Consider the following 56,372-nt stretch of genomic DNA (forward strand, 5'->3'; position numbering starts at 1 on the left):
ACGTTGAGATCGTCCCCAAACCCGGTGAGTTACGGGTCCATATCAGGAACACCGGAGCCGCGATCCCCCCCAAGGAACTCCCCTACCTGTTTGACCGCTTTTATCGCTGTGATCAGTCTCGTTGCCATAGCAACCACGAAGGTACAGGGCTGGGCCTGTCGATCACCCAAGCGATCGTCAAGGCCCACAGCGGGCGTATCGACGTTCACTCAGATGCTGACGCGACCTGTTTTACCTTGAGTTTTCCCGTGTAGCGACGAACCAACCCTGATACCCTTTCCCAGATGCTACCAACGGCTGTATGGGAGGGTGACCAGGCTGTGAAGCTGCTGATCGTTGAAGATGAGATCAAAACCGGCGACTACCTGCAGAAAGGACTTGCGGAAGCCGGGTTTAGCACCGACTTGGTGCGAAGTGGTATTGAGGGCCTGATGCGGGCGACAAGCCAGGTGTACGACCTGATCCTGCTCGATGTAATGCTGCCGGAACTGGACGGGTGGCAGATACTGAAAACGCTGCGAGATCAGGGCAACCAGGTACCGGTGCTGTTCCTCACCGCCCGTGACGATGTGGAGGATCGAGTTAAAGGCCTGGAATTAGGCGCCGATGACTATCTCATCAAGCCTTTCGCGTTCTCTGAACTTCTGGCCAGGGTACGCACCTTGCTACGCCGTGGGCGAGTCTCACTGGAGCCGACACTACTGCAGGTGGCAAATCTTGAACTGGACCTGGTAAAGCGCCGTGCCATTCGGGCCGGACAGCGTATCGACCTGACCGCCAAGGAGTTCCTGCTGCTTGAGTTGCTGATGCGGCGCCAGGGAGAGGTACTGCCGCGTTCATTGATTGCGTCCCAGGTCTGGGATATGAATTTCGACAGCGACACAAACGTAATCGAAGTCGCTGTACGTCGCCTGCGCAGCAAAATAGACGACCGGTTCACGCCTGCGCTGATCCACACCGTACGCGGCATGGGCTATGTGCTGGAGCCGCGGGCGTGATCCTGCACTCCGATACTGCTTATTTTCCGGCCAGGATATCCTGCTTCATGGCAAGATAGGTCTCCCGATCGATCTCGCCACGGGCGTACCGCTCATGCAGGACATCAAGTGCATCCTGCCGCCGATTGGAGCCCTTCTCCTCTGCACCCCAAAGCCACTTCACCAGTGCGGCGATCCCTAGAATGATCAGCAGCCAGAACAGCAGCATGTGCAACCCGCCGAACAGCATCCAGCCCCAACCGTATTGTCCCCATTCACCCCACATCATCTGTAGCTCCCGTATCAGAACCCTATACCTAGCATAGAAAAAATAGGGCCGGCTGTTATGCCGGCCCCCGTTCAATCGATGTTAAGACTGCTCTGGATCAATGCTGCATGAACTGGAAGGAACCGTTCATACGGTGGCCGTCCTCGCCCATAGCGGTCCAGTGCACAGTATAGTTATCCGGCTTCAGCGTCGGTACGGGCACGTTGAAGCTTTTGGTATGCTCCTCCATCGGTTTGAAACCGATACTCATGGGCTTGTTGCTGGAGTCGATCACCTTAACGTTAACCAGGCGTACGTTCATGCCGAAGGTCAATTCCAGGTTTTGCGTTGGCTCCATTACCATAGCGCCGTCCATCGGATGTGAGCTCATCATGCCCATCATGTCAGACTGTGCAAATGAGGGTGCAGAGAGAGCAATCAGGCCTGCGGCAATCAGAGATTTCAGCTGTTTCATCGTGTTGTTTCCTCGTTTTGAGTAGTGTCACCAAGAAGTGTTTCCAGTGTCATGCGTTTGATTGTGCGCTGACGCCAGAGGTAATAGACGGCGGGCAATACCAGCAGCGTCAGTACCACTGCACTGACCATCCCACCCACCATCGGCGCCGCTATTCGGCTCATCACTTCCGAGCCGGTACCGGTGCCGTATAAAATCGGAAGTAGACCGATGATGATCGCCGCCGCCGTCATCATCACCGGACGTACACGCAAGCCGGCACCGTGCAGCACCGCGTGGCGCAGGGTCTCCTCGCGCGGCAGTGTCTGGTGGCTGGCACAGCGCACCAACATCTCCCGCCAGGCCTGGTTCAGATACACCAGCATGATCACGCCGATCTCCACCGCCACCCCGGCCAGCGCAATGAAGCCGACGCCGACAGCGATGGAGAAGTTGAAGCCCTGCCAATACATCAACCAGACACTGCCCACCGTCGCCAGAGGCAGCGTGCCCATGATGATCGCAACCTCGGTCAGGTTGCGGAAATTGATGAACAGCAGCACGACGATGATCGCCAGCGTCAGCGGGATCACGTAGGTCAGTTTCTCCTTGGCGCGCTGCATGTACTCGTACTGGCCTGACCAGGCGATGGAGTACCCAGCCGGTAACGCAATCTGATCGGCGACGATGGTCTGTGCGTTGGCCACATAGGAGCCCAGATCCACGCCATCGATATCGATAAAGGTCCATCCGTTCAGACGCGCGTTCTCGCTCTTGATCCCCGGCGGTCCCTCCTCGACGTACACATCCGCAACGTCAGCGAGCGCTATTCGCTGTCCCGACGGCGTCACGATCGGCAGCAGCGCCAGTTGCTCGGGCGAGTTGCGGTACTCCTGCGGATAGCGCACGTTGATCGGGTAACGTTCAAGCCCCTCGACAGTCTGCGACACGTTCATGCCACCAATGGCACTGGCCACGATCTGCTGGACATCGGCAATATTTAGGCCGTAGCGTGCCGCACTGTCACGCTGTATATCCACCTTGATGTAACGCCCGCCCGCCACACGCTCTGAGTAGACCGATGCGGTTCCGGGCACATCCTTGAGGATCGCTTCAAGCTGTTGACCGATCTGCTGGATCTGTTCAAGCTCGGGACCTGCAATCTTGATCCCCACTGGGGTCTTGATGCCGGTGGCCAGCATGTCGATGCGGGTCTTGATCGGCATCACCCAGGCGTTGGTGACGCCGGGCAACTTGACCAAGGCATCAAGCTCCTGCTTCAGACTGTCGGTGGTCACACCCTCACGCCACTCTTCACGCGGTTTGAGCTGAATAAAGGTCTCGATCATCGTCAGTGGCGCAGGATCTGTAGCGGAATCAGCCCGGCCCACCTTACCGAATACGCTTTCCACCTCAGGTATGGTGCGGATCAGCTTGTCGGTCTGTTGCAGCACCTGGCGAGCCTGCCCCACCGAGATACCGGGATAGGTGGTCGGCATGTACATCAGGTCGCCCTCATCCAGAGTCGGAATGAACTCGCTGCCGATCTTGTCCAGCGGCCAGAACCCGGCCGCCAGCACCAGCAGGGCGCCAAACAGCGTGACTTTCGGGAACCTGAGCACCCCTTTCAGCGTGGGCATATAGAGCGCGGTTAGCAGCCGGTTGAGCGGGTTCTTATGCTCTGGCAGCACCTTGCCACGGATGAAATAGCCCATCAGCACCGGCACCAGGGTGATCGCCAGCGCTGCGGCCGCCGCCATGGCATAGGTTTTGGTGAAGGCCAGCGGCGCAAACATCCGCCCTTCCTGGGACTCCAATGTAAATACAGGTACAAAGCTAACGGTGATGATCAGCAAGCTAAAAAACAGCGCTGGCCCCACCTCGCTGGCAGACTCGGTTACCACCCTCCACCGGTTTTCCGGTGTCAGCGGCGTGCGCTCCATATGCTTGTGCATGTTCTCTATCATGACGATAGCGCCGTCGATCATCGCACCGATGGCGATGGCGATACCGCCCAATGACATGATATTGGCGTTTATCCCCTGCAGATGCATGACGCCGAACGCCGCCAGTATCCCCACCGGCAGGCTGATAATCGCCACCAGCGATGAGCGGATATGGAACAGGAACAGCATGCAGACAAGCGCGACGACAATAAACTCCTCCAGCAGCTTGTGCCAAAGGTTCTCCACTGCACGCCCGATCAGGCCCGATCGGTCATAAACGGTGACCACTTCGACCCCTTCCGGAAGACCGGCCTTTAGCGTCTCCAGCTTGGCCTTGACCCCATCGATGGTCTTCTGCGCATTTTCACCGAAACGCATTACCACCACGCCGCCGACCACCTCGCCCTCGCCATTCAGTTCGGCGATACCGCGGCGCATCTGGGGGCCGGTGCCGATATCGGCCACATCCTTGAGCAACAGCGGCGTACCGTTGGGGTTAACGCCGAGCGGAATGTTCTCCAGATCCGTCACACCCTTGATGTAGCCTGTGGCACGTACCATGTACTCGGCTTCGGCCATTTCCACCACCGACGCGCCCACCTCCTGGTTGCCGCGGCGAATCGCATTCTGGACATGCGACAGCGGCATATCCAGCGCACGCAGCTTGTCCGGATTCACCCGCACCTGGTACTGCTTGACCATACCGCCGATCGCCGCGACTTCCGAAACTCCGGGAACGGTCTGCAGCTCGTACTTGAGGAACCAGTCCTGCAGTGAGCGCAACTGACTGATGTCGTGCCGGCCGGTCTTGTCCTGCAGGGCGTAGAGGTAGACCCAACCTACTCCGGTAGCATCCGGTCCCAGTTGAGGACGGGCGTTCTCCGGCAGCGATGGCGCTACCTGCGACAGGTACTCCAGCACGCGGCTGCGGGCCCAGTAGATATCGGTGCTCTCGTCGAAGATCACGTAGACGTAGGAATCACCGAAGAACGAGTAGCCGCGCACGGTAACCGCGCCCGGCACCGACAGCATTGCCGTGGTCAACGGATAGGTGACCTGATCCTCCACCACCTGCGGCGCCTGCCCGGGGTAGCTGGTCTTGATGATCACCTGCACGTCGGACAGGTCGGGTATTGCGTCCACTGGGGTATTTTTCAGCGAAAACACCCCCCAACCCAACAGAATCAGCGTTGCCAGCAGCACAAAGAAACGGTTGCCGACCGACCAGCGGATTATCGATTCGATCATGATGTCTCCTTACTGCTGACCATCGGGCTGTGCAGGTGGCATCGACATCTGGGAGTGATCCATCGTCGAGTGGTCCATGCCTTCCATCCCCGAGCTCGGTTCGACATCGGTGGGCACCTTGCCGGTAACATACACGTCGTTGATCTGGAAGCCGCCGCCCTCTAAACGGCTGATCTCGATCTGTGCCTGTGAGCCGGGCGCCAGCTGGCTCAGATCCACCCACTCGGCGAGCGGGAAATCCATCCGCATATCGGGCCAGCCCCACTCCGGAATCGAGGCATGATCGACGTTGATTTTCATCTCATCGGCCATCACCGCGTTGATAGTGGCTTCAACCCAGATACTGGTCGGATTATCCACCTCGGTTTCACCCGCTGTGTCAGCGGTCGCCAGGTGCATCCGTTTGAAATCGGATGTCTTGCTCGATTCGGAATCAAGCAGGAATTGGGCCGAGGTAACAACCCTCTCGCCTTCTGCAAGCCCGTTTAGGATTTCGATCTGCTCGTTATCCGCCCTTCCGGTCACCACGGCTACTGACTTGTAGCGGCCCTCACCCAACGCGAGCACCACCCGGTCACCGCGACCGCCGCGGATCACCGCCTCGCGAGGCACACTCAGCAGATGCTCATCACTCACCTTATGGATGCTGATTGCAGCGAACATGTTGGGTTTTAGCGCATGGTCCGGATTGGCAAAGCGCAGTCGCACGCGCAGCGTGCGGGTCTTCGGATCCAGTGTCGGGTAAACGTAATCGACCTGTCCCCGCCACTCTTGTCCTGGCAGGTAATCCAAGGTCATGGTCACCGGCAGCCCCTGCTCTATAAGGCTGGCCTGGCGCTCAAACACCTCGGCCTCTACCCAAACCTCATCCAGGTCACCGATCGACATCAGCGTCATGCCAGGCTGGACATAGAACCCGGCACGTACGGCAAAGTCGTCGACCACGCCGTCAGCCGGCGCGTAGAAGGTCACCGTCTGCAGTGCGCGCCGTTCGCGCTTTATCCGCTCGATGGTCCCGTTGGACACGTTGAGCGAGCGCAGACGAGTTTCTGCGGCTGCCGTCAGGCGCGAATCGCCACGAGTCAGCCCGAACAGCAACTCCTCCTGCGCGTTGACCAGTTCCGGCGAGTAGAGATCGTAGAGCGGTGCACCACGAGTTACTCTCTCTCCAGACGTCTTTACATGTAACCGTTCGATCCAACCGGCCACTCGGGGATGGATATGAACGACATTGTCCTGGTTGTACTGAATGTAGCCGACGGTACCGACCTCAAAGTTCAACGGTTGCTGCCGCGCCGCAGCCGTGCGCACACCCAGATTGTTCACCACCTCGGGGGAGATAGTGATGGTACCGGCGCCTTCATCGGGTCCTCCGGCGTCACTCTCTTCGTAAACCGGGATCAGATCCATCCCCATCGGCGACTTGCCAGGCTTGTCACGACGGTAGTTGGGATCCATCGGTGCCACCCAGTACAACGGCTGCGGTTCAGCGCTGGCAGTCGGGCCGTCTTCGGGGCTGCCCAGAGTCAGGTAGACAGCCCCGCCGCCTAATGCAATGCCGGCCAATAACAGTGCGGCGGGCTTAAACACTCCATTTGTCATTTACTGTTCCTCACTACTGATGCGGGTAAGCAGATAGTTGATCTGCGCTACCTGCTTCTGCTGTTCCGCGTTCAACTCGATCACCGCCAGTTGTGCATTGAGTTCGACTATGCGCGCCCGCACCACCTCGGCGAAGTCGCCGTTATCGCTGGTGTAGGCGTTGAGTGCCGCCTCTGCAGCTTCGTGGCTCTGCGGAAGCAGTTGTTGGTTATACAAGGCCAGACGCTGTCCGATGCGCCGGTGTGCTGCACTGGCGTTGTCGTAGCTGGCCAACATCTCGCGTAGCTTGAGTAGACGCTCGGTGCGGATCGCCTCCACCCGGGAACCGGCGGCCCTGACCTCACTGTCCTGCCTGTGAGTGGAAAACAGGGGCATATCGATGCTCACGCCCAGCGTCATCAGGTCGGCACGGTCCGCTCCCATCGCGTCCTCGCCGCGGTAGCCGTAGCTCGCATTCAGCCCCCACTCAGGCTTGTATTTCTGTTCGGCCAGATCCACATCGGTCCGTGCCAAATCGATCTGACGGTCGATCAGCCGGATGCTGGGATGGTTGATAAATACGCCGGCTCCGCTCATCTCGTCGGCCGCCGGTTTCCGATACTGTTCAATCTCGGGAATCGCAGCAGACAGCGGCAACGCCGGGGCTGCGGAGACCCCATCGGTGTCGGTCGTCATCAGCCACTCAGAGAGCCGCGCCAGCGCAGTGTCGCGCTGTTGCCCCAGCCGGGTAAGACGATCGTCTAGCTGGGTCAGCTCCAGCTGCGCCCTGACCAGATCCTGCTGGCGGGTACGACCGAGTGCCGACACATAGCTGGAGGTGGCCACATCCACCAGTTGTTCGAACAGGTTCCGGTTGTTGTCGATCAATGCCAGGCTTTGCTGCGCGCTCCAGGCATCCAGCCAGAGTTGGCTGACCTGCAGCCGCACGCGCGCGCGACGCTCCTCCCGCAGTAGCGGCTGCATATCGGCCTGCTGCTCAAAACGTGACGCATTCAGCGCCAGCGTATCGCCACGGGGGATCATCTGGGATACGCCCATCACCAGTTGGGTCATCGGTTCCTGGTTGAAGTCGAACGTATCGGTCGCCAGATTGGCCAGCGCGACATTGAACTTTGGGTCAGGCAGGCGCCCCGCCGCATCGCCCATCGCGCGTTGGGCGGTTTCGTTATGCTCACTGGATCTCATCCAGGCATCGGCCTGTAGGGCGCGTGCGACCGCCTGCTCCAGTGTCAGCTCCTGGGCCTGAACCATGGAGGTCAAGATCAGGCCGCTGGCCGCTAACACGCGCGCCCCTTTTATCGTTGCGGTAGAAAGGTAAGACATGGTTACTCCATAGCAACACGCCAAGACCGCCCCAGGGCGGGCCTTGCCGAATTACGAAAACATTGCGTCGCTTAAAGCTAAAAGAGTTCCCGCTACTCCAGGGTTAAGAGTTTCGGGTTGAGGTCAGTCTGATCAGACCACTTTTGGAGGAGGTCCCAGAGGTGGCGCCGAAATCTCGCGGGGGTTGGGAACGAGTCCCGGCCAGAGTGAAGCCGCACTGATAGGCGAAGGTTGATGCACGGCCTTGGTCAGCGCGTAGGCGCTACTGCAGTGTTCCAGAAGACAGCCGCTGTCTTGCACACAATCGGCGGTAACGTATTGCGCGGTTGAGCCAGGATCACCTTTCACGGATAGGCAACCCTGGGCACCCGAATCGGCATACACTACTCCCAACACGTCCACGGCAGTACTCCCCTGATCCGCCGACCCGTGCTGCATGGCATGTACTGCAGGGCCTGGGCCGAGGGTTTGAGCGTTGGTGACCGTCACCGCCAGCAGTTGGACTATCATAGCGATAATCAACAGCAGGGCGGATTGGGATTGAAAACTGTGCATTGAGAGCATTAACCATCCATTGAGTCGTCTCGCTAATCTAATGCCTTTCAGTGGCCGCCGCTAGCGGAATCGGCTCACCTTACAAAAATGTAATTCAGCCGTCAGAATCGTCTTTTTCACCAGCCCGCGGGCCCCCGCATCGGGCCGGGGCTGGTGTTCACACTCGGTTGAGTGAAATCGGTTACATCCATAACCTCAAGCCAGAACCCGGATCCAGCTGACCATCCCCGCCGCCTGATGTTCGATCATATGGCAATGGAGCAACCAGCTGCCTGGCTTGTCCGCACGGAAACGAATACGCGTTCCCTCACCTGCCGCCATCACCAGGGTGTCGTGCCAGATCCCCTTGGCGTAACGCGCCAGGTCGGCCTGGAAATGGTGCCCATGCAGATGCATGCTGTGCGGCCAGCGGGTGTTGTTGAGCAACTCTATCTCGATCAATTCACCGCTACGCGCTTCCAAAAGCGGCTGATCGGGCAAGTTGGCGACGCCATTAAAGGCCCAAATCTGCTTCCTCTGCACCAGTTCACGCACACCAAGCGTCTCCCCCTGGTATACCGCCTGACGCAGGGAACCCATAGCGCCACCGGTCATATCCAGTTGCACCCGGTGGGCCGGCTTTTCCGCACCAATAACCGGCAGATGGTTGGCGGGCAGAGCGTTTGGCACGCCGCTAAAGCGCCGTTCGGCCCTGTCGTCCACGCGCAAATAGGCGAGATCGACAGGGGCCTGATCGCTTTCCAGCTGAATCGGCAGCACTCCTGTTGCCTCATCCGGAATATCGAGCACCAGGTCATAGCGCTCTGCCGGAGCCAGTATTAACGAAGTTGTCAGCACTTCTGGCACAGCCAACGGTTGACCATCCTTAGCCCAGATCCAGCAAGGCAGATTGGGAAGGTTGACCAGCATGATGCGGGCATTGGCGGCATTAAGTAGACGCAGCCTGACTCTCTCCCCCGCTCTGACCTGCAGCTGAGGCTTGAGTTGCCGGTTAGCCGTCAGCAGGTTGCCGGTACGGCCACCATGGGCCCAGTCGTGCATGTCGCCAAGACTGTGAGTGTCAAGCTGCCGTGCCTCATTTAACCGCCAGTCGTCGAGCGCAAGCGTCAGTTCCCTGTCCACATCGGCGGGCTGCTGCTCCTCTACGATCAGCGGCATATACAAGCCACGCGCCAGCTGCTCATAGGTCTGGTGATGGGAGTGCGCCCAGAAGGTACCGGCGTCCTGAGGCGTAAACCGGTAGAGGAAACGCCCGCCAGGGGGGATCGGATCCTGGGTCAGCCCACTGACTCCGTCCATGGCATTGTCGATCCTAAGACCGTGCCAGTGCACGCTGGACGGGTTCGGTAGGCGGTTTTCAACCTCGATCTCCACCGCCTCGCCCTGGCGCAGTCGCAATACATCGCGATCAAAGCTCCAAAGGGCGACCGGCTCGCCCAATGGGGCGAACCAATGGCGCTGTTCCGGCTGTAGAACCAGGTTCAGACGGCGGGCATCCGGTTTGATCGATCCGTTGGCCAGCGTCGGTGCGGCCACCAGTCCTGCAGCCGTCAACCATAAGAAATCGCGACGGCTCAAAGTCATTGGAGTGCATCCTTCATTTTCTGCAGCATCCCCTCAAGGCGAATCAAGGGTTGTGCACCGCCTATCGGCAGCGCCTCGCCGCTGGCGTTATGACGCAGGAAGTTACCCGGTGTACCACTAACGCCTGACTCCAACCCGTTTTGGGTCTGGGCAAGCACCTTATCCTTGAAGCGCTCCTCCTCCATACAGGTATCGAATGCCTGACGGTCAAGACCGATCTCCTCAGCCAGCGGGCCCAGATTCGCTATGGGGAACCCCTTACCGTTGGAACGTGTACGCTCGAAAATCAGATCGGTATAGCGCCAGAAAGCATCACTCCCACCCAAAGATCCGGCGCACTCGGCGGCTTCCGCCTCTTTCTGCGCGCCGGGGTTATGGAAGTTCAGCGGGAAGTGGCGGTACACCCAGTTCACATCCGGATGCTTCTCCACGAATTCTTTAGCGGTAAGGTGGAAGCGTTTGCAGTAGGGGCATTCGTAATCTGAGTATTCGATCAATGTAAATGCCGCATCAGGATTGCCGCGGATATAGTCGGTTTCCGGGCTGACCGGAGCCACGTTCGCTACCTTCGCCTGTCGCGACTTCCGTTCCTGCTCCGCCCGTGCCTGGTTCTGCTCCTCGATGAATCGAATGATTGACTGTTCGACACGCTTATCAAACGCCTCGCTATTGATATAGGCCTCGATTTTGCTGTCGATCAGCTTATCGAGTGCTTCGTCGTTCTCCTGAGCCTGTCCGCTCAAGCTCCATAGTGACGTCAACAGGGTGAGCATCAGTAGAGGGATGGATGCTGTTTTCATGGGACTCTCCACGCAATATCAAGCCTCCGGTCGAAACCGGCTGTGTTTCCTTTCAATGATTTTGAAACGGAACGCTCAGGCGCGCGGAGGTGGCGTAGGCAGGGTGGTAAAACCGGGCTGAGTGGCCGGAACAGCATATCCGGCCGGTATCAGGAACCGCAATCGCCACCCTGTCTGCTGCTCAGACGCCAGGATGGGCAACTGGGCGGCACAGGTACGGGAGCACTTGGTCACCTGCTGACTACAGCATGCGTGGGTATTCGTCATTGCCGCATCTGCATGCGCGCCTGTCCCGCTATGTGGCAGAACGGGGGCCCCTGCCGATACAGATATCAGCAGGAGCAGTACAGTCAGGGTGGCAAGTAGCGTTTTCATTGCCTGAAGTGTGAATCAATGGTTCCGGTTTGGCCAGCCAATTCAGCGTTCTGAAAGCAGGTATGTGGCAATGGCACGACGATCTTCATCACTCAGGAATGCCGTTCCCTGCTGGATGACCTCGCCCATCGAGGCTCCCAGCACATCCCCATCCGGTGTAATCCCGGATCGCAGGGCATAAGCCAGATCCTGTACGTTCCAGCCACGTTGCTTGAGTGCATCGGCGTGAATCGCAGGCGAGGCCCCTCCGCCCGGCAGCCCATCGGCACCGGTCCACTGCTGATCTTCGTCCAACGCGCCAAGCAAGTTACGCGGCGTGTGGCAGGCAGCGCAATGGCCGGCCGCCTCGACCAGGAAGGCCCCTCGGTTGTAGAGTTCTCCCCTGTCCTGCTCAGGCTTAAACCGTTGGGGCTCAAAATAGAGCCCTTGCCACAGATGAAGAGCCGCGCGGAAGTTGAACGGGAAGCTTAACTCCTGCTCTTTCGACGGTTGCTCTACGGCAGGAACGGTGCGGAACGCGGCCCAGAGATCGGCAATTTCCTGATCGCTGAAGCGGGTATAGAAGCGATAGGGAAACGCCGGGTAGTATGGGTCCCCATTGGGCGACTCCCCTTCCCTGACGGCCCGGGCAAAGTCCTCTATCGACCAGGCACCGATGCCATGATTTTCGTCGGCGGTCAGGTTGGGCGCGTAAAAGGTGCCATACCGGGTCTCCAGTGGAGCCCCGCCCGCCAGTGGATTACCGCCGGCTTCCATGTTGGTATGACAGGCGATACAGCCGGAGGCGCGAGCCAGATATGCTCCGCGCGCCACATTACCCTCCAACTTGGCCAACCCGGGTGATGTCGGTCCAGTGTTGGTCATTGCGACACCACCCCAGCCAATCGCCACCACGCCAAGCAGAATGAAGAGCCTAAGCATCATTCGTCGCATGGCCTCACTCCTCGACACGGTACCGGGTATGACAGGCGGAGCAGGTGTCGGTCACCATCTGGAACACCATGTCGGCGGGCATTTCGGCCAGATGCTCTTCAGAGGGGCCCTGATCGCCCATCATATTGCCCATTGTCCCGGTTCCCATCATGGTGCTGTGGCCCATCATAGCGCCGCTCCCCATCATCGTGCTCGCGGCGCTACCGGAGGATGCCATACCGTTATCGGCGGCTTTCTCCAGTGCGCTGGTGTAGCGCTTCAGTTGATCCGCCAGTGACTGGAAGCGATCCCACTCCTGCCAGATCTCCGGTTTCGCCTCGCTCGGCCCGTGCGCGCTGCCCTCCGGGAACAGTTTCGTCATTGCGTCCCCTGAATAATGCTCGATGACCTGTGCCGCCTCTTTGACCGCCGATGCATCGTATTCCGCCTTGCCGCTGAACATGGCTGACATCGTCTTCATTGATGACTTCATCTCTTTCATCAGTTCCATGCGCTCCTTGACGATACCGGACGCACCACCATGTGCCATGACGACGCCTGAAGCCATAGAGATTGAGAGCGTCAGAGCTGCACCCATAACCAGTGTTGTTTTCATGTAAAACCCCTTAAATTCGATTAGCAATCCAGCGGGAAAAAAACCCGCGATGTTCCATAGCGGTCGGGATCAGACGATAGGGGGCGGTGTATCGAGCCCCAAGTGCGGAGCGTCGTGGCTTTGTGGAATATGGAAAGGTTGTCTTGATGGGGGCTTAACGCTGTCCGTCAGGGGCAACGTAAATACCAGACCGCTTGTGCCGGTATGGCTGATATCCGCGTGAAGATCGTTTTCGAAACGCTTGTGATCGTCGGCCTGGTCAATGGCATCGGATGGCGCGTGAAAATGTGCACCATGCTCGGTATGAAACTGCCAATGCTTCCAGGTCGCATCGTCGGCGGAGAGTGATCCACCTATCGCCGACAGAGACTGTACGCCGAACAGCAGTACCAGCAGAAAAGCCTGCAATGTGCGAGTCAGTCGAGTCATGGGCACCCAGTATGCGTAGAGTTGCTCCGATTGTAGGGAGGCACTGCAAGCATTTCAACAGAAGGAGCTTGCTGAATTCGTCTATTTATTGGTCGACGATAGGTCCAACCCAAAAGTATCGGACACCCGATCCAGGCGTTTCACCAGCTCACTAACCAGCTCCCTCACCCTGAATTTTTCTGGGCGCTCGTCATCTTCGCTGCGCGACCAGAGTGCAATATCCCGGCGAGGTCCGGGTTTGCCCTCTACTTCGATTAACTGCTCAGGTGCTATCTCACCGGTCAACAGCGCCAGTCGCGCCGGCAAGCGCACCAGCAAGCTGGATGTATTGAGCAGATGAAGTACGGAGCGGATACTGCCGGTGAAGGCCATACGGGCGGCCTGTGGACCGGCTAGTTCACCCTGGCCATCCAGAAAACCAGCGCTGGCACCGGCGATCATCCAGTTCTGTTGAGCGAGCACCTCGAGCGATACCGGCTGCTTTGAACCAACCAGCGCCGAATTTCGGCCGACAAATACGCCTGAGCGGTCCCGAAACAGCAACTCTCGCTGCAGTGAGCTCTGGGAAACGGTCAAGTGGGCCGGTGCCAACAGAAAGTCCAGTTTCCCCTCTTGCAACAGTTGAATCTGTAGCGCTGCAGACCCGGTGCGCAGATGGAAGACGTGATGCTTCTCGCGCAGCAGGTGTTCGGTCATTTCCCGGAAGGTGGCGAATTCCCAAAGCGGGTCGATGCCGAGCGTAAACTCGCTCTGGTAGCCGCTATGCCACTGTCGGATCACCTCCTCACCGTGTTCCGACTCGGCCAATATGCGTTCGCCGATCTGAGCCAGGCGCGCCCCTATAGCGGTGGGCGCGACGCCGTAACGCGTGCGGGTCAGCACCGGTGCGCCGACCTTGGCTTCGATCTGCTGGATCGCACGCGTCAGCGTGGGTTGAGTAATAAACAGCTGCTCGCAGGCTCGGCTTAATGAGCCCTGTTTTACGACGATGGCCAATTGCTTCAACGAGTTGGGATTCATATATGCATATTCTTTTAGTCTTAAAGCAAAAACCAATTATTACCCATATCAGGAATTTAGCTAGAGTTGGTACTACAAGAACATTACTAGAGAGCAGAGGGCCCCCAACATGCAGTTTCATCTCAATGGCTTTCATCCTGGCGACCCCCGTTTCAGCGATCCGCAGGACGCTGTCGTACCGCCTCCGGTGAAACGGCCTCTTCCTAAAGAGGTCGATGTACTAATCGTTGGCTGCGGGCCTGCAGGCCTCAATATGGCAGCCCAGCTTTCCCAGTTCGGCACTATCTCTGTAGCGATTGTGGACCAGAAGGATGACCGTCTTCTGGTGGGTCAGGCTGACGGTATCGCCTGCCGCACCATTGAGATGTTCCAGGCATACGGCTTTGCCGACCAGATCATTCAGGAAGCCTATCAGGTAAACGAAGCCTCTTTCTGGAAGCCGGACACCGAGAAGCCAAACCAGATCGCCCGTTCCAGTAAGGTTCCGGACGTGGCGGACGACCTTTCCGAGATGCCCCACCTGATCATCAACCAGGCGCGCGTGCACGACGAGTTCCTCAAGGTCATGAAGCAGTCCCCAATCAAGCTGGAGCCGCACTATCAGCGCAAGCTGCTGGGGCTGGAAGTGGATCCCAGCTGCGGCTCTTCAAATGAGTACCCTGTTACCGTAAAGCTGGAGCGCATGGTGAACTTCTCCCAGTACACCCAGGAGATTGAAACCGTCAAAGCCAAATACGTGATCGGCTGTGACGGCGCCCGCTCAAGCGTTCGTGCCGCCATCGGCAAGGAGCTGGTGGGTGAACCCCTGAACCAGGCCTGGGGCGTAATGGATGTCCTGCTGAACACAGACTTCCCGGACATCCGGCTGAAATGTCTGATCCACTCCAACAACGAAGGCAACATGCTGATCATCCCGCGTGAGGGCGGTTACATGGTGCGTCTGTACATCGAACTGGACAAGCTGAAGGAAAACGAGCGTGTTGCGCGCGATCAGATGACGCCGGACATCCTGATCGCTGCCGCCAACCGTATCATGCAGCCCTACAGCGTTGACGTAAAAGAGGTCGCCTGGTGGAGCGTGTATGAGATCGGTCAGCGCATCACTACCGCGTTCGACGATTCTACCGAAGAGCGTGCGGCCCGCGTATTTCTCGCCGGTGACGCCTGCCACACCCACAGTCCAAAAGCTGGACAGGGCTTGAACACCTCGGTAATGGATACCTGGAACCTGGGTTGGAAACTGGCACATGTTCTGATCGGCCGCGCGGATGAGAAGATCCTGAAAACCTATTCCGACGAACGTCGTGAATACGGCCAGGCGCTGATCGACTTCGACCGTGAGTTCTCCCGCATGTTCAGCGCCAAGCCAAAGTCTGCGGAGAATCCGGACGGCGTCGATCCGGCCGAGTTCCAGCGCTATTTTCAGCTGTTCGGCGAGTACACCGCCGGCGTATCGATCCAGTATCGCCCGTCGCTCATGGTCGGCAAGGGTCAGAACCAGGATCTGGCGACAGGCCTGACCGTAGGCAAACGTTTCCACTCAGCACCGGTGGTCCGCCATGGTGATGCCAAACCGGTTCAGTTGGGCCACTGCCACACCGCGGATGGCGCATATCGCGTGTACGCTTTCGCCGGCAACCAGGAGCCGATGTCTGCGCGGTGCGGCGTGAAGGCGTTATGCGAGTTCCTCGCCAATGACGCCAACTCCCCGCTGAAACAGTTCACGCCCGACGATGCCGATCCCGATTCTGTCATCGATCTCCGTGCAGTATTTCAGCAGCATCACCAGTCAATCGAGCGCGCCTCGCTGCACCCGACGCTGACGCCAGAGAAAGGCAGGTATGGCCTGCGTGACTATGAGAAGGTGTTCTGCGTCGACAACCGCCCGGAATCTTCGGGGGGCGGCAAAAACATCTACGACATGCGCGGCATCAACAAGGAACAGGGTTGTATCGTCATTGTTCGTCCCGATCAGTACGTCGCCGAAGTTCTGCCACTAAATGACCATGCCGGCCTCTCAGCTTTCTTCAATCAGGTGCTGGTAGCGGTATAAACCCATCGAAGCCCCCGCCCGATACTCAGGTCACTGTCTCCTGAGTGTTGGGCAGGTCTGGCCCCCTTCCCTCAATATTCCCAACTCCACTCCAACATCTCTCAGACTCCTTGGCGTTGATATATAGATGTTCAGCTGCCAATTGTTCAGAACTCCCCATAAAAGCCGACGACAACCAAGTAATTTGATACAAATCCTGTTCCGATAAATACCGCAATAAAATCAAAAGCCTATAATTGATATAAACCAGACGCCATGGGAAGCTTTCAGCCGGTCTCGTGACCGGCACAGTGCAGGCTGCTGGGAAAAGTTCGATGTGCCGATATCTGCACTATGCTTACTGCGAGGAAATAGCCTCCACATATGGATGAACAACCGATTAAAGGGAGCTTTCGGCTATGCCTTCCATTCATACCCTTCGTCGTTTCTGCCATTTGCTGCTCGGGGCTGCGGCTCTTGCCGCTGTGACCATACCCCAGGCGTATGCGACACCGGATTACATACGCCTCGACAGCTTCCTGGAACAGAATCCGGATCAAATGCGGACCGCCAGTCAATTTGCGGATCTGGTTCGCAAATCCGCTCAGCCAGTCGAAGATAGTGGTTTATCAACGATCAAGATTGCACTGGTCTACCCCGGCATTCAGGCGTCGGACTACTGGCGTCGAAGCCAGACCTCATTGGAGCGACGTCTGCGCAGCCTCAACATTCCGTTCGAATTGAGGTCCTTTTTCTCCCACCCCTCTGTGGATACGGCGCTGCAAAGTCAGCAGCTGGCGAGAGCACTGGAGTGGCAGCCGGACTATCTGGCGTTCACTCTTGATGTTGCCCCACAAGGCAGGATGGTCGAGCGATTGCTGGCTCAGGGTAAACCGAAACTGATTCTCCAGAACATCACAACCCCTCTGGCTAGGTGGCAGTCTCATCAGCCGTTTCTGTATGTGGGTTTCGATCATGCTCAGGGCACCCAGCTGATGGCGGAATGGATGCTTAATAAGATCGACTATCGCGGCAAATACCTGCTGCTCTACTTTTCACCCGGTTATGTCAGCCAGATGCGAGGCGATACTTTTGCCTCTGAGGCGGCCAAGTACGCGGATGTCCAGCAGGTCGGCGCCTATTACACCGACGGCAACCTGGAGCGCGCCTATCGAGCAACACTCAAAACGCTCGAACAACACCCTGATCTCAAGATGATATTTGCCTGCTCCACCGACGTGGCCCTGGGCGCCCTTCGCGCCCTTCGTGAAAAGAACCGCCTCGATGTGCTGCTTAACGGCTGGGGTGGAGGCGCCGCAGAACTGCAAGCCCTGCAGCAAAGCGAGCTGGATGTCACTGTTATGCGGATTAACGATGACAACGGAATCGCCATGGCAGAGGCGATCAAGCTTGACCTTCTGCAGCAACCCAATCGGGTTCCGCAGATTTTTGCCGGCGAGATCAAACTGTTGCCGGCAGATATACCGGAGGACCAACTCGAACAGCTGATCCAGCGGGCATTTCGCCTAAGCGGTGTCGAGGTAATGGCGCAATGACCTTCAACATGCGCTTTTCCACCTCAATACTGTCGCTCGTATTGCTGCTTTTAGCCGCAGCGGCCGCCACGTTAGTCGCGCCGGCCTACCTGGGCTCCGAGCGCGCACTGCAACATGAGATCCGGTTGGGTTATGAACGCGATCAACGGGCACTTAACGGCTTGCTGCAGTCCCAGTTCAGTTACATCGAACAGATTATCGGCGAGCTAAGCAGAATAACCAGCTTGAAGACAGCATTGCAGCGAGATGATTTCGAACAGGTGTCCCATATTATCGATCGGTTCTTGGCCAGCAATGGTGGGCAACAGGTCGATGCACTCGTGGTTGAGAACAGTGCCGGGGACAAGTATGTAGGCTCAAGCGCCAGCTTGCTGAGCCTGTCACTCCCGCTCGAACAACTCAGCGAACGCTATGTGGCACCCGGCGTCTGGAGCAGCTTGGACGCAAGAGTTGACGCCACAGATTACGCCCTTCTGCGCCTGAGCCTGCCTGTTACCAGCGAGGAGGATGGTGAAGTGGTTGGCCTGTTGCACTGCTTCGTTCTGCTCAATGACAACTTCTGGATAATCAATCGGCTGCAGCAGTTATTTGGGTCTGAAGCGATCTATCTCTCAGAGGGGGCAACCATCCTCGACAAGCTGGTTTACAACTCGGACATGAAGATGGACGAGAAAAGCCATGCGCCTTTGAGCGATGGGCTGAATATGAGAGGCGACAGCATAGTCAGAGAGCACCGCTTCCAGATTGACCAAAGCAAGAATTACAACGTTCGCTCTGTGCTGCCCAACAACGCATACCGGGATCTCCAGCAAGCCTATGTCTCGCACCTTTCATACGCACTGTTGCTGGTCGCAATATTGGGGGTTCTGACCATGCTTGCAATCCGCAAGTTGACGCGTGGCGCCCTTTCTCACCTGACCCTGTATGCGGAACAGGTGCCGGAAACCGGCACTCCACGGCCTTTTACCGGCGCTCAGTTCCAAGAGTTCGCCCGTGTGGGCAGTGCAGTCGAACGGATGCTTTTACGCATCCGGGAGCGGGACAAGCTGCTGTCGAGCATCGTAGATAACGCACCGGACGTGATCTTCATAAAAGGGCTGGATCGACGTTATCAGTTGGTCAGCAAGCAGTTCGCAGACACTCTGGCCGTGCCGGCCACTAAGGTTCTAGGCGCCCTGGATGAAGATCTGCTGGCTGGCGAAGTACTGCGGCGTGCTCAGGAAACCGATATGCAAGTACTCGAAAGTGGCCAGCCTCTGCAGTTTGAATCGATTTTCGGCGAAGGATCCGAGTCAAAAACCTTCCTGGTTAGCAAATTCCCGATCTTCGATGACTACGGCGAAGCTACTTCGATCGGTTGCATCGCCGCCGACATAACAGCCATGAAGAGGGTTCAACAGGAGCTGGACCTTGCACACCAGGTTGTCGCCGCAACCAAGGAAGCGATCATTGTGCTGGATGAGCGGAAAGGAGTGTTAACAGCCAACCGAGCCTTCCAAGCGATGTGTGGATCGGACGAGCAAGGCAGCCAGGCGGTATTGGACAGATTCATGTTCGCCCATCCACAAGTCAGGGACCATCTGTATGGCCGTGACGCCTGGCAGGGAGAGTGCGCACTGAGCCGGGCCGATGGTGAGTCGCTTCCCGTGCTGGTTTCGATTAGTCACCTGCCAAACACCGATGGCGTAAAGCGCTCTGCCATTCTGTTTAGTGACATCAGCAATTTGAAAATGGCGGAGCGCAAACTGGAGCAGCTTGCGCTCTATGACGCACTAACCGGACTGCCCAACCGCAGTCAGTTCTATCAACGTCTCGACAAACAGTTAGCGCACTCGCCCAACCATACAGCCATATTGTTTATCGATATCGACAACTTCAAGGTAATCAACGATACCCATGGCCATTCGCAGGGGGATGCGCTACTGCGTCAGGTAGCGGATCGGCTTCGCACCTGTGTCCAGGCCAAGGACACCGTGGCACGCCTTGGTGGCGACGAGTTTACGGTTATCCTTGCCGAGGTCGGTGATCGCGCCCAGGCCGAAAGAATTGCGAAACGTATTTTGCACGTATTGCACGAGCCCTATGAACTGGACAGTACCCACTGCTTCAGTTCGGCAAGTATCGGTATTGCGCTGGGCGTCGAAAGCGGCAAGAACTCGGAGACCTTGCTCAACAATGCAGATCTCGCCATGTACGAAGCTAAAATGAACGGCCGAAACGCTGTCTACTTCTTCGACCCCGACATCAATGCCCGTCACCAGCGGCGCCACCTGCTGGAAGAGGGGCTGCGGGAGGCGATAGCCGGCGCTCAGCTCTTTCTCCAATACCAGCCGCGGTTCGACATTTGCGCCAAACAGGTGCTTGCTGCGGAAGCGCTGGTGCGTTGGAACCATCCCAAGCAGGGCGTGATATCACCCGGCGAGTTTATTCCCATCGCCGAGGAGAGCGAGCTGATCGTCGAAATCGGCCGTTTCGTGCTGAATGAAGCCTGCTGCGAGGCAGCCGCGCTGTATAGGGATGGCTATGAAATTCTTATTTCAGTCAATCTCTCTCCACGTCAGTTGCGGGACCGTGACCTGCTCAGGGATATCCACGATGCCCTGAGCCGGTATGACCTCCCTCCCCGGCTTCTGGAGTTTGAAATCACCGAAACCTACGTGATGGAGAATATCGAGCAGTTCATCCCCATCCTGACCCAGATTCGCGAGCTGGGCGTTCGCCTCGCTGTCGACGACTTTGGAACGGGCTACTCCTCATTGATGTATCTGAAAAAGCTTCCGGTCAATACCGTCAAGATCGATCACTCGTTTATCCATGATGTGCCGGGCGATGTGGATGACGAAAACCTGGTAAGGGCGATCATCAGCATGTCTCACAACCTGCGTTTGCGGGTCGTGGCAGAGGGCGTGGAGACTGCCGAACAGTTACAGTTCCTGCGTGAGCTCCACTGCGATGAGATTCAGGGATTCCTGCTGGGCCGTCCAGGAAGCACCGATCAGCTGCGCAGACTATCAAGACCGTCGCTTATTGCGCCCTAGGCAGGTCAAGCGTGATGAGGCGGTGTGGAGGCTTTCTGATAGTCCAGTACAAATCCGGCAAACACCTCGACCACTTCGTCGGTCAGGTCAGACTGGACGTATAGGCTGTAGTGGCCGTTGCTACCGTCTGATTTTCCGATGACCTCGTAGTACCGGTTTGACCTTAACTGGGGACTGCCCTCATCCGACAACAGGTTCGCTTCGACCTGCACCAGATCACCAAGCTCAAGCAACTGCCATAGCGCCAGCGAGTCGTTGAGCTGCTGATCCTGCGAAGGCGGCACCGGAGTATTTGGCATAATATCTCCCGCTTCAACACTGGCTTGTATAATTAGACGTTAGCACGTCCTGGATCAGGTCTGCAGAATTCCAGCGCGCATGGCGATATGGATGATATCCGAGTTGGAGCTTATTCCGAGCTTGCGCATCAAATTGGCACGATGGGCATGGATAGTCTTAGGACTTAAGTGCATCACTTCAGCCACATGGTTTACCGAATGGCCTTCGGCGATCATCGAGAAAATCTCAAGCTCCCGGCTTGTCAACTGTGACAGCTGATTGTCTTCATAAAGTTCTTCTTTACTATCAACAAGGTGGGCAATAGATTTCGAGTAATAGCTTTTGCCTCGCGCGATATTCTCGACCGCCTGCTTAAGCTCTGAAGAAGCATTACGCTTGGTAACGTAACCCAGTACACCGGCCTGAACCGCTCGCTGGGGATAGGGATTGCTGTCGAGACCGGAAACCACAAGTATGCGCGCGCTGTTGTCGTAGCTGCGAATGCGGCGAATCGCCTCCAGCCCGCCTGCCGTCGACTGCACCTCCTCCGACTCGCTGTCCATCGGCATGGACAGGTCGAGAATAACCACGTCCGGAGTCAGCTTCCGATAGCAGCTTAGTGCCTCGGCACAGTTCTCCGCCTCTGCGACCACTTCGATAGCCGGATTTTGTGACAGAAGCTGCTGGTATCCATACCGAACAATCGAGTGATCATCTACCAGCAATACGCGAATCGAGCTATCCATATGCAAAGCCTCACAGCCTAAAGGCGGTTCCTAGCCAATTTTCGAATCAGCTTGAATTCTATTTATGGCAGGATGGATGAATCAATACCTTCCGCTCCTCGATAGCAGGCCGAAGAATCCACCTCCACAGCATAGGCCGATGCCAGATCACTGAGCGCAACATTAGCGGGTAAAGCAACCAGCTCGTCACTGTAGCCGATAAGGGCGATACCCTCTTTTTTACAGTGGGCGAGCACTTTTTCAAGCGCCTTGATCACCACGAGTTGCCTGTCGGTGAGCCTGGGACCATTAACCTGCGCCCTTTTTTTACTGGAGGTTTGGCGTATGACGTAGTCATCCTGGTCCAGCAAGCAGATCGTGATCCCCGCAAGCTTTGCCTCTACCAGCACGCTTTTGCAGATTTCGAACTGAGACTCGCGTTTACAGCAGATGGTATCACCACTGACCGCACTATTGATAAGCTTGACGATCTCATCACGCTCGCTGTTTATATCGATCTGATATTCCATATTAATCAATCCGATACATATAATAGCTCGAGAAATTGGTTAATTAGCCAGCCTGCTTTTGAAGCTGCTGGCGCAACATGGCATTTTCGCGATTCAGCTCATCGTTACGTGATCGCAGGCGCATCAGCTCCTCCTCCTGTATGCTGAGCCGTACCCTGGCCTCGATAAGCGCCTCACCTCCGCCCTGACTGCCGGTGGCGATCAGCTCCTGCTGGCGCAACTTGCGATTCAGTTCGTCGATATCGGTCTTGAGCCTGAACTGCTGCTCATCAGCCTTAAGCAATTTCTGCTCCAGCTCGTACTTCTCATCGGCCAGTTTTTCGCAGCGTGCCAGCAAGCGGCCGTTTTGGCTCTGCAGCTCCTGCATCGCCTGGTGACCGCCCTGCTCACTAAGAGCAACCTGATTGCGCAGTTCCATTTCGCTGCGCTTAAGCTGCTGGCGCTGCTCCTCAAACCGGTTTTCGGCGTAGGCCAGAGCCCTGTCCCACAACTGGTTGGCAATATTCAGCACAGGCTCAGGCAGCTCAGGGTGCTGCTGTTGCCGGGTAATGCGCTCACCCAGCGTTCGCCACCAGTCATTGAGCGCCTTGTTGATGGTGGTAAGGCTGCCGCTGCCGATCTGTTCGCGAACAGCCTGCTGAGTAGGGCGAATACCCTGCTCGAGCAGCAGGTCAGCGGCTTCGAATACGCGCACCCTGGTACTGCTGTTCTGTGTCATAAATACACCATATGTACTGTTTGATATGTATCGAACATCGATATTAGCATGTTTGCGGTCCCCAACCAGCCTTGAGTCGCGCATTTATTGATCTTCAGCTAGAATCGCGCGTCCTGAACACAAGATCTCCCCGGGTGGTAAATATGAGTACTCCTAAAGTCGGTTTCGTCAGCCTAGGCTGTCCAAAAAACACCGTCGATTCCGAACGCATCCTGACGCAGTTGCGTACCGAGGGTTATGACATAAGCCCGTCGTACGATGGCGCCGACGTTGTACTCGTGAACACCTGCGGCTTTATCGATAGCGCGGTTCAGGAGTCGCTGGACAGCATCGGTGAAGCGTTGAAGGAAAACGGCAAGGTCATCGTTACCGGCTGCCTGGGCGCAAAAGAGGACCTTATCCGTGAGGTTCACCCCAAGGTGCTCGCCGTCAGCGGACCGCACCAATATGATCAGGTGATGCAGCAGGTGCACGAAGTGGCGCCCCGCCCTACTCACAACCCGTTCACCAGTCTGGTGCCAGACACCGGTGTCAAACTGACACCCCGACATTACGCTTACCTGAAGATATCCGAAGGCTGCAACCATCGCTGCACTTTCTGCATCATCCCGTCCTTCCGCGGCGACCTGGTCAGCCGACCGGTGGGTGATGTGCTCAGCGAAGCGCGCCGCCTGGCAGAGAATGGCGTTCAGGAACTGCTGGTGATATCCCAAGACACCAGCGCATATGGGATCGATACCAAATACAAGCTGGACTTCTGGGATGGCAAGCCGGTCAAGACCCGCATGAAGGAGCTGTGCGAAGAGCTGGCCAAGCTGGGCGTGTGGGTACGTCTGCACTACGTCTACCCCTACCCTCACGTGGACGAAATCATCCCGATGATGGCGGAGGGCAAAATCCTCCCCTATCTCGATATCCCGTTCCAGCACGCCTCCCCCTCGGTATTGAAGAACATGCGCCGCCCAGCCCATGCCGAAAAGGTGCTGCATCGCATTGAGAAGTGGCGCCAGCAGTGCCCCGATATCACGCTACGCTCAACCTTTATAGTGGGCTTCCCCGGAGAAACCGAGACGGATTTTCAGACCCTGCTCGATTTCCTCGAGGAGGCACAGCTCGATCGCGTGGGCTGCTTCCAGTACTCCCCCGTTGAAGGCGCTACCGCTAACGAGCTGCCCAACCCGGTTGAAGAAGCGGTCAAGCAGGAGCGCTGGGAACGTTTTATGGAGGTACAGCAGCGCATCAGTGCCGCAAAACTCCAGCAGAAGGTAGGCAAAACCATCGAAGTGATCGTTGACGAAGTCGTCGAAGAGGGCGCCGTTTGCCGTTCACAAGCAGACGCTCCTGAAATCGATGGCCAGGTATTCCTGGATCACCAGACCCACCTCACGCCCGGCGAGCGACTTCTGGTCGAGGTCGAAGAAGCGGATGAATACGACATGTGGGCACACCCCGTCTAACAGACCCATACATCAGGCCCGCCTCTATGCGGGCCGCCTCCTCTCCTCTTTTTCGACGAATCTAGCTATCGCCTCCCTAATCCGCTCCTTAAGGTAATCCTGAGATCCCTGACAAGACTCCTCGCAACCGCGCCAGTAAACAGCACCGATGCGTTTGGGGTCATTGCCCTCCTCGGCCTGGGTAAAAATCCCGATATCAATGAGGACATTAGGATTGACGCTTGAACTTGAAGTATCACGCAGTTTCTCAGAATAGGCTTCGCTTCTGCTGCCGAAGATGGCTAAAGCTTAGTCTGCCTAAAGGGATTCGGAGAGAATGCTTATTAGGAAAAGATTTAGAGCAAGAATGTAGGATGGTGCCCCGGACCGGAGTCGAACCGGTACAGCCGAAGGCCGAGGGATTTTAAATCCCTTGTGTCTACCAATTTCACCACCGGGGCTTGGTGGATCACGCATCAGCGGGGTGCTGAAAGAATGGAGGCTGGAGTCGGAATCGAACCGGCGTACACGGAGTTGCAGTCCGCTGCATGACCACTCTGCCATCCAGCCATTCTTTGAATACTTGTTGGAGCGGGAAACGAGACTCGAACTCGCGACCCCAACCTTGGCAAGGTTGTGCTCTACCAACTGAGCTATTCCCGCGTCGTCTCAACAAGTGGAGCGTATTATAGAGCTATGTTTCGGTGTGTCAACCAGGTAAATGAAATATTTTTGCTTAAAGATTAACCACTTAGATCAAAATTCCAGCAATGCCCACAAACCCCGAGCCGGCTTAGATATCCTCTTTCAGGAATGGCCAAGCCGCCTTCAGATAGACGAACATCGACCAGAGCGTCAGCAGTGCTGCGCCGTACAGCGCAGCCACGCCAACCCAGGACAGGATCGTCAGCGGCGGGAATGCCAGCAAACCAATTATCGAAATCATCTGCAGCGTGGTTTTTACCTTGCCGATCATCGATACGGCGACGTTGGCGCGCTCGCCCAGCTCAGCCATCCATTCACGTAGTGCTGAAATTACAATCTCACGACCGATAATGACCACTGCCGGGACGGTAATCCAGGGCTCGGCAAAGGTTTCAACCAGCACCACCAGTGCCGCAGCGACCATCAGCTTGTCGGCCACCGGGTCCAGGAATGCACCAAAGGGTGAACTTTGATCCAGCTTGCGTGCCAGATAGCCGTCGAACCAGTCGGTCACGGCTGCGAGCGAGAAGATGGCTGCAGAGGCCAGTGGTGCCCAGGCGAACGGCAGGTAATAAACCAGGACGAACACTGGAATCAGGACGATCCTCAGCAGGGTAAGCATGTTGGGTATTTTCATCTGGGGATCTAAAGCCTGTCCGGATGGCGCTCAATGTTCGGGGTGCAGCGCGGCATGGATCTCCTCCGCCAGCGCCCGACTAATGGTAGAGACTTTTGCGATTTCTTCAACACTGGCGCTTTCGATCTCCCGTATACCGCCGAAATGGCGCAGCAGCTCGCGTCGGCGCTTAGGCCCGATACCGGGTATACCCTCCAGTTTGGACTGTTTGCGCGCCTTACCCCGCCGTGCACGATGACCGGTTATGGCGAAGCGATGCGCTTCGTCCCGTATATGCTGCAGCAGATGCAGTGCGGGAGAGTCGGCCTGTAACACCTGCTCTTGACCGGTATCACCGCTCACCAGCACCTCAAAGCCGGCTTTGCGGGTCGGCCCCTTGGCAATACCGATAACCAAAACCTCGGTGATCTGCAGGCTGTCGAGCACCTCCATCGCCTGAGCCACCTGCCCCTTACCGCCGTCGATGACCAGCAGGTCCGGCAGCTTGGCTTCGCCCTTTTTCAATCGTGTGTAGCGCCGGGTCAACGCCTGATGCATGGCGGCGTAGTCATCGCCGGCGGTAATACCCTCGATATTGAAGGTGCGATAGTCCGACTTGAGCGGTCCATTGCGGTCGAATACGACGCAGGACGCGACGGTCGCCTCGCCCGAGCTGTGACTGATATCGAAGCACTCCAACCGTTCCGGCAGGCTATCCAGCCCCAGCAGGTCCTGTAGCGCCAGGTAACGGCCGTGGATGCTCTGCTTGCTGGCCAGGTGACTGGCAAGCTGCTGCTCCGCGTTGGTTTGTGCCAGCCGCTGCCAGCCGGCCCGCTCGCCCCTGACCTTGTGGGCGATGCTGACGCTACGCCCGCGCTTTTCGCTCAGAGCCTGCTCGAGTGCTTCCCTGCCCTCCAGTTCGTAACTGACAATCAGGTGATCTGGAATCTCGCGTACGCCTGCCAGGTAAAACTGCGCGACAAATGCGGCCAGCACATCCGCTGGACTCTCCTCGATCGATACCCGCGGATGGTAAACCTTACTGCCAATAACACGTCCCTGGCGCACGAACAAGCCGTGCACCACGGTACCACCCGCCTGCATCGCGCAGCCGAACACATCGGCATCGCCCTGCATACCGGAGACATATTGCTGTTCCTGCACCTGGCGCAAACGGCTGATCTGATCCCTCAGTTCGGCGGCCTTCTCGAAATTCAGTGCCGCGGAAGCTGCATCCATCTGTTCCCCCAACTCTTCCATGATCGTCTGGTTACGCCCTTCGAGGAACATAATGGCGTGACGCAGATCGCTGTCGTATTGCTCAGGCGTAATCAAGCCCACACAAGGTCCGCTGCAGCGTTTGATCTGATACTGCAGGCAAGGCCGAGACCGGTTGCGAAAGAAACTGTCTTCGCACTGTCGGATCAAAAATACCTTCTGCAGGATGTGAAGGCTTTCGCGGACCGCCGAGCCGCTGGGGAAGGGTCCGAAATAGCGCCCCTTCCCTTTTTTGGCCCCGCGCTGAAATCGTACCGCGGGATACTCATCCTTATCGGTGATCAGGATGTAGGGATAGGACTTATCGTCCCGTAGCAAGATGTTGTAGGGCGGGCGCTGCTGTTTGATCAGGTTTTGCTCAAGCAGCAGTGCTTCGGTTTCGCTGTTGGTGATGGTGACTTCGATACGGGCTATCTTGGCCACCAGGGCCATCGTTTTGGTCGTCAGCCCACTGGCACGAAAGTAACTGGATACGCGGTTTTTAAGATTGCGAGCCTTGCCGACATACAGAATATTCCCCTCGTTATTGAACATCTGGTAGACGCCGGGGCGCGTAGTCAGGCGCGCAAGGAAAGCCTTGCTGTCAAAGGTGCTGCTGTTATCCGCTTCTGTCACTGTCGAATCTGGGGCTCTCAGGCCGAAACCTGATTGAACTGTTTGTTGGCCTGCATATGGATGTGGGTCGCCCGGCGGTGAATCTCCCGCAGCTGATCCCGCGTGTCGTCCGAAATCCCGGCACCACGTGACAAGGACACCTCGAGGTATACTCCAATTTCGGCAAAGTGGTAGAGCCGTGCATCGAAGGTCTTGGCGCGCGTGAGCTTGCTCAGGGAGATCTTGGCTCCGTTAACCAATATGTTGTTGATATCGGTTTCAGACAGCAGCGGATGACGCTTGCTCTGACGGTTATTTTGCTGCAGCTCTTGCTGGAGACGAAGTGCCTGACGTTTGGTCATCGCTGTCATTGTGCGCCCCTGTCTGTCAATCTATGTTTCGAATGCGGCATACTCTAGGCACTTTTGAGGCAGATGTGAATCGTCGTCCACCCTATCAACCCAGTTCTCACCCTCAGCGGCTGCAGGCCGAGCTGCAATGGCTGCTCTCTTCGCCGGACCTGCTTCTACCGCCCCCTGGGCTCGAACGTCCGCAACAACTGCCTCCGCTCCAGATCTCAAGCGAAGAACTTGTACATGATAGCGCTTATCAGCCATGTTGGCGCCTAGGCGAACATTTCGAAAATCTGGTATATGAATACCTTAGATTAAACCCGTATACGTATGATATTAAAAGAAATATACAAGTAAAAAGCGATAAGAAAACCCTTGGTGAGTTTGATTTTCTGATTCATCTGTCCCGGCAGTGGCTGCACTTGGAGGTGGCACTCAAACTTTACTTACTCGACGGTGACGGCAGTTCGCTTTCGCACTACATCGGCACTCGACGCGACGACTGCCTGGCGCAAAAATGGCACCGGATGCTCTACCATCAGCTCAAACTGGCTCAGCAACCCGCCGCTCAACAGCAGCTCGCCGAACTGGGCATCGAGCAGCCGTTGACATCGGCACTGTGGATCAAAGGCTGGCTGTTCTACCATCCGCTAAGACCTGCCCCCAAAAAGCAGCCAGAGCAGATCAACCCCTGCCACCTAAAAGGCTGGTGGCTGACCCAATCGGAGCTGAAGCTGATTAAGGCGCCGGGAAGGGTGTATATGCTGGTCAGAAAGCCGGACTGGCTGCTGCCGGTCTCGATGTTGGAGACCGGCGCGATCGATTTCGACCGGTTGCGAGACGAGATCGCTGGCGAGACGCGTGCGCACCTGGTGCTGATACTGCACCGGGCGGACGATGGATGGGTCGAGCGCTCAAGAGGGTTCGTCGTCGCAGACAGCTGGCCCGGATCAAAAATTCAATAGCAGCAGCTTGTTGGGAAGAGGACGTTCGACGCACAAAAAAGGCCGCTTACGCGACCTTTTCTACAGCAAGCACTCTGGCTTATCACTTACCCGCTTTCGCAGCATCCTGAGCGATTACCTTTTTCAGGACGCGTACGGCGACGAAGGTGCCGATGATCATCGCGGCCACAATAACGAGGCTCGGTGCGAAAGAAACCAGGGTGTACTTGTCGATATCAGTCATAGAACTAGAACCTCTGTTCGAGATTGTTAAGGTGCGGTGGTCCCGCACTCTGGTGAAATTTTGCGCATTATAACGGCTCGGGTTGCTATTTCCAGTACCTCCATAGTACTGAATAGCGCCTATTTGCCCGGCTCTAAACGCTTCAGTAAGCTTGATGTGTCCCAACGCCCCCCGCCCATCTGCTGAACATCAGCGTAGAATTGGTCAACCAACGCGGTTACCGGTAGACGCGCGCCGTTACGACGTGCTTCATCCAGAACCAGCGAAAGATCTTTCCGCATCCAATCCACCGCAAAGCCGAAGTCAAACTGGTCGTTCAACATGGTCTGATGTCGATTAGCCATCTGCCAGGAGCCAGCAGCGCCGTGCTGGATAACATCGAACACCGACTCGCCATCCAGGCCCGACTGCTTGAGAAAATGCGTGGCTTCAGCCAACCCCTGCAGCAATCCGGCGATACAGATCTGATTGACCATCTTGGTCAGCTGACCGCTGCCCGCCTCTCCCAGGTGTTTAATGGCCTTGGCATATACCGCAATAACCGGCTCGGCACGCGCAAAGCTCTCGCTTGCACCACCTACCATAATCCCCAGGACGCCGTTTTCCGCTCCCGCTTGGCCGCCGGAAACAGGCGCGTCGAGAAAACCACACCGCTGTTCACGGCAGGCGCTATCCAACTGGCGCGCGATCTCAGCGGAGGCCGTGGTATGATCGATGAGGATTGCATTCGGTGCCATACCCTTTAGCACGCCCGTCTCCCCCAGCGTCACCTGATACAGGTCTTCGTCATTACCAACGCAGGTCATGACGAATTCCGCATCCCGGGCTGCCTCCTCCGGCGTGCTGGCCAGACGATGCCCGAACTGTGCCACCCACTTCTCTGCCTTTGCCTGGGTGCGGTTATACACGCATACTTCGTGGCCGGCCTTAGCCAGATGGCCCGCCATGGGATAGCCCATCGTGCCGAGACCTATGAACGCTACCTTGGCCATAACAACCTCCTTAATACAAAGAGTTAAGCTACACTAACGGCGCAATGCTACCGTTATGCTGCTGCCCGAAAAAGATCCACGGATAAGACTGTACACTACTGAGGAACGTCTCAATGCTAAAGCACTTTCTCCTCTGCATGCTACTTGTGTCACTGGCGATACCGAGCCATGCGCTTGAGTCGGGTACGCCTGAGATCTATGCGCTGAGCTTTGAAACCCCGGGCGGCGAACCCTATGCGCTCGCCCAGCATCGGGGAGAGGTGCTTCTGGTGAACTTTTGGGCGACCTGGTGCCCCCCTTGCGTAAAGGAGATGCCGGAGCTGGATAAACTCGAGCAGGTATTTGCCGGCCAGCCATTTAGCGTACTGGCCATCAGCGCCGGTGAAACGGCTGCCGACATAGACACCTTTACCAGCGCGCTCGCTACCCCGCTTGGCCTTCAAATACTGCTCGACACGGAGGGGCGCACCTTCACCGAGTTCAACCTCAAGGGGTTGCCGATGAGCTATCTGTTCAACTCAGAAGGTGAACTGGTTGAGGTCGTAGCCGGCGCCAAGGAGTGGGCCAGTGAGGAGTGGCAAGGCAGAATCAGGGAGCTGTTGCCAGCAACCCCCTAGCCCGTCGAGATCACCTTACGTAGTTAAGCAACGTATTAAGCAACATGGTTACTCAGACACTCGGTAATCGCCATTACCATCTCTGCGGAGTGATGGGCCGCCTTATCCAGGAACTGGTCGAAGGAGACCTCGGACTGCTTACCTGCGATATCGGACAGTGCCCTAATGACGATAAAAGGCGTGCCGAAACGGTGGCAGGTTTGGGCGATGGCTGCAGCCTCCATTTCACAGGCCTTCATGCTGGGAAATAGAAGCCGCGTCGTTTCCACTCGCTGCGGGCAGTTCATAAACGCATCACCAGTGGCGATCAAGCCATTAACGGTTTTCATGCCCTTCATCTTGCCAATGCTCTGCTCCGCAAAGCGCGCAAGCAGTGGATCGGGAGTAAAAGCGGGCGGCAGGCCCGGTACCTGACCAGGCTCGTAGCCAAATACGGTGAGATCGACATCATGATGACGAACCTCCTGAGAGATGACCACGTCACCCACCTCGAGCTCGGCGTCAAAACCGCCGGCAGAACCGGTATTGATCACACAGCTGGGTTGATAGTGATAGAGAAGGATCGAGCAGCCTATCGCCGCGTTAACCTTGCCGATACCGGATTTCAGCAGCACAACATCGGTGCCGTTCAGCTTGCCCGTGTAGAAATCGAATCCGGCAATCACTTCGTGTTCGCGATCGGCGAGCGTTTCCTTAAGCTCTTCGATCTCCTGATCCATAGCGCCGATGATGGCTACACGCAACTGCCCAGAGGACTTGAGCAGATCAGCTAATAAGGGAGGTTTGGTCATTTCAGGTGTTTTCACTGACTTATTATCTTGTCTTGGTCGACCGGTGGGCCGAACCTAGTTAATTGTAATGTGCCGTTATTAATCTTTCGTAACAAATACAGGCACCTATAACCTTTCCCTGTGCCTGTCAGTCGTCACTACTCAGTTATAGCACCATTTCTTAGGCAAAATTGATACCACCCCCGTCGCTGTTGCGACAGGTCGGATACAACCCGCTCCAGCCAAAACGGCTAAACAGCCTGTCCACCTCGTCGGAAACCGGTGCAACAACTTTTATAACCTCGTCCGTTACCGGATGATTGAAGCTGATGTCGGTTGCCATCAATAGAAGTCGATGGACTCCAAGGTGCTCTCTAAACAAGCGGTTGTGGCGCCCTTCACCATGCTTGGTATCACCGACCAGCGGATGAAAGATATGTTTCATATGGCGACGGATCTGATGTTTGCGCCCCGTTTTGGGGCAAACCTCCACCAGGGAGTAGCGGGCAACCGGGTACCGACCAATAGGAATTGGAAGTTCCACGCACCCCAGGCGGCGATAGGAGGACACAGCCTCCTGAGCCGGCTTGTCCGGGTCGGAGTGAGCATCGGCGATACGATCATGGATCGGTTTCAGAGGGTAATCGATGACCCCCTGCTCTTCTGTCCAGCCTCGAGTTACGCAGAGATAACGCTTTTCGACCTGTCTTTCACTGAATGCCGTCTGCAGTGCATGAGCGACCTCTTTGCTGCGAGCAAACAGAATCACACCTGAGGTGGCACGATCCAAACGGTGCACCGTATGAATTTTTTCACAGGGAAAGTAAGCGCGTAACAGTGAAACCAGGTTAGGCGTTTTGGCAGGCGCGATCCAGCTGGGATGGACCAGAAGACCGGCAGGCTTGTTAACCGCAATGATCCAGTCATCTTGATAGAGTATTTCGGGCAGAGGATCGACTGTAGGGTTGGGGTCGCTCACCGGAATGGAAACTCTGTTGACGGATTCAGTGACAAGCGTCGTTGAGATAAAAAGTGGCGGAGGGACAGGGATTCGAACCCTGGGAGCCTCTCGACTCGTCGGTTTTCAAGACCGGTGCTTTCAACCACTCAGCCATCCCTCCGCAAACGCTGGGCAGTTTACGTGGAATCTTCCTGAAGTCAAATGGTCGAAACACTTGAAAAACTCGAAAAGATAACCATTATTGGTTCTAGTCAATTAAACGTGCGAGGAACGCTATGGCGAATGTACGCCCCCTGCCACATAACGCAAATGTTGCGGCAACTGATACCAATAAGGTGATCCGCAACACCTACATGCTGCTGTCGATGACGATGCTACTAAGCGCCGTAACGGCTGGCATATCCATGGCCGTGAATCCGCCGTTCATCGTCTATCTGGGCAGCGTCATATTAAGCTTTGTGCTGCTGTTCGTTCTGAACCGCAAGCAGAACAGTGCTGCCGCCCTGCCGATCACCTTCGCCTTTACCGGTCTGTTGGGATTCGGCCTGGGCCCGATCCTGAACCAATACCTGGCATTGCCTAACGGCGGCCAGATCGTAGCGACCGCGCTGGGCATGACCGCAATCACCTTCTTCGGCCTGTCCGCATACGCGCTCACCAGCCGCAAAGACTTCAGCTTCATGGGCGGCTTCCTGGCCGCAGGCATGATGGTTGTACTGATCGCCATGGTTGCCCTGTTCGTATTGCCGATGTTCGGCGTCAACGTTTCGGGCATGCATCTGGCGTTCTCGGCAGTTGTCGTGATGTTGATGGCCGGCTTCGTACTGTACGACACCAGCAACATCGTAAATGGCCACTACACCAACTACGTCATGGCCACCGTCAGCCTGTACCTGAGCATCTACAACCTGTTCGTACACCTGCTGGCACTGACTGGTGCGTTCAGCGACGACTGACATCCAGCCCCAAGTTGGGCAGCGGAAAGCCCCGCTCATCTGGTAAGATGGCGGGGCTTTTTTAATGGTCTGCATATTTGCGGGTTTCAAAACCAAACCTAGATCAATCGAGACGCGGATGATCTTTTCCATAGTCGTTCAGGCATCGCCCGTGCAAAACCAGGGCGCCGAAACTGCACTCCGCTTCGCACGCGCAGTACTTGCCGCGGGCCACAGCATTCATAGGATTTTTTTCTATCGTGACGGCGTGCAAAACGGCTCGGCACTCTCCTGCACGCCACAGGATGAACTCAACATCCCCCAGCAGTGGCAGGCACTGGCCAAGCAGCATCAACTGGATCTCGTGGTCTGCATCGCGGCCGCTGTGCGCCGCGGCGTCATCAACGAACAGGAGGCGACCCGCTACAAACGCGAACAGTGGAACCTGAACGATGCGTTTGAGCTGTCAGGCCTGGGACAACTGGTCGAAGCCTGTATCCAGTCCGACCGCGTCGTCACCTTCGGAGGTCGTTCATGAGTACTGACGGCATTCTGGTTCTGACCCGCAGCGCTCCCTACGGCAGCTCAGCTGCACGGGACGCCCTGGATGTTGCACTCACCTGTTCGGTATTCGAGCAGCCGGTTACCCTGCTGTTCCTCGATGATGGTGTGTTTCAGCTGTTAAAAGAGCAATCACCCTCCGCTATAGCGCAAAAAAATCTGAATGCGGTACAGCAGTCACTACCGCTGTACGATATCGAGCGACTTTGCGTCGGTAGATCCTCGCTGGAACAGCGAGGACTCAGCGGCGCAGAGCTGATCCTGCCGGTTGAGCTGATCGACGATGCAGACCTTCCCGCCCTGCTGGCACAACACCGACATGTACTGAGCATCTGAGATGGTTCTTCATACCCTGAATCAAGCCCCTGCCAACGCCGCCTGCATGGCAAGCGCACTCGCCGCTATGACAGCACAAGACACCCTGCTGCTGATCGAAGATGGGGTCTATTGGACCCTGCCCACCTTTGCATCACAGCTTGCGAATATCCCGGGAAGCGTAGTAGCGCTTGCACCCGACCTGCAGGCTCGCGGCCTGACTTCAGATGCGATCGAAAGCGTAGACGACGCTGGTTTCGTAGCCTTGTGCGTCTCCCATGACAAGGTCGTGAGCTGGTTCTGATGGCAACGGAAAACATAGCGGGGCAGGCGATCGCTTTCGACGACGAGGGGTATCTGGATGATCTCAGCCAGTGGAGTCCGCAAGTAGCGGAGTATCTCGCCACCCAGGAAGGACTCAGGCTGACCGAGGCGCACTGGGAGATTCTCTACCTGTTGCGCGATTTCTATTCTCGGTACGAACATTCTCCGGCCATGCGACCGCTGGTCAAAGCGGTAAAGCAGTCCCTGGGCGACGATAAGGGCCGAAGCATCTATCTCATGCAGCTGTTTCCGGGTAGCCCGGCCAAGGTCAGTGCGCGATTGGCCGGGTTGCCGAAGCCCGATAACTGCCTCTGACGCTCTTTTAACGTGTCCGGGGCTATGTGATACTGTGCCTGTCGCTCTTACAATACAGATCCGCCTGCCCGGAGCAATGTTGGCCCATCGCAGGACGATTCGAACTGAACTGACAGGGTACTCCACATGAGTCTAGAAGCCGCTGCCGAACAGTTGCATATGCTCAAGAAGCACGAACTTAAGAAACAGGAAACAAAATCACGAAAGGCCCAGCAGGAAGACGTGGTCTATCACCAGTGGGCGACCTTCCGTGTGGACAATGAGCTGTACGGCATCGACGTAATGCAGGTGAAAGAGGTTCTGCGCTACAGCGAGATCACGCCTGTACCCGGCGCCGATGCATCGGTATTGGGTATTATCAATCTTCGCGGAAACGTGGTAACGGTGATCGATACTCGTCAGATGTTTCGTATGCCGCGAGCACAGCCGGATGACGAAACCCGCGTCATCGTCGTTGAGTTCAATGAGTCAGAGGTTATTGGCCTGGTGGTCGATAGCGTCGACGAAGTGCTGAACCTGCCGCAGAATGATGTAGACCGGGCCCCTAACGCCTCAGGCGAGGAAACCAGTAAGCGCTTCGTTCAGGGCGTTTGCTACCACAACGGCCTGCTGATCATCCTGCTCGACCTGTCCAAAATGCTACTGAGCATTACCCCGGCAAACGATGATGAACTGGTCGGCAACCACATCTAAGTGCCGAGTATCGGATCAAAAAAAGAGGCCCCTTATTCAGGGGCCTCTTTTCGTCTCAGAGTACATTGACTGCTTACATTACCCTGTTGGTGGTCAGATATTTCGATGATGCATCCGGCCCCGTGCCATCGGCATAGAGTGTGACGCCGGAGCGCAGACAGATCGACAGGTTCCGATGCGAAGCCTCGGTCTCGACCGGTAACAGATGATTGACCGCCGCCTTCTCCTCCAGAAGTTCTGCTTCCGTCAGTTTCATACGCTCACGGCTCCAATCGGAGATCTCCAATCCACGCACGATCTGGTAACGGCCATAGTCGCAACGTACCGGAAATGAGTAGAAGATCCCCTTCTCGACGCCGTAACTGCCATCACTGACAATCCCCATGCTGACAATTTCACCCGCGTCGGTTCCCAGAATCCAGTCGTGCATATGGTCGACCACCGCCTGCGCCGCCGACGCTGCGCTGGACAAGCCTCGTGCAGCGATGATCTCGCCACCCCTGTTCTGGATTTTGGGAATGAAGACATTCTCATACCAGCCCATATCAATCTGCTTCATTACCGGCTCATCGAGCACGGCGGCATGATGCAGGTCCGGGTACTGTGTAGTGGAGTGATTTCCCCAGATCACGATACGGCTGATGTTACGTGGATTGGCGCCGGTGTGGTTGGCCAGAATCCCTTTCGCGCGGTTATGATCAAGCCGCGTCAATGCGGTGAACTGAGAGGGGCTTAGCTTGGGGGCGTTACGGCTGGCGATCAGCGCATTGGTATTGGCCGGGTTACCGACGACCAGCACCTTGACGTCACGGTTGGCGAAATCATTCAGCGCCCGGCCCTGACGGCTGAAGATAGCGGCGTTGGATTCCAGCAGATCCCTGCGCTCCATGCCCGGCCCACGTGGGCGTGCGCCAATCAGCAGCGCGTAATGAACGTTATTGAATCCGTCCTCAACGTTGTCGTGCAGCGTGATGGTGTGAAGCAAGGGATAAGCGCAATCCTCCAACTCCATCGCAAGGCCACGCAGCGCTTCCATACGCTCCGGCATCTCTATCAACTGTAGAATGACCGGCTGATCCTTACCGAACATCTCCCCACTGGCTACCTTGAACAGCAGGCTATTGCTAATGGCTCCCGCCGCACCCGTAACTGCAATTCGTACCGGTCTTCTCATAGAAAAGCTCCTATTATCCCGTTTTTATCCTGTTCGCAGCCGGGCTGCGGCAGCTAGTTAGACTTTAGTCTAAGTCCATTCAACGCGAGAAAGGGTTACAGATGCAAGCGCGAAAAACGCCTTTTCCACAATACGAATCGAGTTTTTCGGTATATGAATACGTTATAGGAAGGAGAGAAAGGTAAATACGGGTGCTGAATAGCACCCGTGTCGATCAGCGGGAGCGGGCTTTGGTAAACAGTTGATAGAAGTTCTCGCGTGTTGCCTCGGCAACCTCTTCGATACGCAAGCCCTTAACATCTGCTATACAGCGAGCAACCTCGGGTACATAGGTCGGCTCATTCTGCTTGCCGCGATAGGGAACCGGTGCCAGATAGGGGGAGTCGGTTTCGATCAGCATTTTGTCCAACGGTACCGCCCGCACCACATCGCGCAACTCTTCTGCATTACGAAAGGTAATAATACCCGAGAACGAGATGTAGAAGTTCAATTCAAGCGCGGCCAGCGCCATCTCGCGGGACTCGGTGAAACAGTGCAACACGCCCGCCACATTTGGATCGGCATGCTCACGGATGACGTCAAGGGTATCCTCACGTGCATCACGAGTGTGCACGATAACCGGCAGACCGAATTCGGAGCCCAGCTGCAAATGGCCGGCGAAGCTCTCGCGCTGCTGCTCTGCCAGCTCTTTGCTGTAGTAGTAGTCGAGCCCGGTTTCGCCCAGCGCGACGATACGCTCGCGGCTGGCGGCCTCCCGCAGACGCTCCTTGTCGAACGGGCACTCGCCGACATGACAGGGGTGAATTCCGGCCGAGGCATATACATTGCCGAACGGTTTTACCCGCCTGTACATCTCTTCAAACTGATTGAGATCGATGGCAACGCACAGCATCTCTTCGACGCCTGCATCGCCCGCCGCCTGTATAAGGTTGGCGAGGGAACCATCGTGACGGCCGAGATCCAGCCGATCCAGATGGCAGTGGGAATCTATGAACATGAAAATCCAGACATTATAGCGTGTTGGTACGGCGGCCTTTGCCCAGTGCTCCGGCCAGATAGGTTTCGAGTTTGCCGACGAGCTGCACATCCTCGCTCGACAGCTGGATTCCGATACCCGGAATACGCCCACCCTGGGCAGCCCTAGGGGTTACCCAGACCACCTTGCCGGTGACCGGGATCTTGTCCGGCTCATCCATCAGCGTCATCAGCATGAATACCTCTTCTCCCAACTGGTAGGAGCGAGTCGTCGGAATAAACAGCCCGCCATTATTGATGAACGGCATGTAGGCCTTGAGGAGTTCCTCTTTATTCCCGATAGCCAGTGAGAGGATACCGTGACTGATTCTGGGCACGATCGACATGAACAGCTGCACTCCTGCTTAACGAATCAGCGCTCTCCAGTCGAACAGAAGTTTCTCCAGAAGCAGCTGACGATTCGGGTTATGTCGCAACATGAGGCTTTTACGCTCATCCTGAACGCGATCAACCAAAGTGAAGATTCTAACCCTGTCGGCTCGATTCGCAACTGCCGAAAGCATTTTTGTCATATCGACATTGTTCAAGTCAGGGTTTGGCGCACCGGACTGCAGGCGCACCAGATCGGCCAGCAGACTAAGCCACCAGTCGAGTAGATGGATAAGCTCCTCCTTGTGCAGCTTCTGCGCCAGACTGATCGCATCGGTTCGATCGCGGAGCACATCGGCAAGTCCACTCATAAAATTACGCCGAAGATCGAGCAACTCTCCCTGCTTGAGTGAGACAGCGCCAAGCGGCGCCCCCTGCGCGATGGCCAGCAGCTTTTCGGCCTCATCTTCGTTCAAGTCCAACTGCTGTGCCAGCCACCCCCTGCTCTGATCAGGCGACGGCAAGCTGAACTCCATGCGCTGACAACGGCTACGAATTGTGGGCATCAGCTGTCCAAGCTGGTGACAGACCAGGATCAACAGCGTGTCCTGTCCGGGCTCCTCCAGCGTTTTGAGTAACGCATTGGCAGCCGCCACATTCATCGCTTCCGCCGGATCCATGATCATGATGCGGTAGCCGCCCTGCTGGGCGGTGCTGTGCAGGATATTGGTCAACTCGCGAACCTGGTCCACCCTTATGGGCTTACCCGGCTCCTCTGGGCGCAGAAACAGCCGGTCTGGATGATGTCCGCTGGCGATCAGCTCACAGCTCCGACAGCGACCACAGGGCTTACCCTCCAGTGGCTGATGGCACAGCAGCAGATGCGCCAGAGCCGCGCCGAAGGCAGCCTTACCGACCCCTGCGGGACCACTGAGCAACAGAGCATGGGGCAAGCGCCCCTTAGCGTTCTGCTCGACAAGATGAGCCCACTGCTCCGCTAACCATGGATAGATCTGCTCATCAACGTTCATGACCACTCCAAACCGGACAACGCGAGATCAATCTGCTGCTGCACCTGCGCAAGCGGCGGCTCTGCGTCGATCACCCTGATACGCCCTGGCTCCTGCGCCGCCCGTGCGAGATAGGCATCACGCACACGCTGAAAAAACTCTACCCGCTCCGTCTCGAACCGGTCGGGGGTCCCTCGGGAGTGCGCGCGGGCAAGTCCAATCTCCACTGGCAGATCCAGCAACAGTGTGAGATCCGGACGACGCTGGCGCTGAACCAGCTGTTCGAGTAGCGCGACCGGCTCGGAGGCCAGTTGGCGACCGCCGCCCTGATAAGCAAAAGTGGCATCGGTAAAGCGATCACAGAGGACCCAGGCCCCACGCGCGAGCGCCGGCTCGATCACGGCAAAAAGATGTTGTGCACGAGCTGCAAACATCATCAGCAGCTCCGCCATATCGGAGACCGGTTCAGTACGGGGCGTCAACAGTAGCTCACGAAGCTGCTCGCCAAGCGGCGTACCTCCCGGCTCCCGCGTCACGACAACCTCATGCCCTCTCCGCTCGAGGTATTCGCGCACGTAGTTAAGATTGGTGGTCTTACCGACCCCCTCTATCCCTTCCAGGGTGATGAAATAACCAGACATCGTCAGTTTTCCGGGCTCGAGCGGTAGTTTTCTGCGCGTTTCAGCTGAAAGCGTGAGACCGCCCTGTTATGTTCCACCAGCGTATCAGAAAATTGATGACTGCCATCCCCTCGCGCAACGAAATAGAGCGCTTTTCCAGGGGCCGGACTCACTGCAGCCTGTATTGCCTCCCGGCCAACCATGGCGATAGGTGTGGGGGGAAGTCCGTCGATCACGTAGGTGTTATATGGGGTGGCCTTGCGCAGGTCCGAGCGGCGAATATTGCCCTTGTACGCATCACCCATGCCGTAGATGACCGTCGGATCTGTCTGCAGTCGCATACCACGATCAAGACGGCGGGTAAAAACACCCGCGATGCGTGACCGCTCCTCCGCCACCGCGGTCTCCTTCTCGACGATGGACGCGAGTATGAGTGCCTCATAGGGTGTTTTTAACGGAAGATTCTCGGCACGCCCAGACCAGGCGGCCTCCAGCGTCTGGTTAAGGGCTTGGTGGGCACGCGACAGCAGATCGAGGGCCGACATACCGCGCTCGAACTGATAGGTCTCTGCCAGAAACATCCCCTCCGGCGAAGGCGCCTCTATGCCAAGCGCCTCGACAACCTGCTCATCGCTCAACTCATTGAGGTTCTGCGACAGCAATACCTCACGTGCCAGTGCGGCACGCACCTCACTCCAACGACTACCTTCGATGATGGTGAAATGGTAGCGCTGGGTGTCGCCGTTAACGATTTTCTGCACGATCTGTCGTGGTGTCATGCCGGGATCGAGCTGGTACTCTCCCGCTTTAATCCGGGTAAGGGCCGGCTCAAGACGCGCCATAACACGCATATACAGCGCATTATCTATGATTGAATTTTCTTCAAGATATGCCACCAAAGCATTGTAATACATGCCTTTTTCAACATGAACGATGCGCGTGTCGCTGATATTTGCGGCACTATTGATATAGCGCTGGTAGTCGCTCCACAGCCACAGCAGAGCGGCCGCGGCCGTCGCGACCAATAGAATCAGCGTTGCAGCCAAGCGCTTGATCAACACCCTTGATACTCCTTATCCAACAACGACTGAAGCGCGAGCGTTCTCTTGCCTATTCCAAGCTCGACACCTTCATATTCGATCACCGGCCAGATACCGATCAGGCTATTGCAGAGAAAAATTTCATCCGCCTGACTGAGCTGTTGGGGCGAGAATCTGCCGACCTGAACACACTCGCCTGCACACTCTTCAGCTTCCAGTACCCAGCGCCGAAGAATACCGGCGACACCGCACTGAGTAAGCTCTGGCGTACAGAGCACCCCATCGAGCACGAAGAACAGATTACTCATGGTGCCTTCAATCAGCGTTCCGCCGGTGTCACACACCACCCCTTCTCGGATACCGGGATCATTCCACTCAGCCCTGGCCAGCACCTGCTCCAAGCGATTGAGATGTTTGATACCGGCCAGAAGTGGCTGCTGGGCGAGCCGGGTCTGGCACAACCTAATCCTGACCCCCTTCTGCTTAGGCTGGTCAGGCCAATCAGGCATGGCCAACAGCTGAATTATCCGGGTTGGTTCTATCTCATCATTTACGGCGTAGCCCCTACCCCCAACGCCTCGTGTGACGGTCAGCTTGAGCACTCCCTGTTCCGGGAGCTCAGGGAGTTCCTGTTCCAGTTGCCGGATGAGTCCGTCAGCAGGGATAGACAAGCGCCGACAACCTTCTACAAGGCGTTCAAGATGCCATTTCCAGAATTGCGGCTGCCGGTGTTGGATCAGTATGGTTTCGAATACCCCCTGACCATAAGACAGGCCTCGGTCGCCAGTATCTACGCAGTGTTGAGGGGAACCGTTGATCAGGATAATCGGTGTCATTGTTTCCGGGGATGAAAGGTAAAACGGGAGGCAAAGCCTCCCGTTTCTTACAGCTTATTGAAGACCAATGTACCGTTAGTACCGCCGAAACCGAAAGAGTTCGACATGGCTGCATCAATTCTGCATTGTTGCGCCGTATGAGCCACATAGTTGAGATCGCAGCCTTCTGACGGATTGTCCAGGTTAATGGTGGGCGGTGCCACCTGGTCACGCAGGGCAAGCACACAGAACGCAGCTTCAACCGCACCCGCCGCACCGAGCAGGTGCCCGATCATCGACTTGGTCGAACTCATACGAACACTCCCGGCAGCAGCGCCAAGGACACGCTTAGCCGCATTTGACTCGGCTATATCGCCCGCCGGGGTGGAAGTACCATGAGCGTTGATATAGTTGATCTGCTCCGCATTGAACCCGGAATCCTTAATCGCATTGGACATGGCCAACGCGGCGCCGGAACCATCTTCAGGCGGTGCGGTCATGTGGTATGCATCATCGCTCATACCAAAGCCGGACAGCTCGCAGTAGATATCAGCACCGCGCGCCTTGGCGTACTCATACTCCTCCAGCACCAGTACACCGGCACCTTCCCCAAGTACGAATCCATCACGATCTCGGTCCCAGGGACGACTAGCGGCTTCGGGGCTGTCGTTACGCGTAGACAGCGCCCGCGCAGCGGAAAATCCGGCCACACCCAAGGGCGTGGTCGCCATCTCCGCACCGCCCGCAACCATAACGTCGGCATCACCATACTGAATCATACGCATCGCATGACCAATATTGTGCGTACCGGTGGTGCAAGCAGTGGTAATTGCGATGTTCGGGCCTCGGAAGCCATACTTGATTGCCAGGTTTCCGGCAATCATATTGATGATACTTCCAGGCACAAAGAACGGGGATACACGACGCGGGCCCGATGTATTCAATACATCATGGGTTTTCTCGATCATCGGCAAACCACCGATTCCGGAGCCCAACGCACAACCTATTCTAGTGGCGTTCTCTTCGGACACTTCGAGACCAGCATCTTCAACCGCCTGAATGGCGGCTACCATGCCGTACTGGATGAACAGATCCATCTTGCGCGCCTCTTTGGCGCTCATGTACGGCTCGATATCGAAATTTTTAACGGATGCGGAAAAACGGGTTCCGTACTGGCTGGCATCGAAATGCTCGATATTGGCCGCGCCACTCTTACCGTTAAGAATGTTTTCCCATGTCGCTTTGACAGTGTTACCAACCGGCGTCAGCAACCCTATTCCGGTCACCACCACTCTTCTGCGAGACATGTTTATCCTCCAGCACTACAAGCTGACAAAAGAAAAGCCGCACTATACAGGCATATAGATGCGGCTTTTCGATCAAACCTTGTGGGACAGATTACTGGTGCGCGTTGATGTAATCGATCGCCAGCTGAACAGTGGTGATTTTTTCAGCTTCTTCATCAGGAATTTCAGTTTCGAATTCCTCTTCCAGCGCCATAACCAGCTCAACAGTATCCAGAGAGTCGGCGCCCAGATCCTCAACGAAGGAAGCTTCCTTGGTGACTTCTTCCTCTTTTACGCCCAGCTGCTCAGCGATGATTTTCTTAACGCGCTCTTCAATGTTGCTCATATCTCTTCCTATTGTCTTCTCAACACCATCACATCCCAAGATGCGTGACGGAATTTTAGTAAAACCCGCAACGCCCTCGCAAGCGTGACGGCTTGGATTTTTTTCTCGTCAAGCTGACGGCCAATTATCCTCAAATCGGCGAAAAAAACAATTCTTTCTACATCAGTCATGACGACGGGGTTGAACATCGGGACCAGCCCGATCAACCCATGTACATCCCACCGTTGACCTGAATGGTCTCACCGGTGATATACGCACCACCCTCGCTACACAGGAATCCAACCACCGAGGCGATCTCTTCCGGCTTGCCAAGGCGATTCATCGGAATCTGAGCCTGCAGGTTGGCCTTGTGCTCCTCCGGTAGCCCCGAGGTCATATCGGTATCGATAAAACCGGGCGCAACACAGTTAACGGTCACGTTCCTTGACCCCAACTCCCGTGCCAGCGCACGGGTAAAGCCCTCCATGCCCGACTTGGCGGCAGCATAGTTGGCCTGGCCCGCATTACCCATGGACGCCACTACGGAACTCACGCTCACGATACGTCCCCAGCGCGCTTTCGTCATGCCGCGCAAGCAACCTTTCGCCAAACGATAGATCGAGGTCAGGTTAGTATCGATTACTGCATCCCACTCGTCATCTTTCATGCGCATCATCAGATTATCGCGCGTGATACCGGCATTATTGACCAGAATCTCGATCGCGCCGAACTCGCTCTGAATCGACTTGACGACAGCGTCGATAGATTCGGGGGATGCCACATTCAATACCAGCCCCTTGCCACCGTTACCTGCAGCCGCGAGATAGTCACTGATAGCAGCCGCGCCGTTTTCACTGGTTGCCGTACCAATCACCACCGCCCCCTGGGCAGCCAGGTTTTCTGCGATAGCCTTGCCTATGCCTCGGGTAGCGCCTGTAACCAGCGCAATTTTACCTTCAATACTCATTCAACCATTCCTTATTATTGCCCCGCCCCAACCAACCAGGCCGAGACACTTCGATCAAAGTGCCAGCGCTTTAGCCAGTCCTGCAGCATCGTTGATGGCAACCACCTCAAGCGCACGATCGATCTTTTTGTTCAAGCCGGCGAGAACCTTGCCCGGACCACACTCGATGGTGGTTTTGACGCCGCAGGTTACCATGTTCTGCACGCTGGCCGTCCAAAGAACCGGGCTGTACAACTGCGTCAGCAAGTTAGCCTTGAGCTCTTCGATGTCACTGGGTGCCTCCGCCGTCACGTTCTGGATCACCTTAATGATCGGCATCCGCAGTTCGATATCGGAAAGCATCTCGCCCATGCGCTCTGCCGCCGGTCTCATCAATGCACAGTGAGAAGGCACGCTGACGGGCAGCGGGATGGCGCGCTTGGCACCAGCCGCCTTACAGGCTTCGATGGCGCGTTCGACTGCGCCCTTCTCGCCGGCGATCACCACCTGACCGGGACAATTGAAATTAACCGCGGATACGACACCGCCCTGCGCCGCGCTGGCACAGGCGTCGGTTACAGCCGCATCATCAAGGCCCAGTATGGCGGCCATTGCGCCGGTACCCGCAGGTACCGCCTGCTGCATGAACTCGCCACGCGCACGCACAAGACGCACGCCGTCCGCAAAATTGATCGCGCCGGCACAAACCAGGGCGGTATATTCTCCCAGACTGTGCCCTGCCATGACCGATGGTGCCAAGCCGTCCAGCTGATCCCATAGGCGCCACAGAGCCACCCCAGAAGTCAGCAGTACCGGCTGGGTATTTTCGGTGCTGTTGAGCGCCTCTTCCGGCCCTGACTGCGCCAGAGCCCAAAGATCCTGACCCAGTGCCTCAGAGGCCTCCTGGAAAGTCTGTTCAATAATCGGATGCTGCTCGGCTAGTTCGGAGAGCATACCTAGATGCTGTGACCCCTGGCCGGGAAAAACAAAAGCAAGCGACTGCGACATGACATCCTCATTAAACCGTGTTTCTGCCACCCTGCGGCGCGCAAACCGCGACCAACAGGTATCGGGGGGCGTAGTTTACAGTATTCATTAATTTTTAGAACGATCTGCGGCATCCATCTGCCGCCCGTTTCCACAGCGCGCCATCTCACGGGCAACCTGGTCGCCAATCCTGGCCGGCACATTGAGCCTCGCCTCCTCGAACGCCTGATCAATGGCGTGGCCGAAATAGGTCCGGTTCGCCCCACCGTGACTCTTCACCACAACCCCTTTCAGACCGAGCAGAGTGGCGCCGTTGCGACGACCTGGATCCAACTGCTTCTTGAGCTCCCTCAGCATCGGAGTCGCCAGCAAGGCAACGAAACGGCGATACAGATTGCGGCGAAAGCTGCTCTGTACCTTGCGTACCAGCAATTTGGAAAGACCTTCACAGCTTTTCAACGCCACGTTGCCGACGAACCCGTCGCAGACGACCAGATCGGCACGCCCGGAGAACAGATCATCCCCCTCAAGATAGCCGATAAAATTCAAGCCGCCATGGGCCTGAATCAGACGACTGGCTTCGCGCACGCACTCGGTACCCTTGTTATCCTCGGAGCCGACGTTAAGCAGAGCCAATTGAGGCCGCTCCCGACTATCAATCGCCTCAACCATTACTGAGCCCATGATGGCAAACTGCAGCAACTGCTCGGCGCTCGAGTCGATATTCGCCCCCAGGTCGAGCATGTAGCTATAACCTTTAAGGGTTGGAATGGCGGCAACAATAGCAGGACGCTCTATTCCGGGCAGCATACCCAACACCAGGCGACTCATAGCCATCAACGCCCCGGTATTACCCGCGCTAATGCAAGCTTGGGCACGCGCCTGCGCGACCAGTTCGAGCGCCTTCCACATAGAGGAGTCGCGACGACTGCGCAGTGCGAGCGAAGGCTTTTCGTCCATCGCGACAACATCGTCGGCGTGGATTACTTCAAGTCGCTGAAGGTGTTTGCCGCGGTGACGGCCAAGCTGGGGGGTGATTGCGTCGGATTGACCGACCAACAGGATCTGCAACTGCGGGTGACGTTTGAGGGCATCACTGGCCGCAGCAACAGTAACGCGGGGACCGAAGTCCCCGCCCATTGCATCAACGCTGATGCAATACGATCCGGTCAAGCTTATTCGTCGCCCTTGCCTGCAACGACCTGACGACCGCGATAGAAACCGTCAGCGCTGACGTGGTGACGACGGTGAGTTTCACCGGTAGTCGCGTCGACAGACAGAGTCGGGCCGCTCAGCGCATCATGTGAACGACGCATATCGCGACGGGAACGAGATTTTTTGTTCTGCTGTACTGCCATGGTTATGTAGCTCCTGGTTCAACTCTTATCGGCCTTTTTAAGTTCGGCCAATACACTGAATGGGTTGGGTTTATCTTTCTGCGTCCGGGCCGCCTCATCAGCGTCACCAAAAGAGGTCTGAACAGAGCAGTCATCATGGTACGCAACCAGCGGAAGACTGAGTATCAATTCATCCTCTATCAGCGACAGCAGCTCGACATCTTCAGCCTCGACGATCAGCGGATCGTAATACCGGGGCAGATTTTTAGCCTGTTCCTCGTTGAGCACCATAGCCAGAACGACTTCAGCCTCAACATCTACCGCCACCGGTTCAAGGCAACGCTGACAGGTCAACATGACGCTACCGCTTGCCGATCCGGAGACGGTTCTTAAACGCTGCTCATCCACCGCAAACGATAGCGCGACCTGGATTTCGCCAGAGTCATTTGCAAGAAGCGAGACCAATCGCGGCATTGCGGATACACCAGCAACACCCTCAATTTTCGCTTCCCGCTCAGCCAATTTGCGCGGGTCAACTCTTTTCGGTAAAGGACCGTACGACATAAGCGCGCAATTCTAGGTGCCAAACAGATGCCTGTCAAAGGAAAGCGGGCGTTTTAATCTATAAAAATAGCGCTAATATGCCGGTTTTCTGAAAAGCGGTGTGCAAGAAGGAGATTCAGTATGTCCCGCCCTCTCGTTTTGGCTTCAGGCTCAGCCTATCGGCGTGCCTTGCTGGATAAGCTCGGAGTCGATTATAGCTGTGATTCGCCGGATATAGATGAGACTCGACGGGACGACGAGAACGCCGAAGAGCTGGTCGCCAGGCTCGCGCTTGAGAAAGCACAAGCGGTGGCCGCCCGGAACCCCAACGCGTTGATCATCGGCTCGGACCAGGTTGCCACCCTTGACGACCACATTCTGGGCAAACCCCTGACGCACGAGCGCGCAAGCGCGCAGCTTAAGCTTGCATCCGGCAGAACGGTCCGTTTCCTGACTGGACTGTGCTTACTCGATGCCGCCAGCGAGCAGTTTCAACTGGAAGTGGTGCCCTTTGACGTGGAGTTCCGCCAGCTGCGGGACTCGCAGATCGAGAACTACCTGCAGCGCGAGCAGCCATATGACTGTGCGGGCAGTTTCAAATCCGAGGGTCTCGGCATTGCCCTGTTTCAGCGACTGACTGGGGAGGATCCGAATTCACTGGTCGGATTGCCACTGATCTGCCTGATACAGATGCTGGAACGGGAGGGGATAGATGTGTTGAGGGGCGAATGACCGCCCCTCGTTACTGCATAGGGAGTAGGCTTAGCGTAGCTGTACGCCGCCGCCCAGGCCCACCATATTGGCCAGATGGCTGGCCATGCTGACACCCAGTCGATCGATCAGCTGCTCCAGCGGACTGCCCTTGGCGCTGTAATCCACCATGGAGTCCACGCCTATGATCTCACGTGCGACATAACCGGCACTTCCCAGTCCGTCGATCAGGCCCAGGTCCACCGCCTGCTCGCCTGTCCAGACCAAACCCGAGAAAAGTTCATCACTATCTTTCAGGCGATCGCCGCGTCCCGCCCTGACCTGCTCGATGAACTGCTGGTGTGTGGTATCGAGAATCTTCTGCCAGAACTCCTTCTCCACATTGGGTAATGGCTGGAACGGATCGAGCAACCCCTTGTGCTCACCGGCAGTCAGCATCCTCCGCTCTACGCCCACCTTCTGCATCAGATCGACGAAGCCGAAACTGGCCGACACCACGCCGATAGACCCGACCAAACTGGCCTTGTCTGCATAGATATCATCCGCCGCCGCGGCAATATAGTAGGCCCCGGATGCGCCGATATCACTGATGACGGCATAGACCTTCTTCTCCGGATAGTTTCCACGCAGGCGCTTGATCTCATCGTATACATACCCGGCCTGCACCGGGCTGCCACCCGGGCTATTGATACGCAAAAGAACGGCGGCGCTGTGCTTGCTATCAAACGCCCGGCGCAGCGATCCCACCAGCGAGTCGGCATTGGCCTTTTCACCTTCAGCGATCGGCCCCTCCACCCGTACTACGGCCACATGGGCATCCGAAGCCGGGGTTGGGATCCTGGGTGTGTCTTTGAATAGATAGAGCCCCAACAGCGTAAACAGGTAAGCAAAGGTCAGCAGCTTGAAGAAGATACCCCAACGCCGCGTACGCCGATGCTCGACGTGCAGACCATTTACCAGTTTTTCGATTAGGCGCCACTCCCGGCTATCGTTGCGGCTTGCGTTGCGACTTTCCGTCTTATCAACCTGTGCACCGGTGTCGACGCCGTTGTTCTCTTCTCCCCAAGGATTCTGTGTCACGATACCGTCCTCTGATGCAGTTCATCCGTGAGATTGTCGAGCCAGTTCTCCAGTTCCGGAAACTGATGAATCTCTGTACGCGGCTTGTGCTGCCGTAAACGATCGAGGTGATGGGCACCGTAGCTGACCGCCACTGTCGGCATTCCGATCCTGTACCCCATCTCCAGATCATATTCAGTATCGCCGATCATCAGCGCATCGCCAGCTGCCAGTCCGGTTTCCTCCAAAATTTCGATCAACATGCAGGGGTCGGGCTTGGATTTCGTCTCGTCCGCACAGCGGGTCAACTCAAACAGCTCCGTTAATCCGGTATCGTTCAGCGCGCGATCAAGCCCGCGCCGGCTCTTTCCTGTCGCCACGGCCAGGCGATACCCCCTATCCCGTAGCCTGGACAACGTATCCGTTACACCGGGATAGAGCTCGGTCGGCGTTTCGTTTTGAACAAGAAAGTGGTGCGCGTAACGCTCACGCATCTGTTCGAGTGCAGCCGCCTCGATCTCAGGGATAAGTGCCCGAATCGCCTCCGGCAATCCTAACCCAATGATATTGCGCACCGCTTCGGAACAAAGCGGCTGATGACCGAGCTCGTCGGCTGCTGCCTGCATGCTGGCGATGATACGCGCCTGAGAGTCGATCAGGGTTCCATCCCAATCAAAGATCAGCAGTTTAAACAAAAGGAACTCCTTGCTGTTGAGTACTTCTGGAGTCCCTGTATATAGGAATCGACTGTTAAAACACAACCCCGCGCTGACGATCAAGTGAGATGGCGAGCCAGCAACTCAGCCAGATGTATACCGCTGGGACCGCCAAGGCGGGCTACCTGCTCTCGACAGGAGAAACCATTGGCCAGCAGCTCCGACGCCGGGTTTTCGGCCAACCTGGGCATCAGTGCCAGCTCAGCCATGGCGCGGGAGTCCTCTGCGTTCTCTGCTTCAAAGCTGAAACTGCCAGCGCCACCGCAACAGGAAGCCTCGATAAAATCGAACTCCAGTTCCGGTATCAGCTTAAGCACCTTACGTACCGACTTCATGGCCCCTACCGCTTTCTGGTGGCAGTGACCATGTACCATCACCGGTTTGGCATCGGGCAACGCTCGTAGCGGCAGGTTCAACCGTCCAGCCGCAATTTCGCGCGCCAGAAACTCTTCGAATAAAAGGGCCGAACTCGCAAGATCATTCGCACGTGGGCCCAGCCCAAGGGTCTGTATCTCATCCCGTAGCATGAGCAGCGTTGATGGCTCCAGGCCGACCACCGCCCTGCCGGCCTGCAGGTGGGGCTCCAGCTCCTTTAAAAGTGCCTGCGCCTGCTTTTTTGCTTCACCAAGGAGCCCCTGGGAGTACGCACTGCGACCGCCGCAATGCTCTTGTAACAGGTGAACGCTGAATCCGGCTGCCTCCAACACTTTCAGTGCTGCCTCCGCTACGGCAGGCGCGAAATGGTAGGTAAAGCTATCCAGCCAGAGCACAACTTCGGGAGCATTCTCCTGCCACTGCCGTGGCTGCAGGTTGGGTAATCGCGAAGGCGCGGGCAATGGATGGTCTGTGTTCAAACCCAGTTTTCGAGCAAGCGCCGGAACGGCATTCATTAGCGACACCCCGGCTTTCATTACCCGGGGGTAACGCAACAGGTCCGGCAGTTGTGCGAACAACCGCTGCCTCAGGCGCGGCGGTCGGGACTTGAACCGCTGAGCAAGATATTCTGTGCGAATCGTCGCGATATCGAGATTGGTATCACATTCGCGCTTGCATCCTTTGCAGGCCACGCAGCCCTCCATGGCCCGATCCAGCGTCGCCAGCTCCTCTGCACTGATCTCTGAGTTCAGCATCCGCTTGAGCAATCGGCTCCGCCCGCCGGGCGAGTATGCTGCATCCTGGTGAACGCGAAAGCTAGGGCACATAACGCCCTTGTCGATGGGGCGCAAACACACCATGCTGTTGATACAAACGGCAACCGCCTTGGCGAAATCGCCGCCGCTCTTGGGGATGTCGGCATAGGCATCCCCCATCCCCGCGTTTTCGTATCCAGACCAGTCCAAATCAGGTTTCATGCGACGGCCTCCTCAGCGCTATGGAGGCTTTCATCCTCGAGAATACTCTCTGCAATACCGAGAAAATTACTGCCGCCGATCTCATCCGTGGGATCCAGCTCCAGCAACTTACTCAGCACCCCGTGCGCCAGCTTCACCCTCCCCCTGCGCAGGCGGATAACACCAAGCGCCTTGAGACTGAAAAGGTAGAGCCGCGCCACGGACTGATCTTCCAGCCAAGGTGCGCTCAAACGGCTTAGCAGTCGATAATTGCGCGAAAATCCACCCTGTCGTGACGCTTCATTTAGCGTGCGCCAGACCTGACACTCAGCCTCCCGGTAGCGAGCGGTACGAAAATAGAGTTTATACAGCGCGATGTAGGTATCGAGGACACCGGGCCAACGCGCCAGTGCGTCCAGCAGCATGTGCTCCTTTTCCAGGGGGTCGGATTTTGTCGATGCCTGGTAGAGCAGCAGACTCAATTGATCGGGCAAATTGTCGGAAAAGTAACGCTGTTTTCCTTCCAGTAGCGCAATGTTATCCATGTTGATCCTGTCTGAAAAACTACAATCGGATTTTCGCCAAGCCCTTACCGCACGCGCGCGACGGGAGACTTGGAGCCAGGCCTAACCAGAGCTGCGAGGCAGGAAGGGGAAACATCCTGAGCAGCTCCGGCACGCCTGTCAGACAGGTAACTGCAAGATCTAAACCATGAGGACCGCCCCGGGCGGTGACTCGATATCAGTGCAGTTTAAGACGTGGACGAATGACCTTGTTGATCCGGGACACCAGGGTCACCAGTGCCGTTTTGACATAGCCATAGAGCGCCACCTGGTGCATGCGATAGAGCGACACATAGACCACCCGTGCAAGATGGCCCTCGACCATAACGCTGCCTCGGGTCAGATTCCCCATCAGGTTGCCGACAGTGGAATACTTGCTCAACGACACCAGCGAGCCGTAGTCACGATATTCGTAGGCAGGAATATCCTCACCGTTGAGGATCCGCATAAAGTGGGTATAAAGATGGCTGGCCATCTGATGTGCGGCCTGTGCGCGCGGAGGAACCAAACCGCCCTCCTCATCCCGGCGCTCGCACGCCGCGCAGTCGCCTATGGCGAATATACGTTCGTCGCGGGTTGTGCGCAGATCCGAACCGACAACCAGCTGATTGCGGTTGTTGCTCTCAAGCCCATCCAGGGACTGCAGCAGCTCCGGCGCTTTGACACCGGCCGCCCAGACCATAAGATCGGCAGGGATCACCTCGCCCTCATTGGTAACCAGCTCGCCCTCACGCACTTCAACTACCTGGGTTTTTTCCCGCACATCAACACCGAGTTTGCGCAACTCGGTGCGTACCGCGGCGGAGATACGACTGGGCAAGGCGCCCAATATCTGCGGACTTGCCTCTATCAGAGTGATTTTCAGACTGCTTGGATCGATATTCGAGACACCGTAGGAGACCAACTCCTGGGCCGAGTTATATAGCTCGGCAGACAGCTCAACCCCGGTTGCACCACCGCCTACGATAGAGATGCGCAATTTGCTGTGATCGCCCTGCGCACTAAGCTTCAGACAGGTATCGAGAAGCTCATTGTGAAAGTTATCAGCCTGGTTACGGTCGTCCAGGAAACAGCAGTGCTGTTTGACGCCGGGAACGCCGAAATCGTTGGTTTGACTGCCAATGGCCAACACCAGGTAGTCATAGTAAAGCGTCCTGGCCGGCACCAGCTCCTCACCGTTACTGCTCAGCAGAGGCGCCAGATGCACACAGCGTTGCCCTCGATCGAGCCCCGCTAGACTCCCAATCTGAAATTGAAAATTCGCCTGACGAGCCTGGGCCCTGTAACTGAGCTCATCAATGCTGGAGTCGAGTCGCCCCGTCGCCACTTCGTGCAGCAGCGGTTTCCATACGTGCGTGGTTTCACGATCGACCAACGTTACTTTCAATCCCTTGCGACCATATTTTCGGCCCAACCGGGTAGCGAGTTCCAAACCTCCCGCACCGCCACCCACGATGACGACATGCTGGTAGAGGTTATTGGTACCTGTCATAAATTTTGTCCTTACAGCGATACTGACGTTCGCTGGGTAAGTTGGAATCGTCTTTTAAGTAGCCCCACACTTGCTACCAGGCGCTCATCTTCGTGAGCTCTTACCGCAGAGTACGATCGAGCTACTGTATAAAATTACGCGACTGCACTGAATAGTGCTCATCCTACTCTTTGCTCAAGCAGGTGATTCATGAGCGCTCTGAGTTTTCCTGGCTTGAGCGGCTTGTTCAATACCGTCAGCCCCTCTTCCCGGAACAGACGCCGGGTTTCACCGCTGCGGTCGGCGGTCAGAATCGCTGCCGGTAGCGACAGGTCGAAATGTTGGCGCAGAAGCCGAACCGCCTCGATCCCGGTTTCATCGTTGTCCAGATGGTAATCGGCCAGGATCATCTCCGGTGGCACGGTGTACTGCACCGCCTCATCCAGATTTCCAGCCGTATCGACCGTGCAACCCCAGCCTTCCAATAATGCCCGCATGCTGACCAGTATCTCGGGCTCATTATCGACGACCAACACACGGGCACCCCGCAATGAATCCCCTTGGCTGGGCGTAGCAGTGTACTTGCGCGTACTTTCCCCACCCTCGGCCAGCGGCACCATCAGACCGAAGCGCGACCCCCTACCTTCGATAGAGTCGAGCTGAATGGGGCACTCCAGTACACGGGCGATACGATCGACGATCGCCAGCCCAAGCCCTACACCACCGCGTTTGGCGCCGCTATTTTTAAGCTGCCGAAACTCCAGAAATATCTCTTCGCGCTGCTCAGCCGGGATGCCAGGCCCCGTGTCCCAAACCTGGATCAACACCATATCGCCGCGGCGGCGCATCGACAGCAGCACCTTGCCGCGGTCGGTATAGCGAATGGCATTGCCGATAAGATTGCGCAGGATGCGCGAGAGCAGGCGCAAATCGGAGCGTACCGACAGGTTGGGAGCCTGGATACGGAACTCCAGCCCCGCCTCCTCCGCCAGAGACTGAAACTCCGCTTCCATGTTGCGCAACAAGTGTGACAGCGGGAAAGTTTGAACATCCGGCTGTACTGCGTTCTGGTCCAACTTGGAGATATCGAGCAGATCGGAAAGCAGATGTTCAGCGCCGGACAGTGCACGATGCACACGTTCCACCAGATCGCCCTCATAGGCGGCCAATTCACGTTCTCGTAGCGTGGACACCAGCAGCCTGGCGGCATTCAGCGGCTGGAGCAGGTCATGGCTGGCAGCAGCGAGATATTTATCCTTGCTGCGATTGGCGCTCTCTGCCGCCTCCTTGGCCAGCGCCATCTGGTGCTCGGCAGTCTGGCGTTCTGCCACCTCCTCCCGCAGGCGCTCATTCAGCCCCAGCAACTCTTGCGTACGCTCACTGACCCGCTGCTCCAGGGCTTCGTTTATCGCCTGCATCTGGTTCTGCATCCGGACACGTTCAGTGATATCGGAGACAAAACCCTCAATGATGGTGTGATCCGCCTCCCGCCTGAGCAGCAGGTTCATCGAAACATGGATCAGCCCACCGCCAACACGCCTCAGCCGGGTCTGGTAGAGAAACAACTGGCCAAGCGCCAGCAGCCGTTGACGTATCTGAGCAAACTCATCAGCCCCACCCTCCAGCAACAGCGCCAGCTCGCCCCCCTGCTCCAGAGATGCTCCGGTGTCAGCAGCGCAGATTCGCGCCAGGGCGGGATTGGCCTTTTCAATGCGGCCTTGCAACGTCGCCTGGAAAATACCGTGCAGCGCATTTTCGAACAACCATTTATAACGGTTGCGTTCAGTTTCGAGCTCTTCGATCTTGCGCTGCAGAGCCGGGTAATAACTCTTGCGGGTGGACTGTCCACCCAAACCTATCAGGTCATCGACTGAAACAGATGGCTCAGAGGGCTTCTTCATAGACGATCTCGACGTCGCGCAGGTTCGAGCGACGCGGGTTGGTCAATATGCACGGGTCCTTAATGGCATTGGCACTGAGATAGGGAATATCGGACACGTTGACACCGTATTTGCCCAAGGTGTTCTTTAACCCCACATCCCGCTTCAGCGCCTCTACATGGTTATGCAGACGCTTCTGAATCTGTTTGCTGGTCAACCCCCGGGTGTCGATCCCCATGGTTTGGGCTATCACCGCGAAGCGATCCTGAGCCGAGGAGAAGTTGTAGTCGATCACGTGTTCCACCAGCATCGCGTTGCACAGGCCATGGGGCAGATCCAGGTAACCGCCCAGACTGTGCGACATGGCATGCACCGCGCCTAAAATCGCGTTGGAAAACGCCAGTCCCGCCTTCATGGAACCGAGCATGATCTGCTCGCGCAGATACTTGTCTTCCGGCTGCTCTACCAACAGCGCCAGGTGGTTGTTGATCAGGCGAATCGCATCCAACGCATGCATGTCGGTCAGCGGGCCGCTTCCGGTGGACACGAAGGCCTCAATCGCATGGACCAGAGCATCCACACCGGTGCACGCAGTAAGGAACGGCGACATGGTGCTGGTGGTATCCGGGTCAATCAGCGACACGTCTGGCACCACCGATTTGCTGACGATAGAGAACTTCACCCGCTGTTCAAGATCGGTGATGATCGCGAACTGTGAAACGTCCGCCGAAGTACCGGCCGTGGTCGGAATAAAAATTAACGGCGGGATCGGGTAGCGGGTCTGATCTATGCCTTCAAAGGAGCGAATCGTCTCACCATGAGTGCTGACGATCCCTATCCCCTTTGCGCAATCCATCGGGCTACCGCCGCCTATGGCCACGATGACATCACACCCTTTTTCTTGGTAAATCTCCGCCCCGCGCATCACCTCCTCGCTGCGAGGGTTGGGCGACACATCGGTAAAGCGCACTACATCCAGGCCCTGCTCATGCAGTAACTGTTCAATCTCCAGGACCCATCCTGCGTTCACCACGCCGGGGTCCGAGACCAGCATAACCCGGTGGGCTCCAAAGGTTTTTGCGTAGTTGCCAACCATCTTGCGTGCACCGCTGCCAAAGATGATCTCGGGCGCAACGAATTTCCGAAGACTGGAGACTTCGTGGGACATGGTTCCTGCCTCAACCTCGGCAGCACATTGCGTGCTGCACCGATCATTATTATTTTGTCGCTAAGACTCTAGAGTATGCGATAAAAAATCGCCAACGGCACTGGCTCTTTCGTACCATTCTGCGAAAGGCCCAGTCAGCGGCCCGGCGGCCACTCCTCATGCCGCGGTAGGTTTTCGTATGCCAGCCACGGCGCATCATGAGAGGTCCAGATATGATGAACCGGTACCAGACCTGGATCTTCATCCAAAGTAGCGACCCGCACTATCACATGGGGTTGCTGCTGCCGCTCTGCCACCAGATGTGACCCGCAGACTGAGCAAAAGTGCCGTAACTTACCCGGCGATGACTCGAATGATGACCTCGCATCTCCTCCTCTCAGCCAACGAAAGTGTTCCCTCAACACAC

At 56.7% G+C, this 56,372-nt stretch carries 59 protein-coding genes and 4 tRNA genes (2 of these 63 running past the window's edge); 15 read left to right on the forward strand and 48 right to left on the reverse strand.

The genetic code is table 11. The features are described from left to right. Together IEX40_RS09220 and IEX40_RS09225 are read left to right on the forward strand one after the other, a co-directional pair. Nucleotides 1-254 carry the 3' end of a heavy metal sensor histidine kinase gene (locus IEX40_RS09220; protein WP_188747499.1) on the forward strand. It extends 1,123 nt beyond the left edge of the window, so only the last 254 of its 1,377 coding nucleotides appear in the window; its start codon lies off the left edge, out of view; its stop codon occupies nt 252-254. Between the two features lie 66 nt (nt 255-320). Further along, the gene (locus tag IEX40_RS09225; RefSeq protein ID WP_188747501.1) at nt 321-998 is read left to right on the forward strand and encodes a heavy metal response regulator transcription factor; all 678 of its coding nucleotides are present in this window, start codon (nt 321-323) and stop codon (nt 996-998) included. A gap of 19 nt (nt 999-1,017) precedes the next feature. Here IEX40_RS09225 and IEX40_RS09230 read toward each other — a convergent pair whose 3' ends face one another. From IEX40_RS09230 to IEX40_RS09285, 11 genes are all read right to left on the reverse strand, one after another. Further along, nucleotides 1,018-1,266 carry an SHOCT domain-containing protein gene (locus tag IEX40_RS09230; protein ID WP_229680668.1) on the reverse strand — a complete coding sequence of 83 codons (249 nt, stop codon included), beginning with the start codon at nt 1,264-1,266 and terminating at the stop codon, nt 1,018-1,020. Nucleotides 1,267-1,363: 97 nt separating this feature from the next. After that, nucleotides 1,364-1,720 carry a copper resistance CopC family protein gene (locus IEX40_RS09235; RefSeq protein ID WP_188747503.1) on the reverse strand — a complete coding sequence of 119 codons (357 nt, stop codon included), beginning with the start codon at nt 1,718-1,720 and terminating at the stop codon, nt 1,364-1,366. Beyond that, nucleotides 1,717-4,893 carry an efflux RND transporter permease subunit gene (locus tag IEX40_RS09240; protein WP_188747505.1) on the reverse strand — a complete coding sequence of 1,059 codons (3,177 nt, stop codon included), beginning with the start codon at nt 4,891-4,893 and terminating at the stop codon, nt 1,717-1,719. The genes IEX40_RS09235 and IEX40_RS09240 overlap by 4 nt, the downstream gene beginning before the upstream one ends. A 9-nt stretch (nt 4,894-4,902) precedes the next feature. Next, nucleotides 4,903-6,495, reverse strand: a complete 1,593-nt coding sequence (locus IEX40_RS09245) for an efflux RND transporter periplasmic adaptor subunit (protein ID WP_188747507.1) — start codon at nt 6,493-6,495, stop codon at nt 4,903-4,905. Next, entirely contained in the window at nt 6,496-7,818 is a 1,323-nt protein-coding gene (locus IEX40_RS09250; protein WP_188747509.1) for a TolC family protein, read from the reverse strand. It lies immediately after the preceding gene. A gap of 750 nt (nt 7,819-8,568) precedes the next feature. After that, a complete protein-coding gene (locus IEX40_RS09260) occupies nt 8,569-9,957 on the reverse strand; it encodes a multicopper oxidase family protein (protein WP_188747513.1) in 1,389 nt (462 codons plus the stop codon). Next, nucleotides 9,954-10,757, reverse strand: coding sequence for a DsbA family protein (locus IEX40_RS09265; RefSeq protein WP_188747514.1), 804 nt, complete (start codon nt 10,755-10,757; stop codon nt 9,954-9,956). Before IEX40_RS09265 ends, IEX40_RS09260 begins: the two co-directional genes overlap by 4 nt. A gap of 417 nt (nt 10,758-11,174) precedes the next feature. Further along, a complete protein-coding gene (locus IEX40_RS09270) occupies nt 11,175-12,065 on the reverse strand; it encodes a c-type cytochrome (protein ID WP_188747516.1) in 891 nt (296 codons plus the stop codon). Between the two features lie 4 nt (nt 12,066-12,069). Next, the gene (locus IEX40_RS09275; protein ID WP_188747518.1) at nt 12,070-12,660 is read right to left on the reverse strand and encodes a c-type cytochrome; all 591 of its coding nucleotides are present in this window, start codon (nt 12,658-12,660) and stop codon (nt 12,070-12,072) included. A gap of 69 nt (nt 12,661-12,729) precedes the next feature. Next, nucleotides 12,730-13,089 (reverse strand): hypothetical protein, encoded by a 360-nt coding sequence (locus tag IEX40_RS09280; RefSeq protein WP_188747520.1) that lies wholly within the window; start codon nt 13,087-13,089, stop codon nt 12,730-12,732. A gap of 81 nt (nt 13,090-13,170) precedes the next feature. After that, a complete protein-coding gene (locus IEX40_RS09285) occupies nt 13,171-14,109 on the reverse strand; it encodes a LysR family transcriptional regulator (RefSeq protein ID WP_188747521.1) in 939 nt (312 codons plus the stop codon). Nucleotides 14,110-14,218: 109 nt separating this feature from the next. On the opposite strand from IEX40_RS09285, the gene IEX40_RS09290 reads away from it, so the two are divergent. The 3 genes from IEX40_RS09290 (at nt 14,219) to IEX40_RS09300 (ending at nt 20,735) form a co-directional block, all read left to right on the forward strand. After that, a complete protein-coding gene (locus tag IEX40_RS09290) occupies nt 14,219-16,162 on the forward strand; it encodes an FAD-dependent monooxygenase (RefSeq protein WP_188747523.1) in 1,944 nt (647 codons plus the stop codon). 398 nt (nt 16,163-16,560) lie between these two features. Further along, nucleotides 16,561-17,697, forward strand: coding sequence for a substrate-binding domain-containing protein (locus IEX40_RS09295; protein ID WP_188747525.1), 1,137 nt, complete (start codon nt 16,561-16,563; stop codon nt 17,695-17,697). After that, nucleotides 17,694-20,735: a GGDEF and EAL domain-containing protein gene (locus tag IEX40_RS09300; protein WP_188747527.1), complete on the forward strand. Its 3,042-nt coding sequence runs from the start codon at nt 17,694-17,696 to the stop codon at nt 20,733-20,735. The genes IEX40_RS09295 and IEX40_RS09300 overlap by 4 nt, the downstream gene beginning before the upstream one ends. A 5-nt stretch (nt 20,736-20,740) precedes the next feature. Here the strand turns inward: IEX40_RS09300 and IEX40_RS09305 are convergent, their stop codons facing one another. The 4 genes from IEX40_RS09305 to IEX40_RS09320 form a co-directional block, all read right to left on the reverse strand. Further along, complete coding sequence (locus tag IEX40_RS09305; protein WP_188747529.1) at nt 20,741-21,034, reverse strand: hypothetical protein; 294 nt, start codon at nt 21,032-21,034, stop codon at nt 20,741-20,743. A 54-nt stretch (nt 21,035-21,088) separates the two neighbouring features. Then, the gene (locus tag IEX40_RS09310) at nt 21,089-21,760 is read right to left on the reverse strand and encodes a response regulator (protein WP_188747531.1); all 672 of its coding nucleotides are present in this window, start codon (nt 21,758-21,760) and stop codon (nt 21,089-21,091) included. A gap of 62 nt (nt 21,761-21,822) precedes the next feature. Further along, the gene (locus IEX40_RS09315; protein WP_188747533.1) at nt 21,823-22,269 is read right to left on the reverse strand and encodes a response regulator; all 447 of its coding nucleotides are present in this window, start codon (nt 22,267-22,269) and stop codon (nt 21,823-21,825) included. Between the two features lie 43 nt (nt 22,270-22,312). Further along, on the reverse strand, nt 22,313-22,987 hold the full coding sequence (locus tag IEX40_RS09320; protein ID WP_188747535.1) for a DNA-binding protein: 675 nt from the start codon (nt 22,985-22,987) through the stop codon (nt 22,313-22,315). 143 nt (nt 22,988-23,130) lie between these two features. On the opposite strand from IEX40_RS09320, the gene rimO reads away from it, so the two are divergent. Further along, nucleotides 23,131-24,444, forward strand: a complete 1,314-nt coding sequence (gene rimO / locus IEX40_RS09325) for a 30S ribosomal protein S12 methylthiotransferase RimO (RefSeq protein WP_188747537.1) — start codon at nt 23,131-23,133, stop codon at nt 24,442-24,444. A gap of 354 nt (nt 24,445-24,798) precedes the next feature. On the opposite strand, the gene IEX40_RS09330 is transcribed toward rimO, so the two are convergent. The 6 genes from IEX40_RS09330 to IEX40_RS09355 form a co-directional block, all read right to left on the reverse strand. Beyond that, nucleotides 24,799-24,884: transfer RNA gene (locus IEX40_RS09330), tRNA-Leu, on the reverse strand. Between the two features lie 35 nt (nt 24,885-24,919). After that, nucleotides 24,920-24,993, reverse strand: a tRNA-Cys gene (locus IEX40_RS09335). A gap of 17 nt (nt 24,994-25,010) precedes the next feature. Beyond that, a tRNA-Gly gene (locus IEX40_RS09340) sits at nt 25,011-25,086 on the reverse strand. A 130-nt stretch (nt 25,087-25,216) separates the two neighbouring features. Next, nucleotides 25,217-25,765: a CDP-diacylglycerol--glycerol-3-phosphate 3-phosphatidyltransferase gene (pgsA, locus tag IEX40_RS09345; protein ID WP_188747539.1), complete on the reverse strand. Its 549-nt coding sequence runs from the start codon at nt 25,763-25,765 to the stop codon at nt 25,217-25,219. Between the two features lie 30 nt (nt 25,766-25,795). Next, nucleotides 25,796-27,637, reverse strand: coding sequence for an excinuclease ABC subunit UvrC (gene uvrC / locus IEX40_RS09350; RefSeq protein WP_188747541.1), 1,842 nt, complete (start codon nt 27,635-27,637; stop codon nt 25,796-25,798). A 17-nt stretch (nt 27,638-27,654) separates the two neighbouring features. Continuing rightward, on the reverse strand, nt 27,655-27,987 hold the full coding sequence (locus tag IEX40_RS09355; RefSeq protein ID WP_229680669.1) for an excinuclease ABC subunit C: 333 nt from the start codon (nt 27,985-27,987) through the stop codon (nt 27,655-27,657). A 32-nt stretch (nt 27,988-28,019) separates the two neighbouring features. Here IEX40_RS09355 and IEX40_RS09360 point away from each other — a divergent pair, with 32 nt between their 5' ends. Further along, complete coding sequence (locus IEX40_RS09360; protein WP_229680670.1) at nt 28,020-28,934, forward strand: DUF1853 family protein; 915 nt, start codon at nt 28,020-28,022, stop codon at nt 28,932-28,934. Nucleotides 28,935-29,016: 82 nt separating this feature from the next. On the opposite strand, the gene IEX40_RS09365 is transcribed toward IEX40_RS09360, so the two are convergent. Beyond that, complete coding sequence (locus IEX40_RS09365; protein ID WP_188747545.1) at nt 29,017-29,157, reverse strand: hypothetical protein; 141 nt, start codon at nt 29,155-29,157, stop codon at nt 29,017-29,019. 119 nt (nt 29,158-29,276) lie between these two features. After that, nucleotides 29,277-30,164, reverse strand: a complete 888-nt coding sequence (locus IEX40_RS09370; RefSeq protein WP_373286480.1) for an NAD(P)-dependent oxidoreductase — start codon at nt 30,162-30,164, stop codon at nt 29,277-29,279. 98 nt (nt 30,165-30,262) lie between these two features. Here IEX40_RS09370 and IEX40_RS09375 point away from each other — a divergent pair, with 98 nt between their 5' ends. Then, the gene (locus tag IEX40_RS09375; protein WP_188747549.1) at nt 30,263-30,766 is read left to right on the forward strand and encodes a TlpA family protein disulfide reductase; all 504 of its coding nucleotides are present in this window, start codon (nt 30,263-30,265) and stop codon (nt 30,764-30,766) included. Between the two features lie 35 nt (nt 30,767-30,801). Here IEX40_RS09375 and mtnN read toward each other — a convergent pair whose 3' ends face one another. The 3 genes from mtnN to IEX40_RS09390 form a co-directional block, all read right to left on the reverse strand. Next, nucleotides 30,802-31,557: a 5'-methylthioadenosine/S-adenosylhomocysteine nucleosidase gene (gene mtnN / locus IEX40_RS09380; RefSeq protein WP_188747551.1), complete on the reverse strand. Its 756-nt coding sequence runs from the start codon at nt 31,555-31,557 to the stop codon at nt 30,802-30,804. 160 nt (nt 31,558-31,717) lie between these two features. Further along, nucleotides 31,718-32,515 (reverse strand): pseudouridine synthase, encoded by a 798-nt coding sequence (locus IEX40_RS09385; protein WP_188747553.1) that lies wholly within the window; start codon nt 32,513-32,515, stop codon nt 31,718-31,720. Between the two features lie 54 nt (nt 32,516-32,569). Beyond that, nucleotides 32,570-32,657 (reverse strand) — tRNA-Ser (locus IEX40_RS09390). A gap of 115 nt (nt 32,658-32,772) precedes the next feature. On the opposite strand from IEX40_RS09390, the gene IEX40_RS09395 reads away from it, so the two are divergent. From IEX40_RS09395 to IEX40_RS09420, 6 genes are all read left to right on the forward strand, one after another. Then, nucleotides 32,773-33,453 (forward strand): Bax inhibitor-1/YccA family protein, encoded by a 681-nt coding sequence (locus IEX40_RS09395; protein WP_188747555.1) that lies wholly within the window; start codon nt 32,773-32,775, stop codon nt 33,451-33,453. Nucleotides 33,454-33,571: 118 nt separating this feature from the next. Beyond that, the gene (gene tusD / locus IEX40_RS09400) at nt 33,572-33,970 is read left to right on the forward strand and encodes a sulfurtransferase complex subunit TusD (protein ID WP_188747557.1); all 399 of its coding nucleotides are present in this window, start codon (nt 33,572-33,574) and stop codon (nt 33,968-33,970) included. Beyond that, the gene (gene tusC / locus IEX40_RS09405; protein ID WP_188747559.1) at nt 33,967-34,329 is read left to right on the forward strand and encodes a sulfurtransferase complex subunit TusC; all 363 of its coding nucleotides are present in this window, start codon (nt 33,967-33,969) and stop codon (nt 34,327-34,329) included. The genes tusD and tusC overlap by 4 nt, the downstream gene beginning before the upstream one ends. A 1-nt stretch (nt 34,330) precedes the next feature. After that, nucleotides 34,331-34,612, forward strand: a complete 282-nt coding sequence (gene tusB, locus IEX40_RS09410; protein ID WP_188747561.1) for a sulfurtransferase complex subunit TusB — start codon at nt 34,331-34,333, stop codon at nt 34,610-34,612. After that, nucleotides 34,612-34,947 (forward strand): TusE/DsrC/DsvC family sulfur relay protein, encoded by a 336-nt coding sequence (locus tag IEX40_RS09415; protein ID WP_188747563.1) that lies wholly within the window; start codon nt 34,612-34,614, stop codon nt 34,945-34,947. Before tusB ends, IEX40_RS09415 begins: the two co-directional genes overlap by 1 nt. Nucleotides 34,948-35,073: 126 nt before the next feature. Next, the gene (locus tag IEX40_RS09420; protein WP_188747565.1) at nt 35,074-35,640 is read left to right on the forward strand and encodes a chemotaxis protein CheW; all 567 of its coding nucleotides are present in this window, start codon (nt 35,074-35,076) and stop codon (nt 35,638-35,640) included. A gap of 73 nt (nt 35,641-35,713) precedes the next feature. Here the strand turns inward: IEX40_RS09420 and IEX40_RS09425 are convergent, their stop codons facing one another. The 14 genes from IEX40_RS09425 to IEX40_RS09490 all read right to left on the reverse strand — a co-directional run bounded on the left by IEX40_RS09425 (nt 35,714) and on the right by IEX40_RS09490 (nt 47,088). Next, a complete protein-coding gene (locus tag IEX40_RS09425; RefSeq protein ID WP_188747566.1) occupies nt 35,714-36,814 on the reverse strand; it encodes a malate dehydrogenase in 1,101 nt (366 codons plus the stop codon). A 214-nt stretch (nt 36,815-37,028) separates the two neighbouring features. Further along, nucleotides 37,029-37,811, reverse strand: a complete 783-nt coding sequence (locus IEX40_RS09430) for a TatD family hydrolase (protein ID WP_188747568.1) — start codon at nt 37,809-37,811, stop codon at nt 37,029-37,031. 13 nt (nt 37,812-37,824) lie between these two features. Further along, on the reverse strand, nt 37,825-38,175 hold the full coding sequence (locus tag IEX40_RS09435; protein ID WP_188747570.1) for a PilZ domain-containing protein: 351 nt from the start codon (nt 38,173-38,175) through the stop codon (nt 37,825-37,827). An 18-nt stretch (nt 38,176-38,193) separates the two neighbouring features. After that, on the reverse strand, nt 38,194-39,189 hold the full coding sequence (locus IEX40_RS09440; RefSeq protein WP_188747573.1) for a DNA polymerase III subunit delta': 996 nt from the start codon (nt 39,187-39,189) through the stop codon (nt 38,194-38,196). Beyond that, nucleotides 39,186-39,809, reverse strand: coding sequence for a dTMP kinase (tmk, locus tag IEX40_RS09445; protein ID WP_188747575.1), 624 nt, complete (start codon nt 39,807-39,809; stop codon nt 39,186-39,188). Before tmk ends, IEX40_RS09440 begins: the two co-directional genes overlap by 4 nt. Before the next feature lie 2 nt (nt 39,810-39,811). After that, on the reverse strand, nt 39,812-40,849 hold the full coding sequence (mltG, locus tag IEX40_RS09450) for an endolytic transglycosylase MltG (RefSeq protein ID WP_229680671.1): 1,038 nt from the start codon (nt 40,847-40,849) through the stop codon (nt 39,812-39,814). After that, nucleotides 40,843-41,664 carry an aminodeoxychorismate lyase gene (pabC, locus tag IEX40_RS09455; protein WP_188747577.1) on the reverse strand — a complete coding sequence of 274 codons (822 nt, stop codon included), beginning with the start codon at nt 41,662-41,664 and terminating at the stop codon, nt 40,843-40,845. The genes mltG and pabC overlap by 7 nt, the downstream gene beginning before the upstream one ends. A gap of 47 nt (nt 41,665-41,711) precedes the next feature. Then, on the reverse strand, nt 41,712-42,950 hold the full coding sequence (fabF, locus tag IEX40_RS09460) for a beta-ketoacyl-ACP synthase II (protein WP_188747578.1): 1,239 nt from the start codon (nt 42,948-42,950) through the stop codon (nt 41,712-41,714). Nucleotides 42,951-43,041: 91 nt separating this feature from the next. Continuing rightward, on the reverse strand, nt 43,042-43,275 hold the full coding sequence (acpP, locus tag IEX40_RS09465) for an acyl carrier protein (protein WP_027854376.1): 234 nt from the start codon (nt 43,273-43,275) through the stop codon (nt 43,042-43,044). A 202-nt stretch (nt 43,276-43,477) separates the two neighbouring features. Next, nucleotides 43,478-44,221, reverse strand: coding sequence for a 3-oxoacyl-ACP reductase FabG (gene fabG, locus IEX40_RS09470; protein WP_188747579.1), 744 nt, complete (start codon nt 44,219-44,221; stop codon nt 43,478-43,480). Between the two features lie 54 nt (nt 44,222-44,275). Further along, nucleotides 44,276-45,208: an ACP S-malonyltransferase gene (fabD, locus tag IEX40_RS09475; RefSeq protein ID WP_188747580.1), complete on the reverse strand. Its 933-nt coding sequence runs from the start codon at nt 45,206-45,208 to the stop codon at nt 44,276-44,278. 87 nt (nt 45,209-45,295) lie between these two features. Continuing rightward, entirely contained in the window at nt 45,296-46,360 is a 1,065-nt protein-coding gene (gene plsX / locus IEX40_RS09480; protein ID WP_188747581.1) for a phosphate acyltransferase PlsX, read from the reverse strand. 2 nt (nt 46,361-46,362) lie between these two features. Beyond that, nucleotides 46,363-46,545, reverse strand: a complete 183-nt coding sequence (gene rpmF / locus IEX40_RS09485) for a 50S ribosomal protein L32 (RefSeq protein WP_188747582.1) — start codon at nt 46,543-46,545, stop codon at nt 46,363-46,365. Nucleotides 46,546-46,563: 18 nt separating this feature from the next. Beyond that, complete coding sequence (locus IEX40_RS09490) at nt 46,564-47,088, reverse strand: YceD family protein (protein WP_188747583.1); 525 nt, start codon at nt 47,086-47,088, stop codon at nt 46,564-46,566. 120 nt (nt 47,089-47,208) lie between these two features. On the opposite strand from IEX40_RS09490, the gene IEX40_RS09495 reads away from it, so the two are divergent. After that, complete coding sequence (locus IEX40_RS09495; protein WP_188747584.1) at nt 47,209-47,799, forward strand: Maf family protein; 591 nt, start codon at nt 47,209-47,211, stop codon at nt 47,797-47,799. 30 nt (nt 47,800-47,829) lie between these two features. On the opposite strand, the gene sppA is transcribed toward IEX40_RS09495, so the two are convergent. From sppA to IEX40_RS09535, 8 genes are all read right to left on the reverse strand, one after another. Next, nucleotides 47,830-48,858 (reverse strand): signal peptide peptidase SppA, encoded by a 1,029-nt coding sequence (sppA, locus tag IEX40_RS09500; protein WP_188747586.1) that lies wholly within the window; start codon nt 48,856-48,858, stop codon nt 47,830-47,832. Then, nucleotides 48,855-49,532 carry an HAD family hydrolase gene (locus tag IEX40_RS09505; protein ID WP_188747587.1) on the reverse strand — a complete coding sequence of 226 codons (678 nt, stop codon included), beginning with the start codon at nt 49,530-49,532 and terminating at the stop codon, nt 48,855-48,857. Before IEX40_RS09505 ends, sppA begins: the two co-directional genes overlap by 4 nt. 80 nt (nt 49,533-49,612) lie before the next feature. Then, complete coding sequence (locus IEX40_RS09510) at nt 49,613-50,905, reverse strand: (Fe-S)-binding protein (protein ID WP_188747589.1); 1,293 nt, start codon at nt 50,903-50,905, stop codon at nt 49,613-49,615. Beyond that, nucleotides 50,902-51,429, reverse strand: coding sequence for a hypothetical protein (locus IEX40_RS09515; RefSeq protein ID WP_188747591.1), 528 nt, complete (start codon nt 51,427-51,429; stop codon nt 50,902-50,904). The genes IEX40_RS09510 and IEX40_RS09515 overlap by 4 nt, the downstream gene beginning before the upstream one ends. Before the next feature lie 196 nt (nt 51,430-51,625). Next, on the reverse strand, nt 51,626-52,939 hold the full coding sequence (locus IEX40_RS09520) for an NAD(P)/FAD-dependent oxidoreductase (protein ID WP_188747593.1): 1,314 nt from the start codon (nt 52,937-52,939) through the stop codon (nt 51,626-51,628). A 158-nt stretch (nt 52,940-53,097) separates the two neighbouring features. After that, entirely contained in the window at nt 53,098-54,819 is a 1,722-nt protein-coding gene (locus IEX40_RS09525; RefSeq protein ID WP_188747595.1) for a PAS domain-containing hybrid sensor histidine kinase/response regulator, read from the reverse strand. Then, a complete protein-coding gene (gene ercA / locus IEX40_RS09530; RefSeq protein ID WP_188747597.1) occupies nt 54,803-55,966 on the reverse strand; it encodes an alcohol dehydrogenase-like regulatory protein ErcA in 1,164 nt (387 codons plus the stop codon). Before ercA ends, IEX40_RS09525 begins: the two co-directional genes overlap by 17 nt. A gap of 134 nt (nt 55,967-56,100) precedes the next feature. Next, a protein-coding gene (locus tag IEX40_RS09535) for a GFA family protein (protein WP_188747599.1) crosses the window boundary here: on the reverse strand, nt 56,101-56,372 show its 3' portion. The gene runs 124 nt beyond the window's last position; only the last 272 of its 396 coding nucleotides appear in the window; the start codon falls outside the window, past its right edge; its stop codon occupies nt 56,101-56,103.

It is taken from the genome of Marinobacterium zhoushanense, from assembly GCF_014641945.1.
Lineage (GTDB): Bacteria > Pseudomonadota > Gammaproteobacteria > Pseudomonadales > Balneatricaceae > Marinobacterium_D > Marinobacterium_D zhoushanense.

Excerpts from the sequence above, each read along its gene's own strand:
- acpP (WP_027854376.1), bottom strand. The coding sequence starts at position 43,275 with ATGAGCAACATTGAAGAGCGCGTTAAGAAAATCATCGCTGAGCAGCTG.
- rpmF (WP_188747582.1), bottom strand. The coding sequence starts at position 46,545 with ATGGCAGTACAGCAGAACAAAAAATCTCGTTCCCGTCGCGATATGCGT.
- IEX40_RS09520 (WP_188747593.1), bottom strand. The coding sequence starts at position 52,939 with ATGACAGGTACCAATAACCTCTACCAGCATGTCGTCATCGTGGGTGGC.
- IEX40_RS09285 (WP_188747521.1), bottom strand. The coding sequence starts at position 14,109 with ATGAATCCCAACTCGTTGAAGCAATTGGCCATCGTCGTAAAACAGGGC.
- pabC (WP_188747577.1), bottom strand. The coding sequence starts at position 41,664 with ATGACACCGATTATCCTGATCAACGGTTCCCCTCAACACTGCGTAGAT.
- fabF (WP_188747578.1), bottom strand. The coding sequence starts at position 42,950 with ATGTCTCGCAGAAGAGTGGTGGTGACCGGAATAGGGTTGCTGACGCCG.
- IEX40_RS09300 (WP_188747527.1), top strand. The coding sequence starts at position 17,694 with ATGACCTTCAACATGCGCTTTTCCACCTCAATACTGTCGCTCGTATTG.
- IEX40_RS09250 (WP_188747509.1), bottom strand. The coding sequence starts at position 7,818 with ATGTCTTACCTTTCTACCGCAACGATAAAAGGGGCGCGCGTGTTAGCG.
- IEX40_RS09430 (WP_188747568.1), bottom strand. The coding sequence starts at position 37,811 with ATGTTCATAGATTCCCACTGCCATCTGGATCGGCTGGATCTCGGCCGT.
- IEX40_RS09415 (WP_188747563.1), top strand. The coding sequence starts at position 34,612 with ATGGCAACGGAAAACATAGCGGGGCAGGCGATCGCTTTCGACGACGAG.
- IEX40_RS09495 (WP_188747584.1), top strand. The coding sequence starts at position 47,209 with ATGTCCCGCCCTCTCGTTTTGGCTTCAGGCTCAGCCTATCGGCGTGCC.
- IEX40_RS09280 (WP_188747520.1), bottom strand. The coding sequence starts at position 13,089 with ATGACTCGACTGACTCGCACATTGCAGGCTTTTCTGCTGGTACTGCTG.
- IEX40_RS09265 (WP_188747514.1), bottom strand. The coding sequence starts at position 10,757 with ATGAAAACAGCATCCATCCCTCTACTGATGCTCACCCTGTTGACGTCA.
- fabD (WP_188747580.1), bottom strand. The coding sequence starts at position 45,208 with ATGTCGCAGTCGCTTGCTTTTGTTTTTCCCGGCCAGGGGTCACAGCAT.
- IEX40_RS09290 (WP_188747523.1), top strand. The coding sequence starts at position 14,219 with ATGCAGTTTCATCTCAATGGCTTTCATCCTGGCGACCCCCGTTTCAGC.
- IEX40_RS09315 (WP_188747533.1), bottom strand. The coding sequence starts at position 22,269 with ATGGAATATCAGATCGATATAAACAGCGAGCGTGATGAGATCGTCAAG.
- rimO (WP_188747537.1), top strand. The coding sequence starts at position 23,131 with ATGAGTACTCCTAAAGTCGGTTTCGTCAGCCTAGGCTGTCCAAAAAAC.
- IEX40_RS09355 (WP_229680669.1), bottom strand. The coding sequence starts at position 27,987 with ATGACAGCGATGACCAAACGTCAGGCACTTCGTCTCCAGCAAGAGCTG.
- IEX40_RS09440 (WP_188747573.1), bottom strand. The coding sequence starts at position 39,189 with ATGAACGTTGATGAGCAGATCTATCCATGGTTAGCGGAGCAGTGGGCT.
- IEX40_RS09260 (WP_188747513.1), bottom strand. The coding sequence starts at position 9,957 with ATGACTTTGAGCCGTCGCGATTTCTTATGGTTGACGGCTGCAGGACTG.
- IEX40_RS09515 (WP_188747591.1), bottom strand. The coding sequence starts at position 51,429 with ATGGATAACATTGCGCTACTGGAAGGAAAACAGCGTTACTTTTCCGAC.
- tusD (WP_188747557.1), top strand. The coding sequence starts at position 33,572 with ATGATCTTTTCCATAGTCGTTCAGGCATCGCCCGTGCAAAACCAGGGC.
- IEX40_RS09525 (WP_188747595.1), bottom strand. The coding sequence starts at position 54,819 with ATGAAGAAGCCCTCTGAGCCATCTGTTTCAGTCGATGACCTGATAGGT.
- IEX40_RS09365 (WP_188747545.1), bottom strand. The coding sequence starts at position 29,157 with ATGACTGATATCGACAAGTACACCCTGGTTTCTTTCGCACCGAGCCTC.
- IEX40_RS09240 (WP_188747505.1), bottom strand. The coding sequence starts at position 4,893 with ATGATCGAATCGATAATCCGCTGGTCGGTCGGCAACCGTTTCTTTGTG.
- IEX40_RS09305 (WP_188747529.1), bottom strand. The coding sequence starts at position 21,034 with ATGCCAAATACTCCGGTGCCGCCTTCGCAGGATCAGCAGCTCAACGAC.
- tusB (WP_188747561.1), top strand. The coding sequence starts at position 34,331 with ATGGTTCTTCATACCCTGAATCAAGCCCCTGCCAACGCCGCCTGCATG.
- mtnN (WP_188747551.1), bottom strand. The coding sequence starts at position 31,557 with ATGACCAAACCTCCCTTATTAGCTGATCTGCTCAAGTCCTCTGGGCAG.
- IEX40_RS09270 (WP_188747516.1), bottom strand. The coding sequence starts at position 12,065 with ATGCGACGAATGATGCTTAGGCTCTTCATTCTGCTTGGCGTGGTGGCG.
- IEX40_RS09435 (WP_188747570.1), bottom strand. The coding sequence starts at position 38,175 with ATGTCGATCGTGCCCAGAATCAGTCACGGTATCCTCTCACTGGCTATC.
- IEX40_RS09490 (WP_188747583.1), bottom strand. The coding sequence starts at position 47,088 with ATGTCGTACGGTCCTTTACCGAAAAGAGTTGACCCGCGCAAATTGGCT.
- IEX40_RS09245 (WP_188747507.1), bottom strand. The coding sequence starts at position 6,495 with ATGACAAATGGAGTGTTTAAGCCCGCCGCACTGTTATTGGCCGGCATT.
- IEX40_RS09235 (WP_188747503.1), bottom strand. The coding sequence starts at position 1,720 with ATGAAACAGCTGAAATCTCTGATTGCCGCAGGCCTGATTGCTCTCTCT.
- IEX40_RS09510 (WP_188747589.1), bottom strand. The coding sequence starts at position 50,905 with ATGAAACCTGATTTGGACTGGTCTGGATACGAAAACGCGGGGATGGGG.
- IEX40_RS09310 (WP_188747531.1), bottom strand. The coding sequence starts at position 21,760 with ATGGATAGCTCGATTCGCGTATTGCTGGTAGATGATCACTCGATTGTT.
- fabG (WP_188747579.1), bottom strand. The coding sequence starts at position 44,221 with ATGAGTATTGAAGGTAAAATTGCGCTGGTTACAGGCGCTACCCGAGGC.
- IEX40_RS09275 (WP_188747518.1), bottom strand. The coding sequence starts at position 12,660 with ATGAAAACAACACTGGTTATGGGTGCAGCTCTGACGCTCTCAATCTCT.
- IEX40_RS09420 (WP_188747565.1), top strand. The coding sequence starts at position 35,074 with ATGAGTCTAGAAGCCGCTGCCGAACAGTTGCATATGCTCAAGAAGCAC.
- IEX40_RS09375 (WP_188747549.1), top strand. The coding sequence starts at position 30,263 with ATGCTAAAGCACTTTCTCCTCTGCATGCTACTTGTGTCACTGGCGATA.
- IEX40_RS09360 (WP_229680670.1), top strand. The coding sequence starts at position 28,020 with ATGCGGCATACTCTAGGCACTTTTGAGGCAGATGTGAATCGTCGTCCA.
- tmk (WP_188747575.1), bottom strand. The coding sequence starts at position 39,809 with ATGTCTGGTTATTTCATCACCCTGGAAGGGATAGAGGGGGTCGGTAAG.
- IEX40_RS09295 (WP_188747525.1), top strand. The coding sequence starts at position 16,561 with ATGCCTTCCATTCATACCCTTCGTCGTTTCTGCCATTTGCTGCTCGGG.
- tusC (WP_188747559.1), top strand. The coding sequence starts at position 33,967 with ATGAGTACTGACGGCATTCTGGTTCTGACCCGCAGCGCTCCCTACGGC.
- IEX40_RS09230 (WP_229680668.1), bottom strand. The coding sequence starts at position 1,266 with ATGATGTGGGGTGAATGGGGACAATACGGTTGGGGCTGGATGCTGTTC.
- ercA (WP_188747597.1), bottom strand. The coding sequence starts at position 55,966 with ATGTCCCACGAAGTCTCCAGTCTTCGGAAATTCGTTGCGCCCGAGATC.
- IEX40_RS09320 (WP_188747535.1), bottom strand. The coding sequence starts at position 22,987 with ATGACACAGAACAGCAGTACCAGGGTGCGCGTATTCGAAGCCGCTGAC.
- IEX40_RS09425 (WP_188747566.1), bottom strand. The coding sequence starts at position 36,814 with ATGAGAAGACCGGTACGAATTGCAGTTACGGGTGCGGCGGGAGCCATT.
- IEX40_RS09395 (WP_188747555.1), top strand. The coding sequence starts at position 32,773 with ATGGCGAATGTACGCCCCCTGCCACATAACGCAAATGTTGCGGCAACT.
- pgsA (WP_188747539.1), bottom strand. The coding sequence starts at position 25,765 with ATGAAAATACCCAACATGCTTACCCTGCTGAGGATCGTCCTGATTCCA.